The sequence below is a fragment of the Caulobacter sp. GW821-FHT11E10 genome (genome assembly GCF_058808375.1).
The window spans coordinates 498,641-556,311 of the sequence record NZ_JBXARP010000002.1; the positions used below are offsets into that span (position 1 = coordinate 498,641).

41 protein-coding genes, 1 tRNA gene and 2 pseudogenes (2 of these 44 running past the window's edge) are annotated in these 57,671 nt (G+C 67.2%); 15 read left to right on the top strand and 29 right to left on the bottom strand.

Features of this window, described 5'->3' with window-relative positions:
- Together AC1RRV_RS05385 and AC1RRV_RS05390 are read left to right on the top strand one after the other, a co-directional pair.
- Nucleotides 1-473 (top strand): annotated as a pseudogene (locus tag AC1RRV_RS05385) (FkbM family methyltransferase); its annotated part reaches 370 nt to the left of the window's first position; the annotation flags it as partial.
- A gap of 9 nt (nucleotides 474-482) precedes the next feature.
- Entirely contained in the window at nucleotides 483-1,784 is a 1,302-nt protein-coding gene (locus tag AC1RRV_RS05390; RefSeq protein WP_492858552.1) for a glycosyltransferase family 4 protein, read from the top strand.
- A gap of 33 nt (nucleotides 1,785-1,817) precedes the next feature.
- Here the strand turns inward: AC1RRV_RS05390 and AC1RRV_RS05395 are convergent, their stop codons facing one another.
- From AC1RRV_RS05395 to AC1RRV_RS05450, 12 genes are all read right to left on the bottom strand, one after another.
- Nucleotides 1,818-3,317 carry a tryptophan halogenase family protein gene (locus AC1RRV_RS05395; protein WP_492858554.1) on the bottom strand — a complete coding sequence of 500 codons (1,500 nt, stop codon included), beginning with the start codon at nucleotides 3,315-3,317 and terminating at the stop codon, nucleotides 1,818-1,820.
- Between the two features lie 19 nt (nucleotides 3,318-3,336).
- Nucleotides 3,337-4,461, bottom strand: coding sequence for a cupin-like domain-containing protein (locus AC1RRV_RS05400; protein WP_492858662.1), 1,125 nt, complete (start codon nucleotides 4,459-4,461; stop codon nucleotides 3,337-3,339).
- Entirely contained in the window at nucleotides 4,374-5,108 is a 735-nt protein-coding gene (locus AC1RRV_RS05405; protein ID WP_492858555.1) for a SapC family protein, read from the bottom strand. Before AC1RRV_RS05405 ends, AC1RRV_RS05400 begins: the two co-directional genes overlap by 88 nt.
- Before the next feature lie 97 nt (nucleotides 5,109-5,205).
- Entirely contained in the window at nucleotides 5,206-8,310 is a 3,105-nt protein-coding gene (locus AC1RRV_RS05410) for a TonB-dependent receptor (RefSeq protein ID WP_492858556.1), read from the bottom strand.
- Nucleotides 8,311-8,756: 446 nt separating this feature from the next.
- Complete coding sequence (gene galA / locus AC1RRV_RS05415) at nucleotides 8,757-11,246, bottom strand: beta-galactosidase GalA (protein WP_492858557.1); 2,490 nt, start codon at nucleotides 11,244-11,246, stop codon at nucleotides 8,757-8,759.
- A 75-nt stretch (nucleotides 11,247-11,321) separates the two neighbouring features.
- On the bottom strand, nucleotides 11,322-13,961 hold the full coding sequence (locus AC1RRV_RS05420) for a TonB-dependent receptor (RefSeq protein WP_492858558.1): 2,640 nt from the start codon (nucleotides 13,959-13,961) through the stop codon (nucleotides 11,322-11,324).
- 135 nt (nucleotides 13,962-14,096) lie between these two features.
- A complete protein-coding gene (locus AC1RRV_RS05425) occupies nucleotides 14,097-15,473 on the bottom strand; it encodes a glycoside hydrolase family 53 protein (RefSeq protein WP_492858559.1) in 1,377 nt (458 codons plus the stop codon).
- A 113-nt stretch (nucleotides 15,474-15,586) separates the two neighbouring features.
- On the bottom strand, nucleotides 15,587-16,021 hold the full coding sequence (locus AC1RRV_RS05430) for a hypothetical protein (RefSeq protein WP_492858560.1): 435 nt from the start codon (nucleotides 16,019-16,021) through the stop codon (nucleotides 15,587-15,589).
- 104 nt (nucleotides 16,022-16,125) lie between these two features.
- Nucleotides 16,126-16,347 carry a hypothetical protein gene (locus AC1RRV_RS05435; protein ID WP_492858561.1) on the bottom strand — a complete coding sequence of 74 codons (222 nt, stop codon included), beginning with the start codon at nucleotides 16,345-16,347 and terminating at the stop codon, nucleotides 16,126-16,128.
- A 299-nt stretch (nucleotides 16,348-16,646) separates the two neighbouring features.
- A complete protein-coding gene (locus AC1RRV_RS05440; protein WP_492858663.1) occupies nucleotides 16,647-18,413 on the bottom strand; it encodes a tetratricopeptide repeat-containing protein in 1,767 nt (588 codons plus the stop codon).
- 11 nt (nucleotides 18,414-18,424) lie between these two features.
- Nucleotides 18,425-18,832: a hypothetical protein gene (locus AC1RRV_RS05445; protein ID WP_492858562.1), complete on the bottom strand. Its 408-nt coding sequence runs from the start codon at nucleotides 18,830-18,832 to the stop codon at nucleotides 18,425-18,427.
- A 17-nt stretch (nucleotides 18,833-18,849) separates the two neighbouring features.
- Nucleotides 18,850-20,892 (bottom strand): toll/interleukin-1 receptor domain-containing protein, encoded by a 2,043-nt coding sequence (locus AC1RRV_RS05450; RefSeq protein ID WP_492858563.1) that lies wholly within the window; start codon nucleotides 20,890-20,892, stop codon nucleotides 18,850-18,852.
- 36 nt (nucleotides 20,893-20,928) lie between these two features.
- Between AC1RRV_RS05450 and AC1RRV_RS05455 the strand changes: the two genes are divergently transcribed.
- Nucleotides 20,929-21,675, top strand: a complete 747-nt coding sequence (locus AC1RRV_RS05455) for a Crp/Fnr family transcriptional regulator (RefSeq protein ID WP_492858564.1) — start codon at nucleotides 20,929-20,931, stop codon at nucleotides 21,673-21,675.
- Nucleotides 21,676-21,783: 108 nt separating this feature from the next.
- Here AC1RRV_RS05455 and AC1RRV_RS05460 read toward each other — a convergent pair whose 3' ends face one another.
- The gene (locus tag AC1RRV_RS05460) at nucleotides 21,784-22,689 is read right to left on the bottom strand and encodes a LysR substrate-binding domain-containing protein (RefSeq protein ID WP_492858565.1); all 906 of its coding nucleotides are present in this window, start codon (nucleotides 22,687-22,689) and stop codon (nucleotides 21,784-21,786) included.
- Nucleotides 22,690-22,919: 230 nt separating this feature from the next.
- On the opposite strand from AC1RRV_RS05460, the gene katG reads away from it, so the two are divergent.
- Together katG and AC1RRV_RS05470 are read left to right on the top strand one after the other, a co-directional pair.
- The gene (katG, locus tag AC1RRV_RS05465; RefSeq protein ID WP_492858567.1) at nucleotides 22,920-25,115 is read left to right on the top strand and encodes a catalase/peroxidase HPI; all 2,196 of its coding nucleotides are present in this window, start codon (nucleotides 22,920-22,922) and stop codon (nucleotides 25,113-25,115) included.
- A gap of 184 nt (nucleotides 25,116-25,299) precedes the next feature.
- Entirely contained in the window at nucleotides 25,300-25,746 is a 447-nt protein-coding gene (locus tag AC1RRV_RS05470; RefSeq protein ID WP_492858568.1) for a transcriptional repressor, read from the top strand.
- Between the two features lie 21 nt (nucleotides 25,747-25,767).
- On the opposite strand, the gene AC1RRV_RS05475 is transcribed toward AC1RRV_RS05470, so the two are convergent.
- The 6 genes from AC1RRV_RS05475 to AC1RRV_RS05500 all read right to left on the bottom strand — a co-directional run bounded on the left by AC1RRV_RS05475 (nucleotide 25,768) and on the right by AC1RRV_RS05500 (nucleotide 29,658).
- Nucleotides 25,768-26,499, bottom strand: coding sequence for an ABC transporter ATP-binding protein (locus AC1RRV_RS05475; protein WP_492858569.1), 732 nt, complete (start codon nucleotides 26,497-26,499; stop codon nucleotides 25,768-25,770).
- Nucleotides 26,489-27,259 carry an ABC transporter permease gene (locus tag AC1RRV_RS05480; protein ID WP_492858570.1) on the bottom strand — a complete coding sequence of 257 codons (771 nt, stop codon included), beginning with the start codon at nucleotides 27,257-27,259 and terminating at the stop codon, nucleotides 26,489-26,491. Before AC1RRV_RS05480 ends, AC1RRV_RS05475 begins: the two co-directional genes overlap by 11 nt.
- A gap of 8 nt (nucleotides 27,260-27,267) precedes the next feature.
- Nucleotides 27,268-27,744 (bottom strand): cupredoxin domain-containing protein, encoded by a 477-nt coding sequence (locus tag AC1RRV_RS05485; RefSeq protein ID WP_492858571.1) that lies wholly within the window; start codon nucleotides 27,742-27,744, stop codon nucleotides 27,268-27,270.
- 33 nt (nucleotides 27,745-27,777) lie between these two features.
- Entirely contained in the window at nucleotides 27,778-28,377 is a 600-nt protein-coding gene (locus AC1RRV_RS05490; RefSeq protein ID WP_492858572.1) for an SCO family protein, read from the bottom strand.
- A gap of 15 nt (nucleotides 28,378-28,392) precedes the next feature.
- Nucleotides 28,393-29,439: an ABC transporter substrate-binding protein gene (locus AC1RRV_RS05495; RefSeq protein ID WP_492858573.1), complete on the bottom strand. Its 1,047-nt coding sequence runs from the start codon at nucleotides 29,437-29,439 to the stop codon at nucleotides 28,393-28,395.
- Between the two features lie 129 nt (nucleotides 29,440-29,568).
- A tRNA-Ser gene (locus AC1RRV_RS05500) sits at nucleotides 29,569-29,658 on the bottom strand.
- Between the two features lie 154 nt (nucleotides 29,659-29,812).
- On the opposite strand from AC1RRV_RS05500, the gene msrA reads away from it, so the two are divergent.
- The gene (gene msrA / locus AC1RRV_RS05505; protein ID WP_492858574.1) at nucleotides 29,813-30,478 is read left to right on the top strand and encodes a peptide-methionine (S)-S-oxide reductase MsrA; all 666 of its coding nucleotides are present in this window, start codon (nucleotides 29,813-29,815) and stop codon (nucleotides 30,476-30,478) included.
- Nucleotides 30,478-30,822, top strand: coding sequence for an MmcQ/YjbR family DNA-binding protein (locus AC1RRV_RS05510; protein WP_492858575.1), 345 nt, complete (start codon nucleotides 30,478-30,480; stop codon nucleotides 30,820-30,822). The genes msrA and AC1RRV_RS05510 overlap by 1 nt, the downstream gene beginning before the upstream one ends.
- Nucleotides 30,823-30,987: 165 nt before the next feature.
- Here AC1RRV_RS05510 and AC1RRV_RS05515 read toward each other — a convergent pair whose 3' ends face one another.
- Entirely contained in the window at nucleotides 30,988-31,647 is a 660-nt protein-coding gene (locus tag AC1RRV_RS05515; protein ID WP_492858576.1) for a TetR-type transcription factor C-terminal domain-containing protein, read from the bottom strand.
- A gap of 362 nt (nucleotides 31,648-32,009) precedes the next feature.
- On the opposite strand from AC1RRV_RS05515, the gene AC1RRV_RS05520 reads away from it, so the two are divergent.
- Together AC1RRV_RS05520 and AC1RRV_RS05525 are read left to right on the top strand one after the other, a co-directional pair.
- The gene (locus AC1RRV_RS05520; protein ID WP_492858577.1) at nucleotides 32,010-34,514 is read left to right on the top strand and encodes a TonB-dependent receptor; all 2,505 of its coding nucleotides are present in this window, start codon (nucleotides 32,010-32,012) and stop codon (nucleotides 34,512-34,514) included.
- Nucleotides 34,515-34,657: 143 nt separating this feature from the next.
- Nucleotides 34,658-36,520: a glycoside hydrolase family 2 protein gene (locus AC1RRV_RS05525; protein WP_492858578.1), complete on the top strand. Its 1,863-nt coding sequence runs from the start codon at nucleotides 34,658-34,660 to the stop codon at nucleotides 36,518-36,520.
- Nucleotides 36,521-36,761: 241 nt separating this feature from the next.
- On the opposite strand, the gene AC1RRV_RS05530 is transcribed toward AC1RRV_RS05525, so the two are convergent.
- From AC1RRV_RS05530 to AC1RRV_RS05550, 5 genes are all read right to left on the bottom strand, one after another.
- Complete coding sequence (locus tag AC1RRV_RS05530; RefSeq protein ID WP_492858579.1) at nucleotides 36,762-37,649, bottom strand: TauD/TfdA dioxygenase family protein; 888 nt, start codon at nucleotides 37,647-37,649, stop codon at nucleotides 36,762-36,764.
- A 78-nt stretch (nucleotides 37,650-37,727) separates the two neighbouring features.
- Nucleotides 37,728-39,368 carry a glycoside hydrolase family 43 protein gene (locus AC1RRV_RS05535; RefSeq protein WP_492858580.1) on the bottom strand — a complete coding sequence of 547 codons (1,641 nt, stop codon included), beginning with the start codon at nucleotides 39,366-39,368 and terminating at the stop codon, nucleotides 37,728-37,730.
- Nucleotides 39,365-40,600 carry an MFS transporter gene (locus AC1RRV_RS05540; protein ID WP_492858664.1) on the bottom strand — a complete coding sequence of 412 codons (1,236 nt, stop codon included), beginning with the start codon at nucleotides 40,598-40,600 and terminating at the stop codon, nucleotides 39,365-39,367. Before AC1RRV_RS05540 ends, AC1RRV_RS05535 begins: the two co-directional genes overlap by 4 nt.
- A 159-nt stretch (nucleotides 40,601-40,759) precedes the next feature.
- Nucleotides 40,760-41,281 (bottom strand): low affinity iron permease family protein, encoded by a 522-nt coding sequence (locus AC1RRV_RS05545; protein ID WP_492858581.1) that lies wholly within the window; start codon nucleotides 41,279-41,281, stop codon nucleotides 40,760-40,762.
- A gap of 31 nt (nucleotides 41,282-41,312) precedes the next feature.
- Nucleotides 41,313-41,570: a hypothetical protein gene (locus AC1RRV_RS05550; protein ID WP_492858582.1), complete on the bottom strand. Its 258-nt coding sequence runs from the start codon at nucleotides 41,568-41,570 to the stop codon at nucleotides 41,313-41,315.
- 355 nt (nucleotides 41,571-41,925) lie between these two features.
- Here AC1RRV_RS05550 and AC1RRV_RS05555 point away from each other — a divergent pair, with 355 nt between their 5' ends.
- Nucleotides 41,926-42,318, top strand: a complete 393-nt coding sequence (locus AC1RRV_RS05555) for a VOC family protein (RefSeq protein WP_492858583.1) — start codon at nucleotides 41,926-41,928, stop codon at nucleotides 42,316-42,318.
- 71 nt (nucleotides 42,319-42,389) lie between these two features.
- Here AC1RRV_RS05555 and AC1RRV_RS05560 read toward each other — a convergent pair whose 3' ends face one another.
- Both AC1RRV_RS05560 and manD read right to left on the bottom strand, forming a co-directional pair.
- Nucleotides 42,390-44,273 carry a hypothetical protein gene (locus AC1RRV_RS05560; protein WP_492858584.1) on the bottom strand — a complete coding sequence of 628 codons (1,884 nt, stop codon included), beginning with the start codon at nucleotides 44,271-44,273 and terminating at the stop codon, nucleotides 42,390-42,392.
- A gap of 126 nt (nucleotides 44,274-44,399) precedes the next feature.
- Complete coding sequence (gene manD / locus AC1RRV_RS05565) at nucleotides 44,400-45,611, bottom strand: D-mannonate dehydratase ManD (protein WP_492858585.1); 1,212 nt, start codon at nucleotides 45,609-45,611, stop codon at nucleotides 44,400-44,402.
- Nucleotides 45,612-45,886: 275 nt separating this feature from the next.
- On the opposite strand from manD, the gene AC1RRV_RS05570 reads away from it, so the two are divergent.
- The gene (locus AC1RRV_RS05570; RefSeq protein WP_492858586.1) at nucleotides 45,887-46,648 is read left to right on the top strand and encodes a FadR/GntR family transcriptional regulator; all 762 of its coding nucleotides are present in this window, start codon (nucleotides 45,887-45,889) and stop codon (nucleotides 46,646-46,648) included.
- Between the two features lie 38 nt (nucleotides 46,649-46,686).
- Here the strand turns inward: AC1RRV_RS05570 and AC1RRV_RS05575 are convergent, their stop codons facing one another.
- Together AC1RRV_RS05575 and AC1RRV_RS05580 are read right to left on the bottom strand one after the other, a co-directional pair.
- Nucleotides 46,687-48,513: a calcium-binding protein gene (locus AC1RRV_RS05575; RefSeq protein WP_492858587.1), complete on the bottom strand. Its 1,827-nt coding sequence runs from the start codon at nucleotides 48,511-48,513 to the stop codon at nucleotides 46,687-46,689.
- Between the two features lie 217 nt (nucleotides 48,514-48,730).
- On the bottom strand, nucleotides 48,731-49,999 hold the full coding sequence (locus tag AC1RRV_RS05580) for an alginate lyase family protein (protein ID WP_492858588.1): 1,269 nt from the start codon (nucleotides 49,997-49,999) through the stop codon (nucleotides 48,731-48,733).
- Nucleotides 50,000-50,201: 202 nt separating this feature from the next.
- Between AC1RRV_RS05580 and AC1RRV_RS05585 the strand changes: the two genes are divergently transcribed.
- The 4 genes and pseudogenes from AC1RRV_RS05585 to AC1RRV_RS05600 form a co-directional block, all read left to right on the top strand.
- The gene (locus AC1RRV_RS05585) at nucleotides 50,202-51,353 is read left to right on the top strand and encodes a glycoside hydrolase family 88/105 protein (protein WP_492858589.1); all 1,152 of its coding nucleotides are present in this window, start codon (nucleotides 50,202-50,204) and stop codon (nucleotides 51,351-51,353) included.
- A 426-nt stretch (nucleotides 51,354-51,779) separates the two neighbouring features.
- Nucleotides 51,780-54,563 (top strand): TonB-dependent receptor, encoded by a 2,784-nt coding sequence (locus tag AC1RRV_RS05590; RefSeq protein ID WP_492858590.1) that lies wholly within the window; start codon nucleotides 51,780-51,782, stop codon nucleotides 54,561-54,563.
- Between the two features lie 263 nt (nucleotides 54,564-54,826).
- Nucleotides 54,827-56,059 carry a hypothetical protein gene (locus AC1RRV_RS05595; protein ID WP_492858591.1) on the top strand — a complete coding sequence of 411 codons (1,233 nt, stop codon included), beginning with the start codon at nucleotides 54,827-54,829 and terminating at the stop codon, nucleotides 56,057-56,059.
- A gap of 37 nt (nucleotides 56,060-56,096) precedes the next feature.
- Nucleotides 56,097-57,671: pseudogene (locus AC1RRV_RS05600) on the top strand (M14 family metallopeptidase); it runs 1,270 nt beyond the window's last position.

Here is a 57,671-nt window from a genome sequence, read left to right on the forward strand (position 1 = left end):
AAGTCCGTGACCAGGCCGTGGGCGCCCAGGCCGGCCAGCTGACGTTCCACGTCAGCGACATCATCGGCCACAGCTCGCTCTACGCCCTGCCCGAGGCCGAGGAGGCCCGCACGGTCGAGGTCGAGGTGGTGCGCCTGGACGAGGTCGCGCCGGCAAGGCGCATGGACGTGGTCAAGATCGACGTCGAGGGCGCCGAGCTGGACGTCCTGGCCGGCATGTCGGGCCTGATCGCCAAGAACAAGGACCTGGCCATCGTCGCCGAGTTCGGACCCGAACATCTCAAGCGCGTCGGCCAGACCCCGGCCCAGTGGTTCAAGGCCTTCGCCGACGCCGGCTTCAAGCCCTACATGATCGACGAGACCACCGGCGCGGCCGCGCCGACCAACGCCCGGGCCGCGGCCAAGGTGGTCTCGGCCAATATCGCCTTCGTGCGCGCGGGCGGCGACGCCGAACGCCGCCTGCTGCAGCGCTAGGACGTTCCCATGAAGATCTGCTGGGTCACGCCCTTCGTCCTGCGTTCGTCGATCGGTCGCGTCAGCGCCGAGGTCGCCAAGCAGCTGGCCGCGCGCGGCCACCAGGTCGAGATCCTACGCTGCGAGGATCAGAATGATCCGGCCGAGCCGCTGCATCCGACACGGCTGCCGGTGCATCACTGGCGTTCCTACAATCTCGCGCGCCTGCGGAGCGAGTTCGACGTCGTCATCGTCAATATCGGCGACAACTATCCGTTCCACGCCGGCGTCTTCGCGATCCTGGAGGCGGCGCCGTGCCTGGGAATCTTCCACGACTTCTATATCTACAACCTGTTCTCGGGCTGGCTCTACTACAACGGCCTGGACTATCGCCGGCATGACGCCGAGATCGTTGGAACCTATGGCCCCGAGGCCGAGCCTCACGCCGTCGCCGTCCGCTCGGGCCAGATGCTGGACATGGGCGACATCGCCGCCAGGCTGCCGATGACCGAATGGCTGGCGAACCGCTGCGAGGCCGCCTTGGCCCACGCCCACTTCTACGCGCCGCGTCTCGAGGCCGCCTGCCCCGGCCCGGTGGCCGTGACGCCGCTATGCTGCCCCGACCGCGCCACGCCGCCAGGCCCGCCCAAGGCCAAGAAGCAGCTGACCATCACCACCGTCGGCGTGATGAACCCCAACAAGCGCGTCGCCGATGTGCTGCGTGCGATCGGCGGTTCGAACGCCCTGAAGGCCTGCATCTATCGCCTGGTCGGTCCGATCTCGGACGAAGAGCGCGGCAAGCTCCAAGCCGTCGCCGCCGAGGTGGGCTTTGGAAATCTGGTCATCGATGGCGCGGTCGACGATGACACGCTCGACCAGCGGCTGGACGAGGCCGACATCATGGTCGCCCTGCGCAAGCCGGTGCTGGAAGGCGCTTCGGGGTCGGCCTGCGAGGGCATGCTCAGCGGCCGCCCCACGGTGGTGGCCAAGGCCGGCTTCTATGGCGAATTGCCCGACGACCTGGTCTTCAAGGTCGATGGCGAGATCGTCGTCGAAGAGCTGCGCGAGACCTTGGAACGTCTGGTCGCCGACAAGGCCCTGCGCCGCGAGACCGGCAAGGCCGCCCGCGCCTGGGCGTTGGCGAACCTCAACGCCTCGCGCTACGCCGAGGCGGTCGAGGCCCTGGCCGAGGCCCAGCTTGCCAGCCGCCCCCTGTTGGCCATCGGCCGTCGCATCGGCGGGGAGCTGAAGGCCATGGGCCTGGCCGAGACGGATCCCGCCTCGGCGCGCATCGGCGCGACGCTGCAGAAGCTGTTCGCGCCCCTCCCCTAGACCCTGTCTATCGGGCCAAACCGCTCACGCCCTCTAGGCGCTCTTGCTCACCGGCGGCGCGCAGTAGGCGTCCAGGAACGCCTGGTGCTGCGGCAGGCGCGAGACCGCGCCGGCGATATTGCGCTTCAGGTCGTTCAAGGCCTGCTGCAGCTGCTGCGGCGGCATCAGCCGGCCCATGTGGTGGTAGGTCTGGGGCGTCACGCGCTGGCCCAGCAGAACCTGTAGCCAGGAATCGACCTGGAACAGTTCGCCCGGCGCCTGGAAGACCTGGGCGCTCTCCCGGAACAACGCGATGCGCTGGGCCAGACTGTCGGGGATGTCCATCTCACGGACACGATCCCAGAACGGCGTGTCGGTCCGCTCGGTCGCCTTGTAGTGCAAGATGATGAAATCGCGGATCTTTTCCAGCTCGTCATCAGCCTGGCGGTTGTAGCGGTCGATCGCCGCCTGGCTGATGCCGGCGAACGGGAACAGCTGCATCAGCCGCGTCACGCCGATCATGATCAGGTGGATCGAGGTCGATTCCAGCGGCTCGACGAAGCCGCTGGCCAGGCCCAGGGCCACGACGTTCTTGTCCCAGGTCTTGCGGCGGCGGCCGGTGCGGTAGCGGATCAGCCGCGGCTGGATCAAGGTCTCGCCCTCGATCTCGCCCATCAGATGGTCGTGGGCCTCGTCGTCGGACATGAACTCGTTGCAGTAGACGAGGCCGTTGCCGACGCGATGCTGCAGGGGAATTTTCCACCGCCAGCCGGCCTTGTGGGCGATGGCGCGGGTATAGGGGACGGCGGGCTCGGTCGAGCGGGTCTGGACGGCCAGGGCGCTGTTGGTTGGCAGCCATTGGCCCCAATCCTCGAATCCGGCCTTCAGGGTCTGCTCGATCAGCAGGCCCCGGAAGCCGGTGCAATCGACGAACAGGTCGCCCTCAACCACGTCGCCGTTCTCCATGACCAGGGCCTCGACGTAGCCGCTCTGCGCATGCTGACGGACGCTGGCGATCTTGCCCTCGACACGGCGCGCGCCATCGCGCTCGGCCATGCCCCGCAGGAAGCGGCCATAAAGGCCGGCGTCCAGGTGGTAGGCGTAGTTCAGCGGGCTGTCCTCGCTGGTGAAGAACCGGTTCTGCTCGGCCGCCTTCAGCTCGAAGCAGTAGTCGCCCAGGTCGCCGCCGAAGCCCTGTTCACGAGCCTGCAGCCAGAAGTGATGGAAGCCGCCCATCCAGGTGGATTTGCCGACCTGGCCGAACGAGTGGATGTAGCGGTCGCCGATCTCGCCCCAGTGCTCGAACGAGATGCCCAGCTTAAAGGTCGCCTGGGTAGCGCGCATGAACTCCGGCTCGTCGATGCCGAGCAGGGCGTTGAAGGTCCGGGCCGTGGGGATGGTCGACTCCCCAACTCCGACGGTGCCGATGTCCTCGGATTCGACCAGGGTGATATCGAGCAGCGGGCCCAACTGTCGGGCCAGGGCGGCGGCGGCCATCCAGCCGGCGGTGCCCCCGCCCGCGATGACGACCTTGCGGATCGTTTGTTGGGTCATGACGTCCCTCCCCCGGTCGCTATCGGTTCAGTCGATCGAGCAGCAGGGCGCGCAGGCGGCGGGCCTTGAGCTCGTCCATGGGTCCGAGCGGTCCCCGCGCGGTCTCGGGCAGGTGCGCCCCGGCACGGTCGGCGGGACCGAACACGTAGTAGTCGAACAGGGCCTTCCAGCCCTGCTTCTCGAAATCGGGGCGATCGCGCAGACTCAGCAGGCCATGCAGCAGGGTGTTCATTGGGGTGTCGACGAAACCCGGCGAGGCGTTCCACCAGTAATTGACCAGCACGTTGAAGGCGTCGAGCGCCTCGACCTGATGCCACCACAGGGCCGGATAGACCAGCACGTCGCCGGGCTCGAGCTCGGCCACCTGGGCCGAGGCCAGGGCGTCGCGAAACAGCGGATGGCGGTCGAAATCGGGCTGGTCGAAATCGACCATGCTGACCACCTGCCCGCCAGGCGTCGGCTCCAGGGGGCCGGGATAGAGATTGGCGACCTGGGTCGGCGGAAACAGGGTGAAACGCCGCCGGCCCACGGCGCAGACGGCGATGTTGTTCGACATGTCGTAGTGCGCCGCCGCCACCGTGCGGTTGCCCAGCCAGATCCCAGCCATCGGCGGCTGCGGCCCGAACGTTTCAGGATCCAGGCCCAGATCGTTGGCGGCCTTCAGGCTGGGGAAATAGGCGTCGAGATCGGTCGAGCCGATATAGATCGACGGCGCGTCGTTGCGGTCCTCGACGGCCTCGATATGGCTCAGGAACGTCTCGAGCGGCGCACGTTCGGCCTTGAAGTTCAGGCCCGTGAGCGTCTCGTTGTAGAAGAAGCGCCCCTTGATGGCGGGGTCGCCCGTATAGCCGACCACGCGCCCGCCCTGGTCGTGGGCGCGGATATAGTCACGGGCCGCCTGGCCGGATCGCAGGCCCGCCTGGACGAGCGGCCAGTCGCGGACCAGGCCCCTGAAGATCATCGGCGTCTGGCCGGCCAGCACCGCCTCGAACGGGATCTCGCCCGGCGTCGCGACCGTGACTTCCACGGTCCGGCGGGAGATCGCCTCGGCCGCGTTCATGCCGCGCTCGTTTCCTGAGCGGCGCGAAGTCGGCTCTTGCGGGCGATCAGCTCCTCGATATTGCCCATCGACGAGATGATCCAGTGGGCGGCGCGGAGCAGGCCCGACTGATGCAGCCGTTCCAGATTTTCGCCGGTGACCGCCGCCAGGCGATCCGGCGCCAGGGTGAAGACGTCAGGCAGGTCGTAGCTGGTGTGGTCGTCCAGCTTGATCTCGATGTCGATCGGCTCGATCAGGCCAAGCTCGTCGAAGAAGGCGAACATCGGCCCGGCCACTTCCAGGCCGTCGTGGATCTGGCCCAGGGCCTGGCTGATCCCCTGCAAATAGGGCGAGTGGCCGCCCGCCGGGAGGAACAGGCGCTCGCCATCGGTGCGGCTGACGCGGGGATGGTCGAGATCGACATGGATCATCGGCCGAGGCTCGCCGCCACGCTCGTTGCGCTGCAGGGCGATCGAGAACGGGCCGCGCCGCTGGACGGCGGGCACATAGCGGGCGTTCCAGCCGGTCTCGTCCAGGAAGAGGTTCTCATCCCGGTTCAGCCCCAGCAGAGCGACCGCCTGGTAGGCGCCCGTCGCGTCCTTGCGGATCAGGATGGGATATTCGCGCTGCACGGCCTCGAACTCGGTCGGCAGCACTAGGACCTGGTTGATCCCGTCGCCGAACGCCGGGCCATGCGCGGCGATCACCCGCAGGTCGCCGTGGTCGACGTTGTTCAAAAGCACTCGGTTCATAGCCGGCTCACTCACGCTCAGTCGCGCACTTCAAAGGAAGAGAGGGGCCGCCGCAAGCGCGACGACCCCTTCCTTCGCTCCTAGGAGACTTCCAGGCCTAGAAGCGGTAGCGGGCGCCGAGGAGGAAGCGCCGATCCAGCTCTTGAGCGAACCACAGCTGGTTCGGATCGCGGCCATAGGTCCTCAGGCTTTCACGCGTGAGGTTCACGCCTTCCAGCGACACCGCCAGCTTCGGGGTGACATCGTAGCTGACGTTGATGTCCAGCTGACCGAAGGGCGCGACGTAGACCGGGTTACGCGAGCCGCCACGGTTGGTGGCTTGCAGGAACTTGTCACGCCAGTTGTAGGCGACCCGCGCCGAGATCCCGTTCTTGTCGTAGATCAGGGTGGCGTTGGCCGTATCCGACAGGCCCAGCAGAGCGAACTGGTCCTCGGCGGGGTTCGCGCCATTGTTGAACCCGACGTCGCCGCGCACCATCGTATAGGCCCCCGAGACACCGAAGCCGGTGTCGCCGAAGAAGTGCTGGGCGGCGATTTCGAAGCCGTGGATCTTGCCGGTCTTGTTGTTGATCGGCTGAGCGACCTGGAAGTTGAACAGCGGATCGGTGCTGTTGGCCGAGATATCGTTGGCCGCCAGGATGGCGTCCACGAAGGCCTGATTCAGGTCGCCGCCAGCGCCGCGATTGGCCTGGAATTGAGCCTGAGCCGCCGCCGAGGAACCGGTGGTCTGCAGCAGCGCCGTCATCGTGAACAGGTTGACGTCGGTCTGGTCGGCGCCGATCGCCGTCAGGATCGCCTTGGCCGTACCCGAACGGGTGCCCGCCGCGCCGGAGCTCGCGTCACGCAGACCGAACAGGTTCTGCATCACCGTGCCGGTGCCGACGAAGTTGTTCACGCGCTTCTCGAAGAAGCCGGCCGTGATGAAGCTGCTGGGTTTGTAGTACCACTCCAGCGAGACGTCGAAGTTATCCGAGATCAGCGGTTCCAGGTCGGGGTTGCCGCTGGTGCCGAGCGGGATGGCCCCGTTGGCGATCGGACGGTTCGGCGCGCCGGCCGTCTGGGCGGCGAACAGGTTGCCGTAGTCCGGCCGGGCGATCGTCCGGCTGAACGAGAAGCGACCGACCAGGTCGTCGCGGATCTCGACCTGGAAATCCAGGGCCGGCAACAGGCTGCTGTACTTGCCCTTGCCCGAGATCGGCGAGTAGGTGGTGGCCGTGTCCAGACGGAAGTCGTTGTCGGCCGTCCAGACGATGCCGCTGGGCGTACGGACGAGCGAGGTCGACGTCACGTCGGTCTCTTCGTAGCGAACGCCGGTAACCAGGGTCGCCTGATGGCCGCCGAGTTCGGACTTCCACGTCACCTGGGCGTAACCGGCCAGGATGTCCTCGTCGACGCGGTTGTTGGCCTGGCCCGTGACCCCGACGGGGTTGCCCTTGGCGACGTAGGGCGTCGACATGGCCTTGAAGAGATCGATCGCGTTCGCCCGGAACGACACCAGGCCGGCCCCGCTCTGCTTGGGATCCAGCTTGTCGAACTGACAGGCCAGGCAGAAGGCTTTCACCAGGCCGTTGGCGTACTGCTGCACGTCGCGCGGGCTGGAGATGCCCCAGCTGCCCAGGTCCTGCTGGGTGTTCAGGCTGGACTGGACCATTTTCGAGGTCCGGTAGTCGAGGCCGAAGTCGAAGCGGCTGCCGTTGTCGTCCAGGTCCCAGGTGGCGTCGGCACGGAATTCCTTGATTTCGTGCTGCTGGCGCTGGGCCGAGGTGCGGGCCACCTGGCTGCCCAGGTCGCCGGCGTCCAGGGCGCCGTTGGCGTTGCCGCGGGGGGCGGCGTCGTTGATCGTGATCGTCTGGACCGGGATCTTGCCGCTGTAGTCGACCGAGTGGGCCGACACGATCGGCGCGCCGATGGACACCGAGGTCGAGGTCGTACCGTTTGGCGAGTTCGGCTTGGAGTCGGCCTTGGAGATATGGCCGTCCAGGTTGACGTGGAACCGGTCCGACAGGTCCCAGGCCGCGTTCAGGCCGTAGGACTTCAGGGTGTCTTCGTTGCTGCGATATTGCTGCTCGAAGCCCATGTCCTTGGTGCCGCTGAGCGTTTCCGACAGCAGGACGGCGGTGGCCACGACCGGATTGTTGTCGAACGTGACCTTGTCGAACGGACGGTTGAACCAGTTGGTGCTGTCGTTGCGGCGCTCGAACGACTTGTTCTGCGCATAGAGCGCGTCCGCCGTGATCGTCAGGCTCTCGACCGGGCGGAATTGCGCGGTCAGTTGGCCGTTGATCCGCTCACGCTCGCCTTGCGAGAAGTGATAGCGGCTGTCGTTGGGGATCGCGACCAGGGTCGAAGCGCTGGACGGCGCGCCGGTGATCTGGGTCGCGCCGCCGTTGCGGACAAAGCCGTTCGCCGGGTTGATGAAGTCGGCGTAGGTGCGGATGTTCCAGTCGTTCGACGTGACGCTACGGCTGGTGAAGTCGCGCTTCTGGTAGCTTCCGAACAGGGCGACCCCGAACTTCTCGCTCTCATCGAGCCAGTTCAACAGGCCCGAGACTTCCGGCGTGAACTTGTGGCCGAAGTCGTCGACCTTCTTGTCCATGCTTTGGTCGTAGACGCCCTTGACGCCGATGCTGCCGCTGAGGCCGCTCTCGCGGGCTTCCAGCGGATGGCGGGTCTTGACGTTGATCGTCGCGCCGATGCCGCCCGACGGGATGCCAGCGCGGCCGGTCTTGTAGACCTCCAGCGTGGTCACGCCTTCCGAGGCGAGGTTAGAGAAGTCGAACGAACGGCTGGTGCCGGCCGCGAAGTCGACCGACTGGTCGCCACCGACCGTGGCGACGTTGGCGGTCGGCATCGTGCGGCCGTTCAGGGTCACCAGGTTGAAGCCGCCGCCGAAGCCGCGGACCGTGACCTGCGAGCCTTCGCCGTTTGTGCGGTCGATCGACACACCCGTAATCCGCTGCAGGGATTCGGCGAGGTTGGTGTCAGGGAACTTGCCGATGTCTTCGGCCGAGATGGCGTCGACGACGCCGCTGTTGCTGCGCTTGATCTCGATCGACCGTTCGAGCGAAGCGCGAATGCCGGTGACGACGATTTCGTCGACCGTGGAGTCTTGGGTCTGCTGAGCCAGCGCGGAGCTGGCGAACATGGCCGCCGTAATGGCGACGCAAGAGGCAGACGCGTGCAAGCGACGAAGCCGCTTCATTGGCCGTTCCCCCTAAAAAAGCCCTCTGTGGGGCGATGTTATTGTTTCCAGCCGGAAGCATTTCCGGCCGCTCTTCCCGTTCCCGCACCCCGGATGACAACCAGGACACGAGACACTAGTTAGCGGTAACATCGGTCGCTGAAGCCCGCAATGGCCAATTGACAGCGCTAGCAATCTTTTTTCAAGCGCATTTTGGATGATTTTTATGACAAATGGAGCGGTGATTTTGGCCGTTTCGCACTGCCGCAAAGTCGCCACAGTTTGCACTGCAATTTAAAATTGCATGATATTTCAGGACGGAAACCGGTTTCCTGAGGCTTTTCCGGAAAGCGCTGTCAATTTCCGATCAGGTCAGCGCGCTTCATGCGTGCATCAACGCCCCCGCGCCGTGTGCGGTGCGGCAGGTTTCAGTGCGTCAGAGTGCGGTGCGGCGGAGCCGCGGCGCGTCAGGCGATGTCGATGTCGACGCTGGAAGGCTTCAACCCTTCGGCCTGTGCGGTCACCCTCACCCGACCCGGCTGATTCCGTCGCGTACGGAGGATCGCCTGGGCCAGACCGTTGAAAGCCATTCGCTGGCTCGCGACGTCGGGCTCATGGCTGGTCGGGTTCCCGTTGCCGACGCCGATCACGTCCAGGGCGCCGGCGATCTCGAACTTCACCAGGTCGGCGGCGCGAGGAACCGTGCGCCCCTTGGCGTCCAGCACCTCGACCTTGAGGATGGCGACGTCCTGGCCGTCGGCCTTCAGGCGCGCGCGGTCGGCCGTCAGGCGTAGGGCGGCGGCGGGACCGGCGGTCTCGCGGCGCGCCCGCAGGATGACCCTGCCGCCCTTATAGCCATCGGCCTCGATCACGCCGGGCGCGTAGGGCACGGACCATTCGACGTGGTGGTTGGGCTTCACCTCGCGCACGCCCTGGCTCTTGCCGTTCAGGAAGAGCTCGACCTTGTCGCAATTGCTGTGCGCCCAGACCGCGATCGGCTGGCCCTCGCGGCCTTCCCAGTTCCAGTGCGGCAGGAGGTGTAGCAGCGGTTCGGCCCGCCACCAGGCGCGGTAGTAGAAATAGTTGTCCTTCGGGAAGCCGCAGGTGTCCAAGGCGCCGAAGTGCGAGCTGATGCTGGGCCAGCGGTTGAACGGCGTCGGCTCGCCGCGATAGTCGAAGCCCGTCCAGATGAAGCCGCCGGCCATCCACGGCCGTTCGGCCGCGTGGCTCCACCACTTCTCGGCCGTCGTCGCCCACCAGGGATGGTCGGTGTCGTAGGCCGGCACATAGCTCTTGGCCTCGCTGCGGGCGTACTCGCCGCGCGTGGTGACCACGCTGCCGCTCTCGCTGCCGATGACCGGCACGTTTGGGAAGCGCTCGTGGAACGCGTCCATCTTCTCGTGGCGATAGTTGAAGCCCTGGACGTCGATGACGGGACTGATCCCCTCCCCGAATCCGTTGTCCATGGCGGCGGTGACCAGGCGCGAGGGGTCCAGGCGATTGACCAGCCGCTTCATGGTCGTGGCGACCTTGGCGCCGCGCGCCGAGCCCTGCTGCGGCTCCTCATTGCCGATCGACCAGAGGATCACGGACGGGTGGTTGCGGTCGCGACGGACTAGGCGCTCCAGCTCCTCCATCGAGGTCGGATCGCTGGACATCCGGCGAGCTTCGTCGATGACCAGAATCCCCAGGCGGTCGCAGGCGTCCAGCAACTCGGGGGTCGGCGGATTGTGCGAGGCGCGATAGGCGTTGCACCCCATCGACTTCAGCTGCTCCAGCCGCCAGACCTGCAGGGCGTCGGGGATCGCCGCGCCGACGCCGGCATGGTCCTGGTGGTTGCAGCTGCCCTTCAGCTTCACCGGCTTGTCGTTGAGGAAGAAGCCCTTCTGGCCGTCGAAGCGGATCGCGCGGACGCCGAAGCGGGTGACGAACCGGTCGACCACCGCCCCGCCGACCTTGGTCTCGGTGACCAGGGTGTAGAGGTGCGGGGTCTCCAGCGACCACAGGATCGGATTGGCCAGGGTCACCGTCTGGGACAGGCTCTGGCGCTCCCAGGCCGGGACGCGATCGGCGACGGGCGCGACGGCCAGGACCGGCTTGCCCGCGGCGTCGAGCACGGCGTGGGTCAGTTCGAAGGCCTGGCCCTTGTCGCCGTCGTTGACCAGGTCGGTGTCGATCTGGAGCGTGCCGTCCACCTTGGCGCGAACGAAGACGCCCCACTGCGGCACGTGGACGGGCGCGGTCTTGACCAGCCAGACGTGGCGATAGAGCCCCGCCCCTTCGTAGAACCAGCCCTCGCCCAGGCTGGCGTCGACGCGCACGGTCAGCAGGTTGTCGCCGCCCAGCTTGGCGATGTCGGTGATGTCGACGCGGAACGGGCTGTAGCCGCTGTCCTCGCGCTCCAGGATGTAGCCGTTGACGATCACCAGGGCGTCGCGGAACGCGCCGTCGAACTCGATCGACAGGCGCTTGCCGGCGTCGGTGGCCGGCAGGGCGAAGGTCTTGCGGTACCAGCCAACGCTGGTGTCCGGGAACTCGCGGCCCAACGGCTTGTAGCCGTGCGCGGCGCGCAGGTCCTCGTCGTCGGGCTTGCCTGAAGGCTTGTAGTCCGGGTTCGGGACGAACGGCAGCTCGACGGCCCAGTCGTGCGGCAGAGTCACCGGCTTCCAGGCGCTGTCGTCGAAGTCCTTCTGGGCGGCGGCGGCCACCCACCAGTTAGGCGAATTGCCGCCGGCCTTGGCGAAGGTGCGCTGGTTGGCGCCGAAACCGAAGTCCTTGGCCGGATCGGAGGCATGGCCCAGGGCGAAGCGCCAGTCGAAGTTCAGCAAGGTCCGCTCGCGCGGGCCGAGGTCCACCGAGGCGATCGGCGCGACCTGCGCGTTCGCCGCCGCTGTCTTCGCCAGCAAGGCCGCACCCGCCGTGGCGGCCAAAGCCTGGCGTCGATTGATCTGGACCATGGGAAACGCCCTCACGAAAAAGAGGGAGGAAGCGCGAACGCCTCCTCCCAGCGCAGAGTTCGAAATGTAGACGGACTAGAACTTCAGCGTCACGTCGACGAGGTAGCGACGACCATAGGAATCGTACCGGCCGATCCGGTTGGGATCGTTGTCGCGGTACATCCGCAGCGCTTCATTGGTCAGGTTGTTGACCTGGAAGCGAACGCCCAGGCGCTCGTTGATCTGGTAGGACGAGCTGAAGTCGAGGGTCTTCTCGGACTCCAGGGTCTGCAGGTCCGCGCCGTTCCAGCCGTAGATCACGGTCATCGGCGAGTGATACTTCCAGCCCAGGCGCGCCTCGATCGGACCGTTGGCGTACCAGAGGTCGACCGTGGCGGTGTTCTTGGCCAGGCCCGTCATCCGCAACGGATTATTGGCCGGCGAGAACTCCTTCAGGTTCGACTGCACATAGGCGTAGTTCGAGTAGATCCCGAACTTGCTGAGCGGTCCCGGCAGGAAGAAGAACGGCGTCTGGAACGTCAGCTCGACGCCCTGGATGTGACCGCTGCCGCCATTGGTCGGGCTGGCGACCGTGTAGGTCTGGCCGCCGAACACCGCCGGGCTCTGCTTCCAGCCGATGTAGGAGTCCACGTCCTTGTAGTAGTAGGACAGGGCCACCAGGGCTTCCGGACGGAAGTAGTATTCGGCCGAGGCGTCCAGCTGCCAGGCCTCGAACGGCTTCAGCTTCGGATTGCCGGCGCTGCCCGTCCAGGGCGCCCAGTTGGCCAAGGAACGGCTGGCGCGCAGCTCGTCCAGCGGCGGACGGGCGATGACCTTGGCCAGGCCCAGGCGGAAGAGCTTGCCGTCGCCGAAGTCGAACTTGGCGTTCGCCGAGGGCAGGAAGTCCGTATATTCGTTGTCCACCGTCACGGCCTTGAAGGCGCTGGCGGTGTCCTGCTGCATGCCGTCGCTGCTGGTCTCGGTGTGGACGAGGCGGGCGCCGACATTGCCGCTGACCCACGAGCCGCCGAAGCCGTCGGCCGCGAAGTTCAGCTTGCCGTAGCCTTCGTAAACCTTCTCGTTGACGGCCCAGCGTCCGGTCAGTTCCTCGGTCGCCTTGGAGACGGCGAAGGCGTTGGCGCCGTAGGCGACGGCCGCGATCTTGTCGATGTCGCCGGTCAGCAGCGCCGGGACATCGGCGCCTTCGCTCAGCTTGTAGGCCGTCAGCAGGCTGGTCGGGACCGTCGCGCCGGTGGCCGACGGACCGAAGCTGAAGCGGACGTGGTCCTTGGTGCGGTCGGAGGCGCGAACGCCGAACTGCACGCTCTTGAGCACGCCCTCGCCGAGGTCGCGGCTGAAGTCCAGGGCGGCGGCCTTCAACTCATCGTTCAGCCGTTCAGGACCGTCGTGCGAGCCGGCCAGGTCCGCCGTCTGGCTGAGCTTGATGCTCTCCTCGCTGGTCGTGATGGTCGGCGTCTTGCCCGCGCGCCAGTCGAAGGTGGTCCAGGCCGGCCAGGCCTCGAAGCGCACGGCCTTCCAGGTGTTGGTCCGCTTGGCCTTCGAGTACGAGAGATCGCCGACGACCGTCCACTGGTCGCCGGTCCACTTGCCGTTCAGGCCGCCGGCGAACAGGTCCTTGTCCTCGGTGTATTTGGCCAGGACCGTCTGCACCGAGCTGAAAGGAAGCCTGGCGGCCACGACGGTGTTGTTGATCAGGGTGTAGGTCGCGCCGGTCGCGTTGTACGTGCCGTCGTTCCAGCCGATGTTCGAAGCCGCGCCGGTGTTCCAGTTGCCCCAGTTGTTGGCGCCCCAGACGGTCTGGTCCTGGACCTCGGTGATCTTGATCTTCGAATAGAGGGCGTCGGCCTTCAGCTCGAAATTGTCGTTCGGCTTGTACTGCAGGCCGCCCGAGACGCCGGTGCGCTTCTGGTCGATGCGGCTGGCCGACATCTGCGCGCCCCAGGGCGTGTAGTCGACCTTGCCGTCGCGGTTCAGGTCGCTGCTGTAGTCGCTCGCCCCGGCCGGAGGACGCGCGTTGGAGTCGTTGTAGCCCCAGCCCGTGAACGAGGCGTAGCCGTTCTTCTGGCGCTGGGTGGTGACGCCCAGCACGACGGCCAGATCGTCATTGACCTTGTGAACCCACGAACCCGAGCCCCGATAGCCGGTGGTCTTGTAGTTTGGAATGTCCTTGCCGCCGTCATAGAAGACCGGACCGGCGCGCAGCACGAACTCGGGGCCCTTGTAGTCCAGCGGATCGATCGTCGAGATGTTGATAGTGGCGGCGACACCGCCGGCGATCAGGTCGGCCGACTGCGACTTGTAAACCTGCACGCCCGAGACGACTTCCGACGGATAGATTTCCCAGCGCACGTTGCGGTCGGGCTCGCTGGAGGCGACTTCGCGGTTGTTGATCGTGCCGAGAACGAGGCGCGCGCCCAGGCCCCGGACGACGGCCTGGCTGTCATTGCCGCGGTCGCGGGTGGCGTTGACGCCCGGCAGGCGGGCGATGGATTCGGCGATGGTCACATCGGGCAGGACGCCGATGTCCTTGGCCGAGATCGCCTCGACGACCTTGTCGGCGCCCTGCTTCACGGCCAGGGCGTCGCGCAGGCTCTTGCGGACGCCGGTGACGACGACCTCTTCGACCTGGGCGGCGTCTTGAGCATGGACGGCCCCGGCCGCGAAGGTCAGGGCAAGGCCGCTGGCAGCGGCGAGCAACATCGAATGACGAGTCATGGATTCCCCCTAAAGACGGGCGCCGCGCTCGTTGGTGGCGCGACTGCCCGGGACGACGGCGTGCGTAGACGCCTAAGCGCTCACAATGGCGCTATAAGTTCTATTTATCATACCAATCACACATGACAAGCGCTGTCAGTTCAAAGGAATGACACTGGCGCCCTTCCCGACCGTGGCGGACTTGGCCGGCGCATCGGCGACGGACCCCGCTTCGACCGCCGTGGCGGCGGTCACCGGCGTCCCGGGCGTCAGGCGCGTGCGGTAGGTCCAGGCGCCGTTTTCCAGCCGCATCGGGCGCGGCCCGGCGCCGCCCAGGAAGTCTCCATCGATGAAGCGCGCGGTCTCGCCGTGGGCGGTCGCGCGGAAGGTCACCTCCACCGGCATGACGTAGGGCGTCTTCAGCCAGTCGACGCCTTCCAGCGCCCAGCCCTTGAAGTCGAACAGGGCCGCGTTCTCCCAGTTGGAGCCCGTGCCCCAGCGGGTCTTGCACTGGGTCGAGAGCCAGGCCGGCTCCCAATAGACAACCCCGACCCCGCCATTGGCGTAGACCAGCTGGGTGAGGTCGGTGAGGTACTTCTTCTGGCCGGCCGGCGTCGCGGGATAGCCGGCGATTAGAGAGTCAGGGCCGAGCAGGTTGGGCGAGCCGTCAGCCCCGTCATTGGTGAACGGATAGGCCGTCTCGACCACCAGAACGTCGGCCGCATAGAGGTGGCGCAGACGGTTGATGGTCTGGCCCAGCTGCGCCATCGAGCGCTTGGACCACTTGCTGTAGTAGCTGATCCCGATCAGGTCGAAGTCGGTGACGCCGGCCTTGGCCGCCGCCGCGAACCAGGGCTCGACATTCTCGGGCTGGGCGATGTGCAGCATGACCCGTGGCTTGATCGCCGAGGTCGCGCCCGCGTCACGCACGGCCTTGATACCGGCGTTGAACAGCAGGGCGTTGCGGTTCCAGTCGATCGGCTCCTTGGATCGCGCGAGGCTGGAGGCGATCTCGCCATTGGTCTCGTTGCCCACCTGGACCAGCTCGGGCATCAGCCCCTCGCGGTCCAGCTCGGCCAAGGCGCCGCGTGTGAAATCGTAGAGCGCCTTGGCCTGGTCCGGCGTCGACAGCCCGACCCAGGCCTTGGGCGCGATCTGCTTGTCGCCGTCGGCCCAGTCGTCGGAATAGTGGAAGTCCAGCAGCACCTGGAGCCCGGCCTTGCGGGCCTTGGCGATGCTGCGCTTGACGTCCTTCAGGTTCGAATAGGGCGTCCAGTCGGGATCGTTCCAGATCCGGATCCGCGCGACATTGGCCCCCGCCGACTTGAAGAAGGCGTAGGGCTCCACGGCCTGGCCGCCCGAGCGATAGACCGCCCCGCAGTCCTCCATCTCGTTGGCGTACGAGATGTCGACGCCCAGATAGGTCTTGGGCGCCTCTTGGGGCCCTGCCTGAGCCGGCGACGCCAGCAGCGCCCCCAGCGTCAGGGCGATCAACGAGGCGCGGGCCTTCGAGCGTTGGGACTGGGCGGGCATGTTTCCTCCGTCGCGCGTACGACAACGCGCCGCGCCGTAGCGCGGTATCATTTGTCGTACAATTGACGCAAGGACTTGCGGATAGTTTCGCGCCGCGCGAGCCGGCAGAGTCGCTAGGTGCGCTGCCCCCGCAGCGCGTCGGTGATCATCCTGTTGGCCGATTGAAAGCGGTTTTCGGCGGCATGGGGATCGGCCGCCAGCAGAGCCCGCATCCGGGCCTCATGCGCCTCGCCGGCCGCCTCGAACCGCTCGATCTCGCTGTTGGCCTCGGCCAGCCGCCCTCCTGACCGGGCCAGGCTGGCGCGCAGGCTCTGCTCGCGATCGACGGCTTGTTGTTCAAGCTGGGCGACGGTCCGATGGCTGCGCACCAGCTCGACCAGCACGCCGTCGCGCTCGAGCGCCGTCTCTTCGCTTTCGTGGCGAATATGGGCCAGGCGCGCCTCGGCGCGGGCCAACCTGACGCTGAGCACGCCGGTCGCCAGCAGCAGAATGACCAGGAGGCCTCCAAGGGCCAGGTCGAGGTTCGGACCTTCGACGAAGTTCAGCACGGACGTCTCCTCCCAAAGGATCGTAACCGTCCCGGGCGAGCGCTCGCGGGATTCAGGACCCGGCCGTCGGTTGGAGGCGGGCGGCCGGGTCCTGGCGCGGCGTGCTAGACGCCCCCCTTGCCGAAGCGACCGTCGAGAGCGGCCGCGGCGGCGAAGTCCAGAACACCGTCGACCAGTCCGGTCACGTCGCCCTCGGTCACGCCCTGCTCGCGGGCCCAGACCTTGAGGACGTGACGCAGCAGGCGGACCGCGGCGTCATCGGCGGGCGCGGCGGAAGGCGCCGCGGTGAGCGAACCGTCGAGGACGGTGGCTTGATCGAAGAGCATGGCTTGGCTCCTGGCTTGGCGAGCCGGACCCGCGCGCTTGGCGACGCGTCCCGGCAGAAAGGATTTCTTGAAAGGGCGGACCCGACCAGGCGGTCGGTCGGGTCCAAGTCGGTTGGCGCGACCAGCGGCCTGGCGGCGTTCGGAAACGGTGTCGGTCAAGCAGGCCTCCAGAGAAGGTCGACAGAGACTTTCGCCGTCCGAACCCTGCCCGGTGCGGTCGACACCTGAACCGTGGAGAAAAATGACTGTTTCCGATGTGCGGATTTGCACACCGCCCGCCGCCGACGCGCTTTTTCGGTCTAGGAGGCGCGCGTCAGGCTGAAGATGGGCGTCGCCGCGAACCCTTTGCGTTCCTGGGTTCGCCCCACATAGCCACAGCGCACGCGGTCGCCGTGGAAGGTCGCCAGGGCTCCGGCCAGGGCTTCGCTGACACAGGCCGAGCCGGGCGCGACGTCCGGCTCGATTCGCGCCGCGACCACGACGTGCGCGCCAATAACGGCCGGAGCCTTGGTCAGCGGATTGGTGCGCAGATGGACCGGCCCGTAGTGGCCGCTGATGCGCAGATCCAGGCCGCGCGGCAAGCCCGAGGCGGGCAGGTCCAGCGTCCGGTGCGCTTCCAGCAGGGCCAGGGCGGCGAGCGCGGCGTCAATCGGCTGGTCGAACACCAGGAACAGGCCGTCGCCCCAGGTCTCCACGTGCAGCGGCCGCGCGTCGAGCCCCTCGATGGTCCGCGCCATCTGGCCCATCACGGTTTCGACGAAGGCCGGGATCTGGTCGTCGCGCAGGGCGCCGAACCCCTTCACGTCGGCGAACAGCATGGCCTTCATGGCCCGGCGGCTGGTGTCCGCGGGCGGGGTCTTGCGCCACTGCTCCGGCGGCGGCCGCTGGACGTCGATCACCGTCCGCCGCCGTCCGCCCCGCGCCCAGTAGCGGAGGTCGGCGGCCACGCCGGCGGGTCCCTCGGTGTCGTGGCCGTCCCAGACCGCCAGCTGGATCGCGTCGGTCGACAGAGTCTGGGCGCGCAACACGGCGCAGCCCATGGCGAACTGGCTGGAATAGGCGAAGACGTGCTCGTCGCCGAGATAGGGGTCCTGCGACGCGTGGCGGATCGAGGTCGCCTGGGCGAGACAGCGCTCGAACCGCGCCGTCCAGTCGTCGCCGAACGGCGCGACCGACACCGCGACGAAGGACGCGCGATTGACCGGCAGGACGACGTGGAGCTCGGCGCCGGAGGCCAGCAGCGCTTCGGCGAAGACGATGTCGGCCCCGGCCGCCAGCCCGCCATAGCCAAAGCCGACGCGCTGTTCGATCAAGACCCGGTCGATGCGTTGGCGAAGGTCGCAGCCGGCGGCCGCCGACAGGGCCGCGCCCTCGTTGGTCGGGTCCATGATGTGGCCCGTGAAGTGGGCGCAGATCGGCGGCCGGAACGGCGCCAGCCATGCGTGGTCGACGCCGGTGATCCGGCACAGCATCTCCAGCTGGCGGAGCGTCGAGGCGTGCGCGGCGAAGGCCTGGGGCGCGAAGGCCTGGGCGCCCGCGAGGGTGGCCCGCGCCGCCTCCAGATCGCCCGTCAGAAACAAGGCCTCGGCCCGGCTGGCGCTCTCGTAATAGGCCGCCTCGCCGGTCAGTCCCGCGGGGGGTGGAATGGCCAGGGCCACGGCGGCCCGCGCCCGCGCGCCTTCGGGGTCGCCGGCCACCAGGGTCATGGTCGCCGCGTTGATCGCCCCGTAGAGCCCGCCGAAGCGCTGGAAGAGGGTTTCGTAGCGCCGGGTCGAGGCCCGGGCGAAGGCGGTCCGGCGCTCGCCGCGCGCGGCCAGGGCGACATCCTTCAGGAGCCGCCCGCCCATGGCGATGGCGTCCGGATGATCCTCCGCCTGGTCCAGGCCCAGACGGACATATTCGGCGCGGGCGAAGTCCAGGGCGCCGGCCCGCGCCAGGCAAAGCACGGCGGCATAGGCGACCTCGCGCGACGTCTCGCCGGCCTCCAGCGCGGCGTGCGCGATGTCGTAGGCGGCAAGGATCTCGCCGCGCCGGATCAGCGCGGCGACCTGGTCCTTGTCGAACAGCGACGCTGCGATCAGGGAACGCGACCCGTGCCGTTCTCGATATCGGGATCGAGATCGATCTTCTGGCCGTGTCCGTCCATCATGAACAGGCTGTAGGTGTACTCGCCCATCCGCGCGTCTTCGTAGATGATCTTGAAGCGCGTCCGCGGCTCGGGATCCCCGCCGTCGATCGAATACGGGACCCAGACATAGCTCGAGAAGTTCACGCCGAAGTCTCGCGCGATCTCGATCGGCCGCCGCTGGAACATCCAACCGGCGTTGATCAACTGGTCGCTGAGCGTGAACACCAGCTCGCAACGTTCGCTCAGGTCCAGCGTCAGCCGCGTGGGCCGATCCGGATTGAGGAAGTTCATGAAATTGAACCGCTCATCCAGACCGATGACGATTTCGACCACTTTCCCAGGTGCAGGTTCAGTCATTACACGCCTCCCGATTGTCAAATTCCACCTGCAGGCGAATCTCGCCAAAAGGCAAGAAAAGCGGGGTGCCGATACCCTTGTTTCTTGAGCTCCCCGACAATCTTCTCGGCCTGGTTGTTCTGACCGATCCCTTGATAGGCCCTGGCCAGGACATCCCGGTTGGCGGGCGACAGCGAGCCGCCGCGCATCGACAGGGTCGACACCGCCTCGGCCGGCTGACCGGCCGCGAGTTGGGTGAAGGCCTTCAGTCCGGCGTTCTCGACCTCGACCTCACGGCCCCCGGGCGCCGTCTTCAGCTGTTCCAGCAGGGCGAGCGCCAGACGGCGCGCCTTGGCCTCGTCACCGTCCAGCCTCGAGAGCACGATAGCCTGCTGCGCCAGGCGTCCGTCCATATCGGCGCGCCAGGCCTTGGCCTGGTCGCCGACCCGCAGCTGGGCCAGCTTGGCGGTCGCTCTGGCGTGCGCCGCGCCGGCCTCCGCTCGACGGCCGGACCATGCGGCGAAGTCGACCGCGTCCAGCGCGCCGACCACCAGATATTCGCGCCAGCGGGCGTTGGTGGGGTCCAGCGCCTCCAGCTCGCGCAGCCGGCGCATGCCGACTTCCGACCGCGCCCGGGCCTCGTCGATCCGCCCGACATCCAGCTCAAGACGCGCCAGGGCCACGTTCGCAGCGAGGTTCTTGGCGGCCAGGCGCTTGTCACTGGGATCGCGGACCAGCGCCTCGTCCATCAGCTTGGCCGACGCCGCGCGCTCGACATGGGCTTCGCGCACCCGCCCCAGCTTCAGCAGGCAGTCGGCGATCCAGGCGCGGGCGTTCGCCGTGTCGAGGACGCGCGCCTTGTCGGTCGGCGCCCGAACCCGCTCGGCTTCGAACACCTTCAGCGCGCCCTGGAACGCCGCCAGGGCCTGCTCCGGCCGGTTCTGTTCGAACATCAGGGTGCCGAGGTTGTTGTTGGCGTAGGCCACCTCGATCCGCCATTCGGCGCGATTGGGATCCAGCCGGACCAGGTCGTCGGCCAGCGCCCCATAGTGCTTGAAGCCGCGCTCGGCCCCGGCGATGTCGCCCCGCCGCCATTCCATATAGGCCAGCCAGAAGACGTTCTGGGCCTCGTCGAAGATGCGCTCGCCGTTCCTGGGATCGCGCTCGACCAGGGCGTGGGTGGTCGCGGCCGCCTGGCCGAAGGCGTCCTGCGCGCCCTTCAGGTCGCCGCGCTGCTCGCGGATCGTGCCCAGCAGGGTCTGGGCCTTGGCGCGCTGGGCCAGGGCCTGGTCGTCCAGCTTGTCGGTCCGAGCCTTGGCGTAATAGGCCAGCACCTTGGCGCTGACCCCGTCCAGCACGTCCAGGCGCCCCACCGGCTCCAGCTGCTCGCGTAGATCGCCCAGCATGTAGGCCACGAGAGCCTCGGTCTCGTCGCGCTGCTCACGGGCGATCTGGCGGGACTTGAGGGTGGCGACGGTCATCGCGCCCATGCCCACCGTGACCACCGCGGCGGCGGTGGTGAAGGCGGCCATCATCCGCAGGCGGCGGCGGGCGTCGCGCTGGACCAGCTGGTCGAGGCTGACGCCCATCAGGCGAGCGGCGATCTTCAGGCGCGCCAGGCGCTTGCCGTCGGCGTCGGCCCGCAGGTCGACGGCCAGGGGCTCGACGCCTTCCGGCAAGGCCGCGAGCACGGCGGGCGGCAGGATCTCGGTCAGCGCCGTCTCGGCCGCCGTCGCCGGGGTGATCACGCAGATCACCCGCCCCGGATCCCGCGTGTTCAGGAAGTAGGTCGCCTCCTCGTTCACCCAGCGGGACGCCGCGGCGGTCGGCGAGCAGAGCAGGATCAGGGCGTCGGAACGGTCGAGCCCGTCGCGAATGACCTCGCTGAGGTCCGACGAGGCGGCGAGTTCGGCCTTGTCCCGGAAGATCGGGCGCAGGCCGCGCGAAACGGCGTCATCGCCAGCCTTGGCGAGCGCGCGCGGCGCCCGATAGGTCTCCAAGGCGCGATGCAGCCACTCGGCGGTTTTGCGGTCGCGATGACTATAGCTGATAAAGGCTCTGTACCGCTGTCGGCTATCCATGCAACGCCCCCAATCGACAGCGCGGGAGCGTAATCGATGACTGTGATTCCACCATCGCCCCAGCGCGCTTCGAGCCATACGACGATCGCGCCACAGCCAGAAGACTATCGCGGCAACAAGCTGTTCCGGCACATGTCCCGCGAGGAGGTCCAGGCCCTGGCGCCCCAGATCGAGCACCTGCGCTACGGCAAGGGCGAGATGATCCTGCAGCGCCGCGACCAGGACGGCGGCATCTATCTGCTGCTGGAGGGCGTACTGCTGGCCAATCTGTATGCGCGGTCAGGCCGCGAGGTCGGCTATCGCCGCATCGCGCCGGGCGGATATTTCGGCGAGATCGCGGCCATCGACGGCTTGCCGCGCTCGGTCAATATCGTCGCCGTGGAGGACGCCCGACTGGCCCGCCTGCCCCAGCGGCTGGTCCAGCGCCTGTTCGACGAGTCGCCACGCTTCATGCGCGCCCTGCTGGAGGACATGGCCAGCCTGATCCGCGCCCTGACCGACCGGCTGTTCGAATTGACCGCCGTCTCGGTGGCCTGCCGCGTCGATATCGAGCTCCTGCGCATGGCCACGGCGACCGCCGGGGACGCGAATGAGGCGGTGATCCACCCCTGCCCGACCCATGCCGAACTGGCCGTGCTGGTCGGCAGCCAGCGCGAGCCGGTCACCCGCGAGCTGAACCGCCTGGCGGGCCTCAACATCATCCGCCAGAGCGGTCGCACCCTGAAGGTCCTGGACCTGGCGAAGCTGGCCGACGAGGTCGAGCGGATCGGCGGTGAGCTCTAGAGCCTGTCCGTTTCTGATGGAAACATCAGAAACGGATAAACAGGTTCTATCTCAAACATTTAGAGCGTGGCGGGCGCCGAAACCGCTCACACTTTCGGCTGCCACGCTCTAGACCGCGCCGGCCGCCGCGCCTTCGGCGAACCCCTTGAGCCGCGCGGCGATCACGTCACCCATGGCCTCGACAGCGGCCCGGCGGGGGAAGTGGGCGCGCCAGACGATCCGCACGGTCCGCCCCGCCTTGGCCGCCAGCGGTCGTAGAACGATGCCGGCGTCCTGGGCCGCGCCGGCCGCCAGTCCCGGGATCAGGGTCGTGCCATAGCCGGCCGCCACCATGTTCAGCAGGGTGGGCAAGCTGGAGGCCCGCAGCGCTCCTCCTAGGGCCGCGCCGTTGCCGCACGCTTCCAGGGTCTGGTCTCGCAGGCAGTGCCCGTCGGCCAGGACCAGGATGTCGCGCGCCAGCTCCGTCTCGTCGATGACCGAACGCGCCGCCAGCGGATGCTCCGGCGGCAGGGCGGCCAGGAAGGGCTCGGCGAACAGCGGCCGGCTGTCCAGATCGGGACCGTCTGGCTCGGTGGCCAGCAGGGCGGCGTCCAGCTCGCGGGACCGCAGGCGTTCCAGCAAGGCCGAGGTCTGGTCCTCCCACGGCTCCAGCTCCAGGGCCGGCAGGGCCTCGCGCAAGGGCGCGAAGACCAGGGGCAGCAGATAGGGCGCCAAGGTCGGGATGATGCCCAGCCGAAAACCACCGGCCAGCGGATCGCGCAGACTACGGGCGGTGGCCAGCATCGCCTCGGTGGAGGTCACCGCGTGACGGGCGTGGTCGATGAGCTGCAGGCAGGCGCTGGTCGGGGCGGCCGTCTTGCTGCTGCGCTCGAACAGGACGACGCCCATCAGATCCTCCAGCTTGCGGATCTGCACCGACAGGGTCGGCTGGCTGACGCCGCAGGCCTTGGCTGCGCGCCCGAAATGCTCGTGCTCGGCGAGCGCCAGCAAGTAGCGGAGGTCTCGCAGGTTCATAGGCCAAGCCTATCACGGTCATTGAACCTTGCGGCTTCTATTTATCGGCGAGTTGAGCGAACACTTCAGCCCAGGCAATCCGACAGCGAGGGCCGCCAGGGAAGACGCGTCAGGACCCCACCCCTTCAAGGGCATTCCGCCCCCACCCGCCGGCCATCGCGCCGGACCTCTTCCTCGTGGGCGATACGCGCCGGCGCGGCGCTCGGTGAAAACAGGAAACGGAGACCACAATGGACGGCAGCGAAATCGTCGAACCGACCACCAAGTGCCCGCTGAGACACGGCGTCCGGTTTCACACCAGTTTCGGCGGACGCTCGAACCGCGACTGGTGGCCCAACCAGCTGAACCTCAAGATCCTGGCTCAGAACTCGGCCCTGTCGAACCCGATGGCCCAGTCGTTCAGCTACGCCGACGAGGTCAAGAAGCTGGATATCGAGGCGCTGCGCCAGGACATCATCGCCCTGGTCACGGACTCGCAGGATTGGTGGCCGGCCGACTATGGCCACTACGGCCCGCTGTTCGTCCGCATGGCCTGGCACAGCGCCGGCACCTACCGCACCGGCGATGGTCGCGGCGGCGCCGGGGCGGGCCAGCAACGCTACGCCCCGCTGAACAGCTGGCCGGACAACGGCAATCTCGACAAGGCCCGCCGCCTGCTGTGGCCGATCAAGCAGAAGTACGGCAACCAGATCAGCTGGGCCGACCTGATGATCTACGCCGCCGACGTCGGCATGGAGACGATGGGCTTCAAGACTTTCGGCTTCGGTTTCGGCCGCGAGGACGTCTGGGAGCCGGAAGAGGACGTCCACTGGGGCGCCGAGGACACCTGGCTGGGCGACGCGCGCTACACCGGCGAGCGCGAGCTCGACAAGCCGCTGGCCGCCGTCCAGATGGGCCTGATCTACGTCAATCCCGAAGGTCCGAACGCCAATCCCGACCCGCTGGCTTCGGCTCACGACATCCGCGAGACCTTCGCGCGCATGGCCATGAACGACGAGGAAACCGTCGCCCTGATCGCCGGCGGCCACACCTTCGGCAAGGCCCACGGCGCGGGTGACGCCGCCCAGGTCGGGGTCGAGCCGGAAGGCGCCGGCATCAGCCTGCAGGGGCTGGGCTGGAAGAACAGCTTCGGCAGCGGCGTCGGCGGCCACGCCATCACCAGCGGCCTGGAAGGCGCCTGGACCCCCGATCCGATCAAGTGGGACAACGGCTTCTTCGACACCCTGTTCGGCCACGAGTGGGAACTGACCAAGAGCCCCGCCGGCGCTCACCAGTGGACGCCCAAGAATCCTGACGCCGGCCCCAAGGCGCCCGACGCCCACGATCCGTCCAAGTCGCATCCGCCGATGATGCTGACCACCGACCTGGCGCTGCGGTTCGACCCGAACTACGCGCCGATCTCCAAGCGCTTCCACGAGGATCCGGAAGCCTTCCGCGACGCCTTCGCCCGCGCCTGGTTCAAGCTGACCCACCGCGACATGGGCCCCAAGGCTCGCTACCTCGGCCCGTTGGTCCCGCAGGAAGAACTGCTGTGGCAGGACCCCCTGCCCGATCCCGTCGCCCCGCCGCTGAGCGCCGCCGATGTCGCCGACCTGAAGGCCAGGGCCCTGGCCTCGGGCCTGTCGGTCCCGCAGCTGGTGGCCACGGCCTGGGCCTCGGCCTCGACCTTCCGGGGTTCGGACAAGCGCGGCGGCGCCAATGGCGCGCGCATCCGCCTGGCGCCGCAAAAGGACTGGGCGGTCAACCAGCCGGGGCAGCTGGCCACGGTGCTGGCCAAGCTGGAGGAGATCCGCGCGGGCTTCGGCAAGCCGGTCTCGCTGGCCGACCTGATCGTGCTGGCCGGCTCGGCCGCCGTCGAAAAGGCGGCCCAGGACGCCGGCTTCGCGGTGGAGGTCCCATTCGCGGGCGGCCGCGTCGACGCCTCGCAGGAGCAGACCGACGTCGCCTCGTTCTCGGTGCTCGAGCCCAAGGCCGACGGGTTCAGGAACTATCTGAACACCGACTCGCCGCTGTCGGCCGAGGAACTGCTGATCGACCGCGCCCAGCTGCTGACCCTGACCGCGCCAGAGATGACCGCTCTGGTTGGCGGGCTGCGGGCCCTGAACGCCAATACCGATCAGTCGCAGCATGGCGTCCTGACCAGCCGTCCCGGCGTGCTGACGAACGACTTCTTCGTCAACCTGCTGGACATGGGCACGGTGTGGACCGCCACCTCGGAGGACGAGACCACCTTCGAGGGCCGCGATCGCAAGACCGGCGCGCCGAAGTGGACCGCCACGCGGGTCGACCTGATCTTCGGGTCCAACTCGCAGCTGCGGGCTCTGGCCGAGGTCTATGCCCAGTCGGACTCCAAGGCCCTGTTCGTCGCCGCCTTCGTGGCGGCGTGGACCAAGGTCATGAACGCCGACCGCTTCGACCTGGCCTGATCGCCGGGCGATAATCGAGAGCCTTAGTTCAAGGAGATCAGAGCTTTAATCCCTCGACATCCCGGAAGCGCGTCGCGCTATCCGGGATGACGAGGGATTGAGCGATTTCAAATCTGGCGACCACGAAGAGGCAGGAGGCGGCGGACCAACGACCGCCTCCGTCTCGCGACTGGGAGGAGACCGCATGCCCCACGCCGTGGAGGCCGTCTTCAAGGACGAGCTGCGCCGCGCCGGCCTGCCGTGTCGCGGTCTGTTCGCGCCGCTTCTGGCGGTGCTGCGGGACTCGCCCGACACCCACCTGACCCTGGCCCAGGTGGCCGAGCTGGCCGCCGAAGCCGGCGTCGCCATCGCGCCCGCTGAACTGGCCCGGCACCTGGAGATCTTCGCCGACCACGGGCTGGTCGGCCGCCTGCCGACGACCTCGACCGAGCAGGTGTTCGACACCCAGCCCGAGCCGCACTTCCACCTCGTCTACGAAGAGTCCGACCAGATCGTGGACCTGCACGTCTCGGCCGACACGCTGCTGGCCATGATCGGCAAGGCCCTGGCCCAGAGGCCCGACAGTGTCGAGATCCTGGTGCGCTTCCGCCGCTCGCCGCGGGGGGGCGGTCAGGCCGTGGCGGGCGACTGAACCGGCTGGGCCTTTACGGGTCTAGACCCCGAGTTCCTTCAGGATGGCTTCGCGCAGGTCCTGCGCCTCGGGACTGGAGAGCTTGCGCGGGAACGGCAGATCAACCCGGATCTCGGTCTGGATCGTCGTGGGCCGCGCCGAAAGCACCAGGACGCGATCGGCCAGGTAGATGGCCTCCTCGACATCGTGGGTGATCAGCAGCACCGTGTGACGGTCCTCATCGAGAATTCGGCGAAGCTCGGTCTGCATGCGCAGGCGCATCAAGGCGTCGAGGGCCGAGAACGGCTCGTCCATGTAGAGGACGTCCGGCTTGACGACCAAGGCGCGCGCCAGTTCGACACGCTTGAGCATGCCGCCCGACAGTTCGTGCGGATAGGCCGCCTCGAAGCCCTCCAGCCCCACCAGAGCGGCATAGCGGTCGGCCAGCGCCATCCGCTCGGGGCGATCGACGCCGCCCAGGCCGAACATCAGGTTCTCCTGCACCGTCAGCCACGGGAAGACCGATCCGTGCTGGGAGATGAGCACGCCATTCGCGCTCGGCCCCGCCAGCGCCACGCCGTCGATCCTGACCGCGCCGCGATCCGCGCGCTCGAAACCGGACAGGATGTTCAGCAAGGTCGACTTGCCACAGCCCGAAGGCCCGACGATCGCGACGAACTCACCCTCCCGGACATCGAAGCTGACGCCGTCGATGACCTGAAGCGCGCCGAAGCTCTTGCTGACGCCGTCGACGACGATCTTCTTATCGGACATAGCGCCACTTCACTGTCTTCAGCCGTTCCAGGAGGCGGGTGCCGCCGTCCAGCAGCAGGCCGATCACGCCGATAATGATCATGCTGGCGATCACCAGGTCGTAGCGATTGCCGGCGTTGCGCGAGTCCATGATCAGGTAGCCGAGGCCCGAGTGCAGGGCGATCATCTCGGCGGCCACGACGACCAGCCAGGCGACGCCGATGCCGATCCGCATGCCGACGATGATCTCCGGCAGCACGGCGGGGATCACGACCCGGCTGAACAGGGTCCAGCGTGACACGCCGAAATTGGCGGCGGCGCGCAGGTAGCGCCGGTCGATGGTGCGCACGCCCGCCGTCGTCTGCACGATCATCGGGAACACCGAGGAGATGAAGATCAGGAAGATCGGCGACACATCACCGACGCCGAACAGCAGGATCGCGACGGGGATCCAGGCGATCGGCGAAATCGGCCGCAGCATCTGGAACAGCGGATTGAGCGTGTAGAAGGCGCCCGAGACCCAGCCCATCCAAAGGCCCAGCGGAACGGCGATCAGGAACGCCAGTCCGAACCCGATCCCGACGCGGAACAGCGACGCCCCGATGTGTTCGAACAGGGTGCCGTCCCGCACCAGCTCCCACGCCCCGGCGACCACCTGTCCCGGGGTCGGGAAGATCGGGTTTTCGGCCCTGGCGATGATGATCCACCAGACCGTGATCAGGAGTGCGATCACGAGCGCCGGCGCGACGATCTTTGTCAGCTTGGTGGCGGGTTGCCTCACCGTTTTCCTCAATGACTCGACGATTTGGGCGAATGCCCAGCGGGCCGCACCGTGGTGATCAATCTATCCAAACGCCAGCGGAGTCTTTTCCATCCGGGCGTGGGCGGGGCGTCGACGATGATGTCGAGTTGCCCGTTGGCGTGGGCGGTGCACATGAAGCTGTAGGTCGAAGCCTTGGCGAACGGCAGGCTGAAGCTCTGGCCCGGCATGATCAGCGCCGGCCCGAAGGTGTGAGGCGCCTCGTCCGAGTTCTTGAGCAGCAGCACGTCGTTGCGACCCAGGGTCAGCCGGATCGTCTGTGGCAGGATCTCGATCTTCTCCCCCGCCGCGCGCCGCGCCCAGGTCCCGCGCGGAATCTCGAACACCTCTTCGCGCGGAGCCGGCGCGATCGGGGCCAGAGCGGCCCAGCCCAGCCCCCCGAGCACGACGAGCGCGAACGCGGCCGCGACCATGCGGCCCCAGCCGGGCTTGGTCGCGTGCTTCACATCCGGCTCTGAAACAGGTCGCATCTGGAACAGCTACTGGGCCAACAGGATCTTGAGGTCATGGACGTAGTCGGCGGGCGCCTGTCCATAGGGCATCATCGCTCGCAGCTTGCCCGCCCGGTCGATCATGAAGGTCGACGAGGTGTGGGACATGACGTAGTGCGCGCCCCCGCCGTGCTTAGCCGCCGTCACCCCGTATTTCTGCCGCATCGCCGACAGGGCGCCGGGCGCGCCCGTCACCCCCACGAACGTGTTGTCGAACCTCGCCAGGAACTTGCGCATCTGGGCCACGTCATCGCGCTCGGGGTCCACCGTCACGAAGACCACCTGCACCGAATCCGCCGCCTTGCCGAGGCTGGCGCGCGCCTGGGCCAGCGTGGCCATGGTGGTCGGACACACCTCCGGGCAGTGGGTGAAGCCGAAGGTCAGCAGCACGACCTTGCCGCGATAGCGCGCGAGGTTGACGTCTGAGCCCTTGGTGCCCGGCAGCGAGAATTCGGCCGCCATGTACGGGGGATTGAACACTCCCGCCTTGAGCTCCGGCCGTCCAGGCGCGTTGGCGGACGTCGCCGGAGCCGCGCCGGCGAACAGCAGCGCGAGGGCCATGGCCAGGATGCGGGTGAAGCGGGTCAAGTCCGGGAGCCCGCGCTAGAGCGCGATCGTCGCCGGGAGCGCCGCGCGCGCGAAGCTGTCGTCCACATACTGCGCGTAGGGGATGGGCTGCTTCAGCGTGCCGGCGTCGACGGACATCTGCATCAACTCGTCGAACTCCCGCGGGATGATCCGAAGGTCGCCGTAGGTCACGCGGTCCGTCGGGTTTTCCATCACGAAGCGCAGGATGTTGGGATCTTGATTGAAGAAGTCGCGGCCCGCCGCGACCTGGACGGCGCTGTTGCGGTTCTGCTGCTGCTGGTCGAGCCAGGCGCCCGCGCCGAGGATGTGGTTGACCAGGTCCTGGACCAGCGGCCGGTTGGTCTGGATCAGCTCCTCGCGCACGGTCAGGACGCAGCACATGTACCGGGGCCACTCGTCGCGCGTCATCCGGAGCACTCGCGCATAGCCGGCCTTCTGGGCCGCGGCGCCGAAGGGCTCGCCGGTGCAATAGGCGTCGACCGCCTTGGCGTACAGCGCCGCCGGCATGTCGGCGGGGTTCATCTCCACCAGCTCGACATCCTTGGGCGTCATGTTCTCGAGCGCGAGCATCCTACGCAGGAACAGGAAGTCGACCGCGAAGCGGCTGGGGATCGCGATGCGCTTGCCGGCCAGGTCGTGGAAGCTTCCATAGGACGAATCCGTGCGCACCATGATCACCGCGCCCGACCGGTGACCGAGCGACACGACCTTGACCGGCACCTTCTTGCTGGCCAGGTCCATGACCAGCGGCGCCAGCATGTAGGCGGCCTGCAGCCGGCCGGACATCAGGGCTTCCTTCATTTCCGGGAAGCCGTTGTACTTGCTGTATTGGTAGGCGAATTTCGCGCCCTCGCCCGCCTTGGCGTTCGCCGCGGCCCGGCTGGCGCAAGCGACCGGAAGGGTCAGGTTGCAGGTGACCGCCAGGCCGCCGACCACGAGGGGCTTGGCTTCCGCCGCCGAGCAGCCCCACAGGGCGCCGGGAAGCGCCGCGGCCGCGAGGCCTCCGCGCAGCAGCTGAGCGCGACTGAGGCCCGGTCCGGATTCGTTGAACGAAGAACGCATCGAGCCCCCCTTGGCCTTGCCACGGGCCGGTTGAAGATCCGGTCTTGGCTCCCACGCACGCAATGAGTTCTGATTATCGCAGCCGACCTGGGCGCGCAAGAACAGCGGTCTGGGGACGGGCCGGGGGAGTGGCGGTGAGAGAGGGATTCGAACCCTCGATAGAGTTTCCCCTATACACGCGTTCCAGGCGTGCGCCTTCAACCACTCGGCCACCTCACCAGCGCATTCGAGTCGGGGGCGGCTGAGACCCCCGGCGCGGGAAGGCGCGCAATATACTCAGGGACTGGCCGGTAGCAAGCGCGTTCCCAGATGAAACTCGCGACGGCAGCGCCTATATCTGGCCGCGAAGAATTTCCGCCTCGAAAGGCCAGCCATGCTGTCGTTCAAGAAGCCCCTCGATCTGCCCACCGTCGACACGGCCCTGCCCGGCCGCGCGCAGGCGATCCCGACGGCCGACACCCACTTCATCAACGGCCATCCGCTGAAGGGTCCCTACCCCGACGGGCTGGAGACGGCGGTGTTCGCCATGGGCTGTTTCTGGGGCGTCGAGCGCGTGTTCTGGCAGGTCCCGGGCGTCTATGTGACCGCCGCCGGCTATGCGGCCGGGATCACGCCGAACCCGACCTACGAGGAGGTCTGCAGCGGCCGCACCGGCCACACCGAGGTCGTGCTGGTGGTGTTCGATCCCAAGGTCGTCACCTATGAAGCCCTGCTGAAGACCTTCTGGGAAAACCACGACCCGACCCAGGGCATGCGCCAGGGCGGCGACATCGGCACCCAGTATCGCTCGGGCGTCTATGTCGCCAACGACGCCCAGGCCGCGGCGGCCGTGGCCTCGAAGGAGGCCTACCAGCAGGCGCTGTCGGCCAAGGGCCTGGGCGACATCACCACCGAGATCGCCGCCGCCGGTCCTTTCTACTTCGCCGAGGACTATCACCAGCAGTACCTGGCCAAGAACCCGAACGGCTATTGCGGCATCGGCGGCACCGGCGTCGTCTGCCCGATTGGCCTGGGTGTTGAGAGCGGCGTCGAGGCCTGATGACCCCGCAAGCTTTCGACAAGGCGTGCCTGGCCCTGCCCGGCGCGACCCTCTCCCTCCAGTGGGGCGACGACCACGTGTTCAAGGTCGGCGACAAGATGTTCGCCGTCCGGGGCGCGGCGGGGACCAGCTTCTCGTTCAAGGCCTCCGACGTGGCGTTCGAGGTGCTGACGGAGTCGGGGCGCGGCAAGCCGGCGCCCTACCTGGCCCGCGCCAAGTGGGTCTGGTTCGAGGACATGGCCCAGGAAGACGCGGCCGAGGTCGCCGATTGGCTGACGACCGCGCACGGCCTGATCGCCGCGAAGCTGACCAAGAAGGCCCGGGCGGAGCTGGGGATCGGCTAGGGGCGGCCTCTATCGAACCGCCATTTTCCCTCGTCATCCCGGCCGAAGCGAAGCGTAGAGCCGGGATGACGAGGGGCCGTCGCACCGCCACTCGCCCCTGGGTCCCGGATAGCCTCTGCGAGGCTTCCGGGATGACGAGGGTTTTGCGGCCCGAAGCGTAGCCCCCTAACTCTTCGCCAGCCCTTGCAACGCCGTCGTCTCGATCGCCTCCAGCAGGCGCTCGTTGGTCAGGCCGGGGGTGGCCGGCGTCCACTTGGTCAGCCAGATCAGCATGCCGACCAAGAGCTGCACCACCAGCGGCGGCTCGCAGGCGGTCACCGAGCCGTCGGCCATGCCCTCTTCCAGGAACCGCTCCAGCCGCCCGCTGAGCCGCGCGGTCCACTCCTCGATGGACTTGCGCTGCTCCTGGGCGAGGTAGGAGTTGTCGCCGAAATAGAGCTGCGGGCCGTTGGTCACCGCGTCGTCCAGCAGGGCCCGCAGGAAGCGCCGCAGCTTGCACAGCCCGGTGCCGCCGTCGGCCTCGACCACGCCGAGGATCACCTCGAAGCGCTCCAGCGAGCGCTGGTGGCCGGCATAGGCCAGCGTCTGCTTGTTGGGGAAATAGTAGTAGAGCGCCGCGTCCCGCAGATCCAAGGCCGCGGCGATGTCGGTCATGGTGGCGGCGGCGAAGCCCTTGGCGTTGATGATCTTGATGGCCTCGTGAAGGATCGCCTCGCGCTTCTTCACCGACTTCTGGCTTTGTGCCATCGGCCTGGCCTCATCCATCAAGCTTCCGGACGCCAGGGCTCCTGGCGCCAGGGTCACGGGGTCCGAGCCCTTCGACAACCGCTCTCTCCTCCGCGGCGCGCCCGATTCTTCCGTCGGGGAACGCTGATATTTCAAGCTTGTCACGAACGACGGCCGGATCAATCCGATAAATTCTAACTTGCGCTAGAATATCAAGGTCATATTAAAATAGCAGTTAGTGATGCGCGGGATGCAAGCCCGTGTGTGCTGGGGCGATAACATGGCGCAAAGCGTCCTTATCCACGGGCTGGCCCTTCCCGCCGCTTCGCGCGGCGCGGCCGGTCGGCCCGGATCGCCCTCCCCCTACGTCAACACGTCCGCCCTTCCCCAAAAGAAACCCGCGATTGCTCGAGGCGGGATGGGAAGTCACGCGGCCAATAAGAAAAATCAGGGAGTTAGTTATGAGAAACGTCCACCTGCTGGGGGTGTCCGCCCTAGCGCTCGCCATCGCTTCTCCGGCCTTCGCCCAGGAAAAGCCCGCCCCGGCCGATAACACCTCCATCGACGAAATCGTCGTCACCGCCACCAAGCGCGAACAGACCCTGCAGGACGTGCCGATCTCGGTCGCCGTCACGGGTCAGCAGACGATCGAACGCGCCCAGGTCCGCGACCTGATCGACCTGCAGTCGGTCGTGCCGTCGCTGAAGGTCTCGCAGTTCAACGCCACCGGCCAGACCAACTTCGTCATCCGCGGCTTCGGCAACGGCAACGGCAACGACGGCATCGAAAGCTCGGTCGGCGTGTTCATCGACGGCGTCTATCGTAGCCGCTCGGCCGCCGCCCTGGATGACCTTCCCGAAGTCGAGCGCATCGAAGTTCTGCGCGGCCCGCAGTCGACCCTGTTCGGCAAGAACGTGTCGGCCGGCGCGATCAGCATCGTCACCAAGAAACCCCAGTTCGAAGCGGGCGGTAAGATCGAAGCCACGATCGGCAACTACGACACGCGCCAGATCAAAGGCACCTTCACCGGTCCGCTCAGCGACACCCTGGCCGTGCGCCTCTCGGGCAGCGTGAACAAGCGCGACGGCTTCTTCACCAACGTGACCACCGGCAACGACGTCAACGACCGCGACCGCTGGTCGATCCGCGGCGACGTGCTGTGGGAGCCGACCGACAAGACCTCGATCCGCTTCATCGCCGACTACAACAAGATCTCCGAGACCTGCTGCGCCGTCGCCTCGATCTTCAACGGCCCGGCCACCCTGGCGATCGGCGGCGTGCTGAAGAAGCCGATCGGCGACCCGACCAAGATCTTCGAGCGCAACGTCGTCTTCAACACCGACCCGTCCAACGACCTGTCGGGCAAGGGCGTTTCAGGCCAGATCGACCATGACCTGGGCTTCGCCAACCTGACGTCGATCACCGCCTACCGGAACCAGAAGAACGCCTCGTTCCAGGACGTCGACTTCACCGGCGCCGACCTGGCCAACAACTCGACCGCCAACAGCATCAAGACGTTCACCCAGGAAATCCGCCTGGCGTCGAGCGGCGACGGCCCGCTGAACTGGCTGATCGGCGGCTTCTATCAGAACGAAAAGATGGACACCGGCCGGACCATCCGCTTCGGCACGGACATCCGCGCCTATGGCGAGGTCCTGTCGCAACAGGTTCCGGCTACGCTGCTGGGCGCCCTGCCCGCGGCGCTGCGCCCGGCCCTGACCGGCAAGTCGAACCTGTACGCGATCGAATTCCTGCAGAGCCTGGTGACGCCGACGATCAAGCCCGGCTCGACCTACTTCCAGGCCGGCCATGGCATCGACGACTACTACGACATGAAGCAGAACACCTACTCGGTGTTCGGCCAGGTCGATTACAAGGTCACCGACAAGCTGACCCTGACGGGCGGCCTCGCCTACCTGAACGACGACAAGAAGGCGCGCTCGAACGTCGTCCTCAACGACCCGTTCTCGTCGCTGAACCTGGCGGCCATTCCGCAGTTCACGGCCCTGGGCCTGCCGGGCAACATCTACCAGACCCTGGGTGGTCTGCAGTTCTTCTACGGCAACGCCCCGACCCACGGCCCAGTCAACTTCCCGAACGCCACGGAGTCGGGCCAACTGAAGGGCAACAAGCTCACCTACGCCGTCCGCGCGGCCTACGACTTCGGCGCCATCAACGCCTATGCCAGCTACTCCACGGGCTGGAAGGCCGGCGCCTACAACCTGTCGTCCGACAGCCGTCCGCCGAACGCCAACGGCGTCGGCCGCACCGCCAATCCGGAAGACGTCGGCGTCTATGAAATTGGCCTGAAGGCCAACTTCCCGGGCGGCTACGCCAACCTCGCGGCGTTCAAGCAGTCGATCAAGGGCTTCCAGTCGAACGCCTATACCGGCCTCGGCTACAGCCTGGTCAACGCCGGCGAGGAGTCGGTGAAGGGCTTCGAAATCGACAGCGCCTGGCGTCCGACCGGCTGGCTGAACCTGACGGCCGCCGTGACCTATCTGGATCCGAAGTACGACAGCTTCACCGGCGCGGCCTGCGTGAACTACGACACCGCCCGCTGCCCGGTGAACCCGGCCACCGGCCTGCGTCCGAACTTCCGCGACCTGACCGGCGACACCCCGGCCGGCATCCCGAAGTGGTCGTTCTCGACCTCGGCGACGGTCAATCACGACCTGGGCGGCGACTACCAAGCCTACGCCCGGATCGAGTACGACTATGTCAGCAAGGTCCAGCTGACCGAGACCGTGTCGCCGACCCTGGCCAGCTATGACCAGAACGTCGTCAACGCCAGCCTCGGCGTCACCAACACCGCCCACCAGATCGAGGTGGCGCTGTGGGGTCGTAACCTGACCAACGACGAAAGCCTGATCTCGGCCTTCCCGACCGTGGCCCAGGACGGCAGCTACAGCGGCTATCCGAACGCCCCGCGTACGTACGGCGTGACGATCCGCAAGAGCTTCTAAACCTACCCAGAGGGAGGGCGGCCCGGCTTCGGCTTGGTCGCCCTTTCCTTATTCAAATTGGCCTGACCACTTTCCCTTGCCCCCTGGCCACCGGCCGTGCTTCAACCTCTGCGACAAGCCGAACGGCTAGCGGAGGATGCGCGATGGGAACGGGATTGAAGGTCATGGTCGGTGCGCTGGGCGCCCTGGCCCTGCTGGCGCCGATCGGGGCGCAGGCCTCCTCCCCCACCCTGACCCGGGCCGACAATCGCGACGGCCAGGACCTCTCGGGGACCTGGCATTATTCGGTCGATCCCTATCGCGACGGTCTGGCCGGCTTCCACCGCGGCGCGGCGGGCGCGGGCCATCGGCGCTATGACGACGTCGACGTCGACGCCCTGACCAAGGCCAAGCCGAACGCCCTCTACGAATACGACATGGACCGCAGCGCGACGGCGACCCTGCCGGCGGGCTGGATCACCCACGACCCCAGTCTGCGCTACTACCAGGGCCTGATGTGGTACACGCGCCGCTTCGAGGCCGCGCCGCTGAAGCCCGGCCAGCGCGCCTTCCTGCGCTTCGAGGCGGTCAACTACACCGCCAAGGTGTTCCTGAACGGCAAGGCGGTCGGCGAGCACGAGGGCGGCTTCACGCCGTTCTCGATGGAGGTCACCGACACCCTCCGCGCCAGCAACAACCAGATCACGGTCGGGGTCGACTCCACGCCCCAGGCCGATGGCGTGCCGCCGCCCGTCACCGACTGGGAGAACTACGGCGGGATCACCAGGCCGATGCGCCTGGTGATCACCCCTGGCACCTTCATCGACGAAGCCTGGGTGCGCCTGGGCAAGGACGGCAAGGTCGTCGCCACCGTGAAGCTGGACGGCGCCCAGGCGGCGGGCCAGGAGGTCCACGTCCGCGTCGCCGAGCTCGGCCTCGACGTCACCGGCAAGACGGATGCGCAGGGGATGCTGACCGCCTCGGCCGCCGCGCCCAAGGGCCTGGTCCGCTGGTCGCCCGAGAAGCCCAAGCTCTACGACATCGCGGTCGAGGCCGGCGAGGACAGGCTGACCGACCGCGTCGGCTTCCGCACCATCGAAACCAAGGGCAGCGAGATCCTGCTGAACGGCAAGCCGATCTATCTGCGCGGCATCTCGATGCATGAGGAGGAGTTCGGCGAGAACCCGGCTCGCACCATCACCGAGGCCGGGGCCCGCGCGCTGCTGAGCGAGATCAAGGACGGCCTGCACGGCAACTTCGTGCGCCTGGCCCACTATCCGCACAGCGAGGTGATGACCCGCGTCGCCGACGAGATGGGCCTCTTGGTCTGGAGCGAGATCCCGGTCTACTGGCTGGTCGACTTCGCCAATCCGCGCACCCTGAAGCTGGCGCGCGGCATGCTGGCCGACAACATCCGCCGCGACCGCAACCGCGCCTCGATCGTCATGTGGAGCGTCGCCAACGAGACGCCGATCACCGACGCCCGCAACACCTTCCTCTACCAGCTGGTCGACGACGTCCGGGCGTTGGACGACAGCCGCCTGGTGACCGCCGCCCTGCTGACCGACCGCAAGAAGACCGCCGATGGCGGGGTCGAGATGGGCCTCAACGACCCGCTGGCCGACAAGCTGGATGTGCTGTCCGCCAACACCTACAACGGCTGGTACAGCGACGACCCGCTGGACGCCCTGCCCGCCATCACTTGGCGCGCCACCGACAAGCCGATGGTGTTCTCCGAGTTCGGCGCCGACGCCCTGGCCGGGTTCAGCGACCCGACCCTGATGCGCAAGTTCTCCGAGGACTTCCAGAAGAAGTACTACGAGAAGACCCTGGCCATGGCCGCCAAGGTCCCCACCCTGCGCGGCCTGTCGCCCTGGATCCTCAAGGACTTCCGCGCCCCCCGCCGCCAGCACCCGGTCTATCAGCAGGGCTGGAACCGCAAGGGCCTGGTCTCGCCGACCGGCCGCCGCAAGCCGGCCTTCTGGGTGCTGCGGAACTTCTACAAGGACAAGGAGGCGGGAAAATAGGGCCCCGGCCAAGTCTCAACATCTGGTGTAGGCCGCCGCCGGAGACGCCGTTCGACGAACATGTGCGCGCCTTTGTCGCAGAGGTTGGTCAGCGGCAAGCGTTGCCTTAGCTCCGGGACTCGCCGATTGATCAATGGCTCGATGCACCCCACCGCGTCGACACTTTTAGAACCGGCTGGCGCACCCCAGATGCGCCAGCCGGTTTCTTTGTCTGGGGTCTGCTTCAGACCATGGCCAGCAGTCAGTACGGCTTGCAGCCCTTGATCGTCACCCGTTCGACGGTCCGCTCCTGGGGCCAGTAGTCCAGGGTAGCGTAGTGCTGGGTCGCGCGGTTGTCCCAGAACACGATGGCGTTGGGCGTCCAGCGGAAGCGGACCTGGTATTCGGGCGTCTTCACCCGGTCCAGCAGCTCGGCCAGCAGCGTCTTGGCCTCGTCCTCGGGCAAGCCGAGGATCCGCGTCGTGAAGACCTTGTTGACGAACAGGTGCTTCTCGCCGGTCTCGGGATGGGTGCGGACCACCGGGTGCACCATCATCGGATAGGCGGCCCGCAGCTCCTGGCGCTTGGCCTCGTCGACGCGATAGCCGTAGCTCTGGATGATGTCGTGCTCGGCCGTGAGGTCGGCGATCTGGTCCTTCAGTTTCTGGGGCAGGTCGCGATAGATGGCGGCGGTGTCGGCGAACAGGGTGTCGCCGCCCAGCGGGGGCATGTCGCGCATCCGCAGCACCCCACCCATCGACGGCGCTTCGCGGAAGGTGACGTCGGTGTGCCACTTGTTGGCGGCGCGGACGATCGGGACGATCTCCTCGCGCAGCTTCATGCCGTCGGCCGCCTCGATGTGCAGGATCTCCGGGAAGCCCGGCACGTGGGCGGTGACCGGATGCCCCTCCAGGTCGCCGAAATAGCGGCCAAAGCGGACATGGTCCTCGTGGCTGATGTCCTGGTCGCGGAAGAACACGACCTTGTGGCGCAGCAGGGCCGCGCGGATCGCCGCGACGATCTCGGGCTTGAGTTCCTGGCGCAGGTCGAGGCCTGAGATCTCGGCCCCCAGCACCGTGCTCACGGGCGTGACGGTCAGGCCGGCGTAGAGGGCGGCGTCTTGTTCGGAAATCGAGACCGGAGCGTTCATGGCGTTCTCCCTGGGCCGTCTGGAGCGGCCTAGCCTCAGAACACTAAGGGTGAACGCCGTTCACTCAATTCACAATTTCTAGGGGCGGTACGCGCGCTCCTCGTAGTCGAACCAGTCGAAGTCGGCCGGAGCCCCCGTCCCCGAGGTATCCTGGCAGGCCATGCCGACGAAGGCGCCGGTGAAATTCGGCGCGCCGGGGACACTGGCCTCGTCCGACAGGATGCTGGCGTCGAACACCTCGGGGAGCCACGTCCAGGCGCCCTGCCCCAAGTCATACCCTTGCCGGAAACCGAAACGCAGGCGCTCGAAATCCACCTCGACCCGCAGCTCGACCGGGCCCACGTCCAGCGGGAGCGGGGCGGTGAAGCTGTCGGCTTGCGGACTGTCGGGCGTGCAGGTCATGACCCGCAGGTGCTTGCCGACCTCGTCGTCATGGCTGACGTGCAGATAGTGGAACTTGGCGCCGTTGTAGTAGCAGACCAGGCCGGCGGCCTGCTGGAAGTGCGCGGGCTCGAAGTCCAGGACCGTCGCGGCCGAGTAGCAGTGGGCCTGCTGGCGACGCGCCACCAGGGCCTGCCTGAACACGCTGCCCAGGCTTTCACGCCCGTGGAGGCGCAGGCTGCCCGGCTTCTCCGCGAGGCTGAAGATCTCCGCCGGAAACGGCGTGCGCAGCCATTGAAAGTCCGTCGGCAGCTCCGGGCCGTCGAAGTCCTCGCGCACCGGCCCGGCAGGCCAGGGATGGGCCGGCAAGTTCGGCGCGGGGGTCTCCAGAGTCGGGTCGCCCGAACCGTCGAGCGTGCGTGGCCAACCGTCCTCGCCCCAGACCAGCTTCTGGATCGCCGTCTCGCGCCCCAGGGTGCAGCGGCCACGACCGGGGAGCGGCCGGCCGCACAGGTAGACGGCGTAGGTCTCGCCGTCCGCGGTCTCGACGAGGTCGGCATGGCCGGCCCGTTGCAGCGGCGCGTGCGGTCGGTCCCGGGCGGTCAGGACGTAGGTGTCGGGATGCAGCTCGTACGGACCTTCAAGGGTCCGCGACCGGGCCATGGTCATCGCATGACCCCAGCCGGTGCCGCCCTCGGCCGTGACCAGATAGTACCAGCCGTCGCGCTTGTAGAGATGCGGCGCCTCGGTCAGGCCGATCGGCGTGCCCTCGAAGATCATCCTGCGTTCGCCGACCAGGCCGCCCTCGGCGACCGAGTACTCCTGCAGTACGATACCGGCGAACCGGTTCTTGCCCGGCCGATGGTCCCACAGCTGATTGACCAGCCACTTGCGACCGTCGTCGTCATGGAACAGCGAGGGATCGAAGCCGGAGCTGTTCAGATGGATCGGGTCCGACCACTCGCCGTCGATGGTCTCGGCGGTGACCAGGTAGTTGTGAAAGTCGCGCATCGAGGCGCCCGACGCCCCGCCCACCGTGGTGCGGCCATAGCGCTTCACGTCGGTGAAGATCAGCCAGAACTTGCCATCGGCGTGGGTCAGGCACGGCGCCCAGAGCCCGCAGCCGTCGGGATCGCCCAGCATGTTCAGTTGGCTGGCGCGGCGCAGGGGCCGGGCCAGCAGGCGCCAGTTGCCCAGGTCCCGCGAGTGGTGGATCTGCACGCCCGGAAACCACTCGAAGGTCGAGGTCGCGACGTAATAGTCCTCTCCCACCCTTACGATCGACGGGTCGGGATTGAAGCCGCGAAGGATCGGATTGCGGATCACGGGAAGGCTCACGGATTGGGAATCTGGCTGACCGGCTCGGCGCGGGCTGGAACCCGGTCCTTGACCAGGGTCCAAAGCAGAACCGCCCCGGCGATGTCCAGCACGCCGAGGGCCACGAAGAACGGATCATAGCCGATCCTGGTCACCAGCCCGCCGATCAGCAGCGAAAACAGCAGGAGCCCCAGATTGCCCATCATGCCCGCCAGGCCCGCCACCGTGGCGACCTCGTCGCGGCGGAACAGGTCCGAGGCCATGGTGATGACGGTGACCGACAGGGTCTGGTGGGCGAAACCGCCCAGACACAGCAGGGCGATGGCCGCGTAGGCGCTCTCGACCTTGCCGACGAACATCATGCCGGTCATCAGCGCCGCCCCCAGGGTGAAGGCGATGCGACGGGCGTTGATCAGCGAGACGCCGCGCTTCTGCAGGAAGTGGGCGATGACGGGGCCGGCCATGCAGCCCAGGTCCGCGGCCACGAAGGGCATCCAGGCGAACAGGGCGATCTGCTTCAGGTCAAAGCCGCGCGTCTGGGACAGATAGAGCGGGACCCAGAACGACAGCGTCCCCCAGGTCGGGTCGGCCAGGAAGCGCGGCAGGGCGATGCCCCAGAACTGGCGTTGCTTGAGGATGGAGACGATCGAGGGCTTGGTCCCGGCGGCGGAGAGGTGCGCCTCCTGGCCGGCGGCGATGCGCTGGCGCTCCTCGTCGGTCATGGCGGGGTGCTTGTCGGGCGAGCGATAGAAGGCCAGCCAGGCGACCACCCAGATCAAGCCCAGGGCCCCGGTCAGCACGAAGGCCGCGCGCCAGTTCCAGGACAGCACCGCCCACACCACCAGCGGCGGCGCCAGCATCGAGCCGATCGACGAGCCGATGTTGAAGACCCCGCCCGCGAAGCCGCGCTCCTTGGCTGGGAACCACGTCGCCACGGTCTTCATGCCGGCCGGCTGGGCCGAGCCCTCGGCCAGGCCCAGAAAGCCGCGCAAGACGGCGAAGCCTTGCCAACTGTTGGCCAGGCCGTGGGCCATGGCGATCAACGACCAAGCGGCGGCGAACACCGCGAAGCCGGTGCGCAGGCCCAGGGTGTCCAGCACATAGCCGCAGAACGGCTGCAGCATGATCCCCAGCTGGAAGGCGCTGGTGATCCAGGAATATTCCTTCACCGAGATGTCGAGGTCCTTCAGGACCGTCGGGGCGGCGACGCCCATGGTCGCGCGGGTCAGGTAGTTGACGATCGCGCCCAGCATGACCAGGCCGATGATCCACCAGCGCAGGGCTTTCAGCTTGGGCAAAGGCGGTCTCCCCCGTCCGTCCGCGCGTTCGTTCGGCGCGCTGGACTCGGTGTTACCGCTATCGTCGTTGAGGTCTGACGTCCACCCCGGCGAGGTCAGACATTAGTCGTATATCTAGGCGTGGGGATGGCCCGCGCGGAGGGCCTTGCCGCGACGCGAGGCTTGCGAGGCCGCCGAGGGCGGCTTCTTGGCGCCGTTGGCCGATTTTGCGGCCTTGCTCGACTTGGCCAGCTTAGCGGCGCGCGCGTCCTTCTCCGCCGCCGCGCGCTGGAATGCTCGGACGCTGCGGTCCGCGCGCGCCTTGCAATGGGCGTGCATGGCCTCCAGCTCCTTGTCGGTCAGCTTCTCGATGCCGATGAACTCGTTCTCGGCGTCGGTGGTGGCGCGGATCAGCTCGTCCAGCTTGGTCTGCAGCGCGATGCCGTCGCGGTTCTGGGTGTTCTGGATCAGGAACACCATCAGGAAGGTGACAATCGTCGTGCCGGTATTGATCACCAGCTGCCAGGTCTCGGAGAACCCGAACAGCGGCCCGGTGAGCGCCCAGGTCAGGACCAGGGCGACGCAGACCAGGAAGGCCGGCGGGCTGCCCGTGATCTTGGCGGTGATGTTGGCGAATTTGGCGAACAGCTTGTCCACGGGCGACCTCTCCATGATCGCCCGCTAACGCCTAGACTGTCGCGTCGGCTCCCTGGCCATGCGCCGGTTGGCGCAGCGTGTCGGCGCCGTGGCGGTCGACCTCGCCTACGAAGCGGTCCTTGTCCCCGGCGACCATTGCGGGCTCCCAGACGAAGACTCCGACGCAGTCATGCGCGGCGCCGATCTCGGCGGCGACCTCGAGGGCCTCGAGATCGTCTTCGGCGGTCTCGGCGATGAAGGTCAGGGATACGCCGTCCGCGCGTCGCGGATAGAACAGATAGGTGGGCATGACATGAGCTCCTGCCAAAACGAGCGGGAGCAGAAGCCGCAGCTTCCTCTCTCAGTCACCAACGGCTCGAAAACACCGTGTCAGCGATGACTAGACATTACCACCCATTCCGGGGATGGCCAGTAAATATTGAAATCAGTCGAAGAAGTGTTTGTCGTAAACTCGACATATCCAGGCGATGTTCGAGGCAACCGGCCGGAATACATGATTAATTAAAACAACACATGACACGTCCTGTGCCAGAAGAGTTGCCCGACTATTTCACGGCGCAGCTTCGATGTTGGGCCGGTTTTCGCTGGCGCGGGGCTCCCGGCTCCGCCAACCTCCCCTCGATTTCGGCGCGAAGGAAGACGCGATGATCGGATACACCCTTGTGGGCGCTAACGACCTGGATAAGGCCAAGACCTTCTACGACGGCCTGTTCGGCGCGGTCGGCGTCAAGCGACTGATGGAATTCCCCAATGGCGGTTGCGCCTGGGGCTCCGACTGGAGCAAGCCGATGTTCGGCGTCGGCAAGCCCTATGACGGCCAGGCCGCCACCTTCGGCAACGGCACGATGATCGCCATCGTCCTCGACGAGCGGTCCAAGGTCGACACCCTGTACGAGAAGGCCCTCGCCCTGGGCGCCCAATGCGAGGGCGGTCCCGGCGTGCGCGGTGACGAAGGCGAGCAGGCGTTCTACGCCGCCTATTTCCGGGACCTGGACGGCAACAAGCTGTGCGCGTTCCGCGTGGGGCCGGCGAACTAAGACGTCACATTTTGCGCGTCATCCCGGACGGCCCGCAGGGGCGATCCGGGATGACACGATGATTTGCAGAGCTACTTGTAGCTGATCGTCCAGCTCACCGTGATCGGCCCGGCCTGCGCCGCGCCGCCCGTGCAGCTGGTCAGGCTGGTCATCGCGCCGGTGGGCGCGCGATAGGCCTTCTCGTCGTTCAGCGCCCGCGTCGAGCAGCTCAATCCCTCGACCTTGAAGCCGGTCACGTCACCCGTTCCAAAGGTGGTCGTCCCACCCTTGGTCGCCGCCTTGCCCGAGAAGCTGGCGAAGGCCAGGTCGACGGCCTTTACGGTCACGCCCGGCTTCGGCGTGAACACGTCCGTGCGACGGATACGGCCCGGCTCCAGGACATAGGTCGTCTTGACGCCGAAACGGTCGTCGGCGACCGGCGCCTTCTGACCCAGGCGGTCCAGCCGGTCCTGGTCGTAGGTCACCACCGTACGCGCGCCCTGCTCGTCGATCTTGACGTGGGCGGCATAGGCCAGCGGCGCCAACTGCGCGCCGTCGGCCAGGGTGATACGCGGCAGAAGCTGCGGGAACACGCCGTCGGCCACGCCCTGCAGCATCCCGGGGGAGAACGGGATCGGATAATAGGGCGTGTTCATGTGCTGGCTTTCGCCGCCATTGATGATCGGCAGGCCGATCACGCGGGTCTTGTCTCGCACCGTCACGACCAGACGGTCGTTCTTGCCGCGCGCGAACCAGGTCACCGTCCGCTTGGGCAGCTTGTCCAGCCACGCCGCGTAGCCGGGATCGGTCGCCTTGTCCTTGAAGCCCAGCTCGTCCCAGATGGCGCTGGTATAGATGTACTGCCGAGCCAGGCTGAGGTTCTCGCCCAGGATCCGGTGCTTGCCGCGATAGGTGTCGGTGCGGCGGCCATGCTCCCACATGTTCACCGAGCCCATCTTGGGATCGAACCAGAAGTCCATGTAGCGGGCCGCGACGCGCGAGCTGAACGCGTAGGCCATCGTCTTCTCTTCGGGCGTCAGTACATCCAGCTTGGCCGCCGCGGTCAGCACCTCGAGGAAGGCCGTCTCGCCATAGGTCCCGATGCTGCGGCCATACTCGAAGCCTTCGCCGCGCAGGTTGAGGCGCGGCAGCATCAGGTCCACCGACCGGCGCAGCCAGGCGCGGACCTCCGGCGTGGCGGGCATGCCGGCCTCGATCAGGCGGTGGCTGATCTCGCCGATCAGCAGCACGCTGTAGCGGTCGAACCGCCCTTCCCCGTCAGTCTCGTCGGCGAAGCCATACTCGCCGGAATATTTGCGATAGTGGTCGAGCGTCCGGTCCAGCAGGGCCTCGCTGGCCGAGGCGTCCTCCCAGCCGAGGTTGTAGCGCAGGCGCGCCACGCTGAAGGCGACGCCGTAATAGTTGTTGGGCAGGTTGATCAGGGTCAGGTCGTCGGCGCGCACGAAGCGGCGCCAGTCCAGCTTGGCCTTCAGCTTGGCCAGGGTCGCGGGCGACACCGCCTGGTCCAGCACGCCGGCTTCCTGCAGCATGTGCAGCGCCTGGCAGTAGTAGTAGATGCCCCAGGTGTCGTTGGTGTCGTCGACGGTCAGGTCCGCGATCTGGCGGTAGGCGGCCAGGTACCGGGCGAACTTCGGATCGGTGCGCGGCGTGTCGACGACGAGATAGGCCAGGCCGATCGCGATCTTGCCCGGCAGGAACTTGTCGTCGGCTTCGAAGACCTTGACCCCGTCGAAGGTCATGTCGCGCTTCTCGGCCAGCAGCTTGTCCAGCACCACCGCCATCTGCGGCAGCAAGCGGGCCTCGACAGTGCGGTTCATCGGCGCGACGGACGTGTAGATCGCGCCGCGCGGACCTTGGGCGACCGGAGCCTTGGAGGGGGTCGCGGCGCACACCGGCGCGGCCGTGGCGACCACCAGGGCCGCGGTGGTCAGGAACAGGGAGGTACGCAGTCGCATCGGTCGCTCATGACGCCCGCCTTCGCGGGTCTTCTGGCTATCTAGAGCCGCGCGACGTCAATCGGCGGCGGCAAGTTGACATGACCAATCTTGCCGACCGCCTAAAATTGTCAAGCCACTTTGGCCTTACCAGTTGAACATCGTCCCGTCCTGCAGGCGATTCACCGGCAGATAGGCGCGCTTGTAGGGATGCGTCGCGGCCAGGGCCTCGTCGATGTCGACGCCTAGGCCAGGCTTGTCGCCCGGGTGCAGCATGCCGTCGCCGAAGGTGTAGGCGTGCGGGAAGACCGCATCGGTCTCCGGCGTGTGGCGCATATATTCCTGCAGGCCGAAGTTCGGGATCGCCATGCCAAGGTGCAGGGCCGCGGCCATGGTCACCGGCGAGAGATCCGTGGCGCCGTGGCACCCGGTCTTCACATGGTGCAGGTCGGCGAAGGCGGCGATCTTCTTGAGGTTGGTGATCCCGCCCGCGTGCAGCACCGTGGCGCGCAGGTAGTCGATCAGCTGCTCCTCGATCAGGGTCTTGCAGTCCCAGACGTTGCTGAAGATCTCGCCCACGGCCAGCGGCGTGGTCGTGTGCTGGCGGATCAGCCGGAAGCCGGCCTGGTTCTCGGCGGGGACCGAGTCTTCCAGCCAGAACAGGCGGTAGGGCTCCAGATCCTTGCCCAGGCGCGCGGCCTCGATCGGGGTCAGCCGGTGGTGGACGTCATGCAGGAGGTGCACGTCCCAGCCCAGGACCTCGCGGGCCTTCTGGAACAGTTTCGGCACGTGGTTCAGATAGGCGGCCGTCGACCAGAGGTTCTCGGTCGGCAGGTCGTTGTCGGCCGGCTCGTAGAACATCTTGTCGCCCGAGACGCCGTAGGTGCTGGAAAGCCCCGGCACGCCGGTCTGCAGGCGGATGGCCTTGTAGCCCATGGCCTTGTACTTCACGGCCTCGGCGATGGTGTCGTCGATGCTCTCGCCGTTGGCGTGGCCATAGACCGTGACGCCGACGCGGCTGGCGCCACCCAGCAGCTGGTACAGCGGCAAGCCCGCCACCTTGGCCTTGATGTCCCACAGCGCCATGTCGACAGCAGCCAGGGCGCTCATGCCCACGGGACCACCGCGCCAGTACGAACCGCGATAGAAGAACTGCCAGGTGTCCTCGATCTGGTGCGCATCGCGGCCGATCAGGCACGGAACCATGTGGTCGCGCAGATAGCTGACCACCGCCAACTCGCGGCCGTTCAAGGTGGCGTCGCCGACGCCGGTGGTCCCGTCTTCGGTCGTGATCTTCAGCGTCACGAAATTGCGGCCGGGGCAGGTGACGATGACCTTGGCGTCGATGATCTTCAGCATGGACCTAGTTAGCTAAGCGCGGCCGTAAAGTGGCCTGACCACTTCTAGCGACTTATCCGACAAGATGCTAGAGCGTCATAGCCGAAAGTGTTCGTGGATCGGGCGACGGTTCCGCCCCTGGTCTGAAAGGATCGAGCCTGCTTGTCTTTCCTGGCGAGTCCATCCGAAAACGGTGGCCTTGCCACTTGTCGCCCATGCGAGCGGAGTAGCGCGGGGCGGGGCCTTGCAATAGGCTGCGCCGATCCCGACACAGCGTCGGACGGATTGCGAAACACATGACCACTTCGACGGCCGAAACCCGCAAGCTTTACCAGCAGGTCGCCAATTCGATCGCCGAGTCGATTCGGAGCGGCGTCCACAAGCCTGGCCAGCGCCTGCCGTCGGAACGCGACCTGGCCGAGGACTACAAGGTCAGCCGTCCCACGGTGCGCGAGGCGATGATCGCGCTGGAAATTCGCGGCCTGGTCGAGGCCCGGCATGGCTCGGGCGTCTATGTCACCGAGGCCCCGCGCCCCGAAGCGCCCGAACCCGACCTCGACATCGGCGCCTTCGAGCTGACCGAGGCCCGCCGCCTGATCGAGGGCGAAGTCGCCGCCCTGGCCGCCGCCACCATCACCGACGAAGAGCTCAATGAGCTGGCCGAGATCATGGACGACATGGTCACGGAGAACGACAACAACGTGAAGGGCGAGCGGGCCGACCGCCGCTTCCACGTCACCATCGCCGCCGCCAGCCGCAACAGCGCCCTGGTCACCGTCGTCGAGAACCTCTGGGACCTGCGCTACAAGTCGCCGCTGTGCCGGGCCATGCTGGAACGCGCCCGCCAGGTGGGCGTGCGCCCGCTGATCGACGACCACCAGGAGATCCTGCTGGCCCTGCGCGAACGCGACCCGACCAGCGCCCGCAACGCCATGCGCGAACACCTGGGCCGGGTCATCGACAACCTCCTGACCGCCACCGAGATCGACGCCCTGGAACGGGCTCGCAATGAGGTGGCCGCCCGGCGGACGGAACTGGCGCGGCGCTCGGCGATCTAGGCCAGGCCGCGCTCGCGCGTTCTCCGGCTCGACGTGACCTAGACGCCGACCAGGTCGCCGCTTGCGATCGTGGGGATTCCGACAAACTTCACCGCGAGATCTCCGGTGAGGTCGAAGGCCCCGTTGTGGTTCACGTCGATGAACAGATAGGTGTCCGGTCCGGCGTGGACGATGGTCGCCCGGCGGGTGACCCCGCCCGCGTCGTTGTAGAAGACGCCGCTGGCGACCAGGGCGTTGAAGCCGGCGAGATCGGTGACGCTGCCCTTGTCGACGACCACCAGCTCGGCCTGGGTCATCCCCAGCGCCTTGACGTCGATCTTGTCCTGGCCGCTCACGAAACCGAAAACGGCGTCCATGGGGGTGGTGCTGGCGAACTGCATCGCGCGGCGGGAGGATCCGGCCTGGCTGTCGTCGCTGAAGAGGGAGTCGGTGACGGCCTTGTAGACCAAGGTGTCGATCGGCTTATGGGTCGCCGCGCCGTTCGCCACTTCCTCGTTCAAGGCGTCGAAAACCCCACCGCCCAGGAGGAACGCGTCGCCGCCCTTGCCGCCGTAGAGGCTCTGGGCCACGGCCGTGGTCGAAAGGCCGGCCACGAGCGTGTCGTTGGCCGCGCCACCGACCATATTGACCGCCACGCCGGGGGCCACGGCCGCGGCGGCGGCCAGGACCAGGCCGCCCGTCGCCGCCGTGCCGTCCAGCAGGATGTTGTGGGTGATGGCCCCCGTCGCCACCAGCATCGCCTGGGAACCGGAGATGTTCACGATGTTCGGCGCTGTGGCCGGCGACAGCACCAGGATGTTGTCGCTGCCGACCTTGTCGTTGCCGAGGACGCCGCCCGAGACCACGTTCAGGATCTCGATCGACCCGGCCACGGCGGTGCCCCCGAGCGCCAGGCCGTTGATGACCGCGCCGGACGGGAACGGCTGAACGCCATTGCCGTAGAGGCCCAGGCTGAGCGTGTCGGTCGGGCCCGAGGCGTCATGGAGCTGCAGGGTGAGCCCGGCGCCGAGTCCGCCGGTCAGGTTGACGATGGAGCCGGTCGGCAGGTCGACCCGCTGCTGGGCGATCGGCGAACTGGTCAGATAGACCGGCATGATGCCGCCCCCGACCCCCTTGCCATAGGTCGCCGCCCCCGGCGCATAGGCGGCCAGGATGTTGGCGTTGTAGACGGCGGTGTTGTTGGCGATCGAGGCGTGATGCTGATCGAGCGCCAGGGCGTAGGCGCCGACACCCGCCTTGATCGATTCCTCCAGGATGTAGCCGACGATGATGGCCTTGGTGGCCAGGTCCTGGTTGAAGGCCCCGGCCCGCGCGGCGGCGACCTGCTGGAAGAAGGGAATGGCCCCCTGGATCGCGGCCACGGCGGCCGCGACCTGAGAAGCCCCGACCACCGCGACCCCGACAATCTGTTCATAGGCTTGAGCGACGGTCGCCTGCAGCGTCAGCGCCCCGTAGGCGGTCGCGAAGCCAGCGGCGTTGGGCCCCTGGAAGGCCTGGCTGATCGCCAGGTTGTAGTAGCGGTTCTCGAGGTTGAAGCCGCCCTCGCTGGGGTTCGAGGCCGTGCCGGTCGCGCCGTTGTAATAGCTGGTGTTCAGCCCGGACCCGGCCGTGTTGAGCAGGTAGTTCAGGCCAGCCTGACTGGGCGCCGAGCCGTTGAAATACTGATAGACGGCCACGGCCACGTCGGTCGTGGCCCGCACCTGCGGACTTTGCAGCGCCAGGGCCAGCACCTGCTGGTCGGCGATAGCGCCGGCGGCGGCCTGGGCGATCGCCTGGGTAAAACTCGCCACGGTCGCGGCGTCGGGCGCTTGGCCGAAGTTCGTCGCCGTGTAGTAGGCGGTCAGTTGAGCAACGGTATAGGCCACCTAGTCCCCCTTCGTGACGGACGCGGCCGTTGAACCAAGGGCGGCTGCGAGACGGCGATCGGGGATGACTTCGTTCGCTCGGACGGTCTGCACGGACGAGCCCCCTCAAACGTGGAGGCTCGACCTTAACCCCAAGACAGCGCTGCGCAATGGTTCGCGGACGGCGGCGATCCGAGGACCGCGCGAGCGGCCTCGAGATCGCGGCCTGTCGCCCCGCCTACTTCCGGTAAGGCGCGATCGTCAGCCGGCTCTGGGCGCCGGGCTTCAACTTGGCGATATAGCCGGCCTTCTCCGCGAAGCCCGCGTCGCCATAGGCCCAGGCCGCCAGATCATAGAGCGGCAGGGCCTCGCGCGTAGCGGCCTCGGGTTCGAGATCCTTGTAGGGGAAGGCTTTCTCATTGCCGACGAACTGGCCGAGATAGTCGAAGGCGACGCGGATGCCCTGCCCCTTCGGCCCCTTGTAGCCCCACAGGTCGACGCCGACGCAGGGCCCCAGCTCGGCCATGCCGGCCAGCGGCTCGAGGGTGAAGTAGCTGTAGTGCATGCCCTTGGTGCGGGCCAGTTCCTTGGGCAGCTTGCCATCGGCCTCGATCTGCGGGTCGATGCGGACCCTGCCGGCGGCCGCGAGCACGGTCTTGGCGACGTCCGGCTGGCGGGCGAACAGGGCGAAGGTCGCCAGCTGATAGTCGTACCAGACGCCGTGATTGTTCTCGGCCGCGCGCTCTTCCTTGCCGGTCGGGGCGGTCTGCATCCATTTGGCGTAGTCGCCGAACCAGGTTTCCAGGCCCTTCTGCTCGGCCGGAGTCAGCGCCTTGGACGGCGACAGCACGCCGATCGACTCGATGACCCGCAGCAGGCGGTACGTGTCGAGCACGCCCTCGGCGCGGCCCAGGGTGCGGCCGGGCACGCCCTGGGCATAGGTCATGGCGGGGTTCATACGCGTGGCCGGATCCAGGAACCAGACCCGCAGCAGCTGGGCGGCCTTGGTCGCGTACTTGGCGTCGCCGGTGAAATAGTAGGCCAGCGACAGCGCCTCGACGGCGTCGCCGAAGTCGCCCATGCGCACGGCGTCGAAGGCGTTGGTGGCGCGCTCGGGATTGAACTCGCCGTCGCGGCGGATGTAGGGCTCGCCGTTCGGCTTGCTGGCGTCGGGCCACCAGTACGGGCCCATCGAGATGTAGTCGTGCTTGTCGCCGCTGGGCGGGGTGCGGCTCTTGTCGGCGACACTATAGACCGGACCGTTCAGCGCCTTGTCGGCGCGGGCCAGCAGCGCCTTGTAGGCCGGGGCCAGCGCGGGATCGGCGAGGTTGGCCTTGGCCGCCTCCAGCCACTGCGGTTTCCAGCGGAAGGTCCGGCGACCGCCGAAGTCGGCCGTGTAGCCGTCGCTGGCGCGGCACGTCGGAGCGTCCGCCGCCTGGGCCGTCGAGGCCGCTCCGCCCGCCAGCAGGCTCGCGCAGAGCGCCATCATCCCGATCGAACGCCGCATCATCTCGATACTCCCCGAACTCGCCGCGTTCCGTCGCGGTCGTGGCGCGGACCATAGACGATCATCCTGGGCTCGCAAGATTGGCCAGACCAAATTGGCCAATTTGGTTTGCCACATTGCCTGCCTCCGCCGATCTCCGCTACTTAGGGTGGACGACAGCGCCCGACAGAGGCGCGAACGGGGAACGATGATGCGCGCGCCGATGTCCGCCGTCCTGGCAAGCCTTGTCCTGATCGCCAGCCCGGCCTTGGCCGCGCCGCCTTCGGCCACCCCCGCGCCGTCCGCGCAGACGGATGTTTCCGCGCCTGCCCTGACCCTGGGTCGCGCCGTCGCCGACTGGCAGCTGCGCCACATGGACGGCAAGTTCGACTATGTGCAGACCCATCGTCCTGGCACGCAAAATCCGCGGGGATGGATCCAGGGGGCCTTCTATGTTGGCCTGACCGCTTTCGCCGAACGGACAGGGGACTTGAGCTACGCCCAGGCCCTCCGCGCCCACGGCGTTTCGCAGGACTGGGGCCTGGGCAAGCGCCCTCTGCACGCCGACGACCACGTCATCGCCCAAACCTGGCTGTGGCTGAACGCCCGCGACCACGACGCCGCCCAGTTCGCGCCGGTGAAGGCGCGCTTCGACGCTATCCTGGCCGACCCGCCCAAGGCCAACCTGACCTTCATCGACGGCACCGAGGACCAGCCCTGCCAGGCCCGCTGGTGCTGGAGCGACGCCCTGTTCATGGCGCCGCCGACCTGGACGGCCCTGTCGGTCGCGACCAAGGACCCTCGCTACGCCGCCTATGGCGACAAGGAGTTCTGGGCGACGACCGATTGGCTGCTCGACAAGGAGAACGGCCTCTATTTCCGCGACAGCCGCTATTTCGACCGCCGCGACGACCAGGGCCGCAAGATCTTCTGGAGCCGCGGCAACGGCTGGGCCTATGCCGGGATCGTCAACATCCTCAAGACCCTGCCGGCCAACCACCCGTCGCGCCCGCGCTATGTCGCCCTGTTCAAGCGGATGTCGGCCAGGCTGGTGTCGCTGCAGAAGCCTGACGGCTACTGGTCGGTGTCCCTGCTCGCCCCCGAACACAGCCCGCCCGAGACCAGTGGCACCGGCTTCTTCGTCTACGGCCTGGCCTGGGGCGTGAACCAGGGTCTGCTGAAGGAGCCGAAATACGCCCGCTCGGCGCGCCTGGGCTGGTCGAGCCTGGCCAAGGCCGTGCAACCCGACGGCAAACTCGGCTGGGTGCAGCAGGTCGGCTACGCCCCCGACCATGTCGAGGCCAATGACACCCAGCTCTACGGCGCCGGCGCCTTCCTGCTGGCCGCCTCGGAAGTGTCGCGCGGCCGCTTCTAGGTCTGAAGTCCCTCTCTCAGAGAGAGGGGGTTCGCGTTGCGCGCACAACTCCAGAACACGGGCCCGTGAACATCGATATCCAGTAATACCAACTATTCAAATTTTGATTTTCGATACATCGCCGCACGCATCGTTCCACGAACAATGAGATTTCGAACTTGTTCCAATAGCGGCGTTATAGATTTCCGGCACGTTACGGCGGGGATAAGAGTTTGACTTATTCTCGCCCCATTCAAATAGAGTCGTGTCCTTAAAGAGACAGCTTCACGACAATTCGATTACACGCTCGGCAGCGCGATTGACCGCGCCGATGCTGGAGTCCTAAGCCGCCCGCCAACCGCCGGATCGCGACGGGAAACCCATCTTGCATCGGGCTGTAAGGACGCCGGCGCTCGCGCCGACGAGGGCGGCCCGGAAGGATCGAACATGAAGTACAAGCTTACCCGGGGTCGTCTGCTCACGACCACGATGATCGCTGGCGTGGCCACCCTGGCCGGTTTCGCCGCGAACGCTCAGACCGCCGCTCAGACGCCGAGCGACCAGACCGAGGTCGAGGCCGTCGTGGTCACCGGCTCGCTGCTGCGGCGCACCGACACCGCCACCCCCTCGCCCGTCACGGTCCAGACCAGCGAACAACTCAAGGCCCAGGGCATCACCACGGTGGCCGACGCCATCCGCAGCCTGTCGGCCGACAATTCGGGCTCGGTCCCGGCCGCCTTCGGCAACGGCTTCGCCGCCGGCTCGACCGGCGTCGCCCTGCGCGGCCTGACCGTCAACTCGACCCTCGTCATGATCGACGGCCTGCGCAACGCCAGCTATCCGCTGGCCGACGACGGCCAGCGCGCCTTCGTCGACCTCAACTCGATCCCCTTCAACGCGGTCGAGCGCATCGAGACCCTGAAGGACGGCGCCTCGTCGCTGTACGGCGCCGACGCCATCGGCGGCGTGGTCAACATCATCATGAAGTCGAACTACCAGGGCATGGGGGCGGACCTGTCGGTCGGCGCGTCCCAGCACGGCGGCGGCGACCAGTATCGCTTCAACGGCGAGATCGGCCACGGCGACCTGGATGCCGACAAGTACAACATCTACTTCGACGTCGAGTACCAGCTGGACAAGCGCATCGGCATCGACCAGCGCGGCTTCCCGTACAACACGTTCGACCTGTCCTCGATTCCCGGCGGCACGAACGACAACCCCGGCGCCGGCGGCAGCACCTTCTACGGTCAGGTCAAGCGCGCCACCATGGGCACGGCGGGCGACATCTCGACGGGCGTGGCCCTGGCCGGCGACCTTTGGCGGCCCCTGCGCACCTGCGCTTCCGACGCCCCGCTGACCACGGTCGCGGCCGGTTCGTACTGCGCCCAGAACGTCGCCGGGTTCGGTGATGTCGAGCCCCGCCAGGAGCGCGTGGGCGCCTATGGCCGCTTCACGATCAAGCCCAGCGACGACTTCCAGGCCTATCTCAGCGTCAGCTACATCCAGTCGAAGACGTCGACGACCGGCACGCCGCGCACGATCTCGTCCTCGACCCCGCACAACCTGTCGAACATCGTCCTGCCGGCCCTGCTGTCGAACGGTCAGGTGAACCCGAACAACCCGTTCGCCGCCGAGGGCTATGACGCTCTGATCCGCTACCGCTTCAGCGACCTGAACAACGGCGCCTTCTACACCAACCGCATGGCCCGCATGGTCGGCGGCGTCGAAGGCTCGGCCAAGGGCTGGGACTACCACGCCAACCTCGTGCTCGCGCACGGCTGGCTTGAGAGCCAGAACAACGGCTTCATCAGCTACAACGCCCTGCAGAGCGCGGTGAAGAACGGGACCTACAACTTCATCGACCCGTCGAAGAACAGCCAGGCCGCGCGCGACGCCCTCGCCCCGGTGCTGGCCAAGACCTCGACCAGCGACCTGGACTCGATCAACGTCGTGGCTTCGCGTGAGGTGTTCACCCTGCCGGGCGGCCCCGCCCAGCTGGGCCTGGGCGGCGAGTTCCGCTACGAGGCGACCAACGACCCGGCCCTGAACCCGGTCAACGACGCCCAAGGCCTGGGCAACGCCCGCACCATCGGCAACCGCACGGTCGCCTCGGCCTTCGCCGAGCTTGGCCTGCCGGTGCTGGACAATGTCGAGGTCAACGTCTCGGGTCGCTACGACCACTATTCGGACTTCGGCGGAAACTTCTCCCCGAAGATCGGCGTCAAGTACACGCCCAGCAAGACGGTCGCCCTGCGCGCCACCGTTTCGAAGGGCTTCCGCGCGCCGTCGTTCTCGGAATCGGGCGACTCGGCCAGCCAGGGCTTCACGAACTTCTCGTTCGCCAACTACCCGGACTTCGTCGCGGCCCACGGCGGCAGCGAGTACACCAAGACCTACTCGCTCTCGAGCATCACCGCGGCCAATCCGGACCTGAAGCCCGAGAAGTCGACCAGCTACACGGCCGGCGTGGTGTGGGCCCCGACCCGCAGCTTCAGCGTTTCGCTGGACTACTACCGCATCAAGAAGAACGACGTGATCGCCCAGGCCAGCGCGGGTGAGGCCATCGCGGCCTACTACGCCGGCGAAGCGATCCCGGCCGGCTACGTGGTGACCCCGGATCTGGCCGATCCGGACGCCCCGAACGCCCTGCCGCGCATCCTCTCGGTGTCGTCGCCGTACATCAACGCCGACTCGCTACGCACCAGCGGCATGGACCTCAGCGTCCTGAACACCGCCTACCTGCCGGCCGACATCAAGTGGACCAGCAACCTGGAAGCCACCGTCCTGTTCGACTTCAAGTACACCCAGGGCGGGTCGACCTATAACTACGTCGGCAAGCAGGCTCCGTACGTCCTGTCGTCGGGCGCCGGCACGCCGAAGTACCGCGCCTCGTGGAGCAACACCTTCGCGCGCGGCCCGGCCCGGGTCACCGGCACGCTGAACTATGTCAGCGGCCTGCGCTCGATCGACGAGAGCTATACCGGCGACCAGTCGTGCCTGTACGGGACGGCCGACTTCAAGTGCCACACGAAGGACTTCTATTCCTTCGATCTTACCGGCGGCTACGACGTCAGCGACCACACGACGGTCTATGCCGACGTGCTGAACCTGTTCGACGCCGGCCCGATGTTCAACCCGGCCAACTACGCCGCGGTGAACTGGAACCCGACCTACTCGCAGTCGGGCGCCGTGGGCCGCTACTTCCGGGTGGGCGTCCGCCTGAAATACTAGGCTGTGCAACACGTGCTAGCCGAGGACAGCCGCCGGATTCGGCGGCTGCGTACAGAGATCTCGCGTACGGACCGCGTGAGTAGGGTCCGATGAGATGGAAGGGGTCGTCCGCGAGGACGGCCCCTTTTCCATGACCCAGGTTTAATCGAACAACGGTCTTCATGACGCATTGTTAAATCGCGCGACGGTTGCGGCTTCGCTATCTCGGACGAAACGCTCGCTTTGCGGTATCGTGGGGCCAGGCTGTTCAAAGGATCCCGCGCATGACCGCCTATTCGAAACTGGCCGCCCTGGCCGTGCTGGCCGCCGCCGTTCCCGGCATGGCCGCCGAAACCCCCGCCCCCTCCACCTATTGGCTCAGCGCCGAGACGACCTCGGGTCAGTTCGGCGGCCTGGGCGGCGGTGGCCGTCCCTCCGCCGCCTCGATGATGCGCGGCATGATGGGCGGCGGCTCGCAGGTCAATCACAACCTGACGCTCCAGCTCGGCTCGCCGCAGCGCCCGACCGCGGCGCCGACCGCCGAGCATCTGCCGCCCGCCACCCTGCGCGCCGGCCCCAGCTTGCCGCTGGTGACGCCCAGGATCGAGCAAGCCAAGGCGCCCGAGACCGACACGCCGCAGCTCCCCTATGAGAAGCCGAAGGGCAAGATGCTGATCTACTGGGGCTGCGGCGAACACGTCGGCCCGGGTCAGCCGCTGGTCGTCGACTTCAGCAAGCCCCAGACCCTGGCCGGGTTCGCGGCCAACGACGTACGCTTCATGCGTCCGCCTTCACCGTCGCGGTTCGCCACCTATGGCGACTGGCCCAACGAGAAGACCCGCAAGACCGTGCCGGCCGACGGTTCGCTGGTCGGCGACCATCTGGTGCGCGGCAACTATTCGCCCGAGATCCGCTTCAACCTGAACGCCAACCAGGACTTCCTGGCCCCGTTCGTCCTGACCGAGCAGACCGGCCAGCCCAGCGGCGCCACCCGCCTGTCCTGGAACGCCATCCCCAACGCCCGCGCCTACTTCGCCATGCTGATCGGCGGCGGCGCCGGTGACGATGGCCAGACCGTGGTAATGTGGAGCTCCAGCGCCACCCGCCAGGGCTTCGGCGCCTTCCATGACTATCTGGCCCAGGACGAGATCACCCGCCAGCTGTCGCTGAAGGCCCTGCTGCCGGCCCAGACCACGACCTGCACCGTGCCCGCCGAGGTCACCAAGGCCGCGCCGGCCGCCATGCTCAGCATGACCGCCTGGGGCGGCGAGGCCAACTTCGCCTATCCGCCCAAGCCGGCCGACCCCAAGGTCGTCTGGAAACCGGAGTGGTTCGCCAAGGTCCGCTACAAGTCGACGACCGGAACCATGCTGGGCATGCCGTCGATGTCGCCGGGCATGAACGCGGCCCAGTACGAGGAAACGCCGCGCAACGGGCAAACTCCGCCGCCTCAGCCGGGCAAGGTCGACAAGAAAGCCATCGCCAAGGGCCTGCTGAAGGGCATCACCGGCTTCTAGGGACGCCGCCCGAGCAAAAAATGGGCTGACCGGCCCGTTGCCCCGACGGCGGAAATCCGCTCCAGCTTCGTCAGTCCAGGGAGAGCGAATGCGCCGACGCATTCGCCAGGGACTGACGGGGTAATGCGATGACGCGTGGTGCAGCGATGGCCGGGGCGGCCCTCGGCGTGGTGCTGGCTTTCGGCGGGCTTGGAGCGGCGATCGCCGCCGAGATCACCCCGCCCGACAAGGCCTTCGCCCAGCCGGTCGGCAGCGACTATTTCCTGGCCGACTACACCGCCTACGAAGCCTATCTGAAGACCCTGGCCGGCCAGTCCGACCGGATGAAGCTGGTCGACATCGGCAAGACCGAGGAAGGCCGCACCCAGTGGATGGCCATCGTCTCCTCGCCGTCCAACTTGGCCAAGCTGGACGACTACAAGGCCATCGCCCGCAAGCTGGCCAAGGCCGAGGGCGTGTCCAAGGACGAAGCCGCCAAGCTGGCCGCCCAAGGCAAGGCCGTGGTCTGGATCGACGCCGGCCTGCACGCCAACGAGACGATCACCACCCAGGGCCAGATCCAGGTGCTGCACCGGATGCTGACCCAGACCGACGCCGAAACCCTGCGCCTGCTGGACGACTGCATCATCCTGTTCGCGCAGGACAATCCGGACGGGATGGAGATGATCTCGGACTGGTACATGCGTAACCAGGACCCGAAGAAGCGCGAGTTCGGCTCGCTGCCGCGCCTGTACCACAAGTACATCGGCCACGATAACAACCGCGACAGCTTCATGTCGTCGATGGCCGAGACCACCAACGTCAACAAGCAGCTGTTCCGCGAGTGGTACCCGCAGATCGTCTACAACCAGCACCAGACCGGCCCGAACGGCATGGTGGTGTTCGTCCCGCCGTTCCGCGATCCGTTCAACTTCAACTACGACCCACTGGTCATGACCGAGCTGCAAGAGGTCGGCATGGCCATGCACAGCCGCCTGGTGGCCGAGGACAAGAAGGGCTCGGGCGCCCGCAGCGCCGCCCCCTACTCGACCTGGCACAACGGCATGGAGCGGTCGGTCGCCTATTTCCACAACTCGATCGGCCTCTTGACCGAGATCATCGGCGGCCCGACCCCGACCACGGTCAATCTGGTGCCAGACCTGCAACTGCCCAGCAACGACCGCCCCGCCCCGATCGCCCCGCGCGAATGGAAGTTGCAGGACTCGCTGGACTACCAGTGGACCATGAACATGGCGGTGCTGGACTATGCGTCCCGCAACCGCGAGCGCCTGCTCTTCAACATCTGGAAGATGGGCGACAACAGCATCAAGCGCGGCAGCCAGGACAGCTGGACCACCACCCCGACCCGCGTCGAGGAACTGGCCGCCGCCGGCAAGGGCAAGCCCGGACCGTACGGCGCGGCGATCGATCCCAGCCTCTACAAGTCGGTGCTGCAGACCCCGGAAGAGCGCGACGCCCGCGCCTATGTCATCCCGTCCGACCAGGCGGACATGCCGACCGTGACGGCCTTCCTGAACGCGTTGATCAAGACCGGCGTCGACGTGGACAAGGCGGCCAAGCCGTTCACGATCGGAGCCAGGACCTATCCGGCCGGCTCCTATGTCGTGCGCTC

What these genes read in the sequence shown, in the direction of transcription:
- AC1RRV_RS05390 (WP_492858552.1), top strand. Translation starts at nt 483, where the DNA reads ATGAAGATCTGCTGGGTCACGCCCTTCGTCCTGCGTTCGTCGATCGGT.
- AC1RRV_RS05395 (WP_492858554.1), bottom strand. Translation starts at nt 3,317, where the DNA reads ATGACCCAACAAACGATCCGCAAGGTCGTCATCGCGGGCGGGGGCACC.
- AC1RRV_RS05405 (WP_492858555.1), bottom strand. Translation starts at nt 5,108, where the DNA reads ATGAACCGAGTGCTTTTGAACAACGTCGACCACGGCGACCTGCGGGTG.
- AC1RRV_RS05410 (WP_492858556.1), bottom strand. Translation starts at nt 8,310, where the DNA reads ATGAAGCGGCTTCGTCGCTTGCACGCGTCTGCCTCTTGCGTCGCCATT.
- galA (WP_492858557.1), bottom strand. Translation starts at nt 11,246, where the DNA reads ATGGTCCAGATCAATCGACGCCAGGCTTTGGCCGCCACGGCGGGTGCG.
- AC1RRV_RS05420 (WP_492858558.1), bottom strand. Translation starts at nt 13,961, where the DNA reads ATGACTCGTCATTCGATGTTGCTCGCCGCTGCCAGCGGCCTTGCCCTG.
- AC1RRV_RS05425 (WP_492858559.1), bottom strand. Translation starts at nt 15,473, where the DNA reads ATGCCCGCCCAGTCCCAACGCTCGAAGGCCCGCGCCTCGTTGATCGCC.
- AC1RRV_RS05435 (WP_492858561.1), bottom strand. Translation starts at nt 16,347, where the DNA reads ATGCTCTTCGATCAAGCCACCGTCCTCGACGGTTCGCTCACCGCGGCG.
- AC1RRV_RS05445 (WP_492858562.1), bottom strand. Translation starts at nt 18,832, where the DNA reads ATGACTGAACCTGCACCTGGGAAAGTGGTCGAAATCGTCATCGGTCTG.
- AC1RRV_RS05450 (WP_492858563.1), bottom strand. Translation starts at nt 20,892, where the DNA reads ATGGATAGCCGACAGCGGTACAGAGCCTTTATCAGCTATAGTCATCGC.
- AC1RRV_RS05455 (WP_492858564.1), top strand. Translation starts at nt 20,929, where the DNA reads ATGACTGTGATTCCACCATCGCCCCAGCGCGCTTCGAGCCATACGACG.
- AC1RRV_RS05460 (WP_492858565.1), bottom strand. Translation starts at nt 22,689, where the DNA reads ATGAACCTGCGAGACCTCCGCTACTTGCTGGCGCTCGCCGAGCACGAG.
- katG (WP_492858567.1), top strand. Translation starts at nt 22,920, where the DNA reads ATGGACGGCAGCGAAATCGTCGAACCGACCACCAAGTGCCCGCTGAGA.
- AC1RRV_RS05470 (WP_492858568.1), top strand. Translation starts at nt 25,300, where the DNA reads ATGCCCCACGCCGTGGAGGCCGTCTTCAAGGACGAGCTGCGCCGCGCC.
- AC1RRV_RS05475 (WP_492858569.1), bottom strand. Translation starts at nt 26,499, where the DNA reads ATGTCCGATAAGAAGATCGTCGTCGACGGCGTCAGCAAGAGCTTCGGC.
- AC1RRV_RS05495 (WP_492858573.1), bottom strand. Translation starts at nt 29,439, where the DNA reads ATGCGTTCTTCGTTCAACGAATCCGGACCGGGCCTCAGTCGCGCTCAG.
- msrA (WP_492858574.1), top strand. Translation starts at nt 29,813, where the DNA reads ATGCTGTCGTTCAAGAAGCCCCTCGATCTGCCCACCGTCGACACGGCC.
- AC1RRV_RS05510 (WP_492858575.1), top strand. Translation starts at nt 30,478, where the DNA reads ATGACCCCGCAAGCTTTCGACAAGGCGTGCCTGGCCCTGCCCGGCGCG.
- AC1RRV_RS05520 (WP_492858577.1), top strand. Translation starts at nt 32,010, where the DNA reads ATGAGAAACGTCCACCTGCTGGGGGTGTCCGCCCTAGCGCTCGCCATC.
- AC1RRV_RS05525 (WP_492858578.1), top strand. Translation starts at nt 34,658, where the DNA reads ATGGGAACGGGATTGAAGGTCATGGTCGGTGCGCTGGGCGCCCTGGCC.
- AC1RRV_RS05530 (WP_492858579.1), bottom strand. Translation starts at nt 37,649, where the DNA reads ATGAACGCTCCGGTCTCGATTTCCGAACAAGACGCCGCCCTCTACGCC.
- AC1RRV_RS05540 (WP_492858664.1), bottom strand. Translation starts at nt 40,600, where the DNA reads ATGCTGGGCGCGATCGTCAACTACCTGACCCGCGCGACCATGGGCGTC.
- AC1RRV_RS05550 (WP_492858582.1), bottom strand. Translation starts at nt 41,570, where the DNA reads ATGCCCACCTATCTGTTCTATCCGCGACGCGCGGACGGCGTATCCCTG.
- AC1RRV_RS05555 (WP_492858583.1), top strand. Translation starts at nt 41,926, where the DNA reads ATGATCGGATACACCCTTGTGGGCGCTAACGACCTGGATAAGGCCAAG.
- AC1RRV_RS05560 (WP_492858584.1), bottom strand. Translation starts at nt 44,273, where the DNA reads ATGCGACTGCGTACCTCCCTGTTCCTGACCACCGCGGCCCTGGTGGTC.
- manD (WP_492858585.1), bottom strand. Translation starts at nt 45,611, where the DNA reads ATGCTGAAGATCATCGACGCCAAGGTCATCGTCACCTGCCCCGGCCGC.
- AC1RRV_RS05570 (WP_492858586.1), top strand. Translation starts at nt 45,887, where the DNA reads ATGACCACTTCGACGGCCGAAACCCGCAAGCTTTACCAGCAGGTCGCC.
- AC1RRV_RS05580 (WP_492858588.1), bottom strand. Translation starts at nt 49,999, where the DNA reads ATGCGGCGTTCGATCGGGATGATGGCGCTCTGCGCGAGCCTGCTGGCG.
- AC1RRV_RS05585 (WP_492858589.1), top strand. Translation starts at nt 50,202, where the DNA reads ATGTCCGCCGTCCTGGCAAGCCTTGTCCTGATCGCCAGCCCGGCCTTG.
- AC1RRV_RS05590 (WP_492858590.1), top strand. Translation starts at nt 51,780, where the DNA reads ATGAAGTACAAGCTTACCCGGGGTCGTCTGCTCACGACCACGATGATC.
- AC1RRV_RS05595 (WP_492858591.1), top strand. Translation starts at nt 54,827, where the DNA reads ATGACCGCCTATTCGAAACTGGCCGCCCTGGCCGTGCTGGCCGCCGCC.